Below are 57,671 nucleotides of genomic sequence, written 5' to 3'. Positions count from 1 at the left end.
GATGTTCGGTGGGGGGATCTCAGACGCCGACGTAGTGCTCGGCGAACCAGTCCTGCTGACTGCGCGAGACGCGCAGCGAGGTCATACGGGAACGCCGCAGGCCGTCGAGAAAGGACGACTCGTCGGCGACGAAGGGCGATTCGTCGGCGATGAAGCGCGATTCGCCGGTGAGGAAGGGCGGCTCGCCGGTGAGGGCAGGCGATCCGGCGCCGTCCCTGCCGGACGCGCCGCACAACAGCGCGATCATCCAGTGCGAGAACTCCTGCGCACGCCAGATGTGGGTGAGGCACCGGGCCGAGTAGCTCTCGACCCCGGTGGGATCCTTGCGGGTCAGGTCGTCGATCAGGGCGCGGGCGAGGAGTTCGGCCTCCAGGACCGCGAGGTTGGCCCCCTTGGCGGCGGAAGGGCTGATCAGACTCGCGGCGTCACCCGCCAGGAACAGCGCCCCGTGCCGCAGCGGTTCGAGCACGTCGGACTCCAGGTGGACGACGCTGCGTTGCACGAGGGGGCCGCGGCGCAGCGGACCGTACTCCGTGGCCCGCATGCGCAGGTCCAGCTCGTCCCAGATCCGGTCCTCCGACCACGCGCTGTCCGGGGTGCCGCGCTCGCACTGGAGGTAGTAGCGCGTGATCTCGGAGGTGCGCGCCATGTGTCCGGCGAAGCCCCGCTCGTGCACCGCGTAGCCGACCGCGTCGAGGCTGGGCGGTGCCTCGGCGAGCAGCCCCAGCCACGTCACTCCGTGGTCGCGGTGGAGGCGGCGGACCGAGTGGTCCGGCAGTGAACGCCGCGCCGCCCCGTGCCGGCCGTCGCACCCGGCGACGTACCGCGCCCGCCATCGCCCGGGTCGGCCGTCCGCCGTCCGTACGGTCACCGACGGTTCGTCGCCGTCCGCGTCCAGTACGGCCACCGCTTCGGTGCCGAAGCGGACCCGGCCACCTGCTGCCAGAAAGTGGGTCAACAGGTCGTCCACCAGGTCCTGTTGGGGGTAGACGGTGTGTACGTCCCCACGGCCGAGCGCGCTGTAGTCCAGCCGGAACCGGCCGTCCTCGCTGCGGAACTCGCATGTGCTGTGGGTCTTCCCGCGCTGGAGCAGCCGGTCGGCCAAGCCGTGCCGCTCCAGGATCCGTACGGTGCCGGCCGCCAGGAACCCCGCCCGCGCCCGCGCCTGGAGACGGCCGCGCTCGGCCCGCTCCAGCACGACGCAGTCGACCCCGCGCGCCCGCAACAGGTTCGCGAGTACGAGACCGGCCGGGCCCGCGCCGAGTACCACCACGTCAGCCGCGCCATCGACGGCGGGCATGTGCTGACCTTGTGTCACGGAGCAGATCTTATGCACGGGAAACGCGGCCTCTGACCGAAAGATCACCCATCAGTGGCCCTGCGTGACGCGGCAGGACCCGCGCCCGGCGCGCCTTGGAGCCCGACGGGAACGGGACCGGTGCGCGCGAGACCGCCGGCACCCGGCAACGGCCGTGCCGCGTTCCTGAAGATCGAAGAATCCGGGTACCGGAAAAATCAAGACACGGATTCGGTCTTCGGCGCCCCGGCACGAGGAAAGCACAGCGGATCGAATTCGATGGCATGTGCACGGAATGGGGCGGGCGGGGAGATCATTTCGACGCCCGGCTGAATCACGGGGAATCGGCCCGTGTGTTCGCGGCGGGAAACGTCGCCTAACCCAACAGGCCTCGGCAGAACGGGTGTTGACGCGTGAACAGCGTCGGGATACCGTCGCTGTGGCTTAAGGCCCCGCGTCCCGCGTCCACATATCCAGGACCCGTCCCCGACGCGAGGCCACGTACATACGAGATGCAACTCTGCACTGACCGGCAATTCGCACTGCCGTCCCTGCCGTCCGCACCCTTTTCCCAGGGATGGCCGGCAAGCAAGAGTTCCTGCGCGACCTTGAGGCACATTCAGTAAGGGCAGACCGTGCTCCAGGAACCCAGCGGGTGACCACGGCGCGGCGCCGCTGACGTGACCAGCAACTTCTCATGAGAGCCAGGAGGGTGCCGCACCCCTGCCCCGGCGAGGGCGCGCACGCGCAGGCCAGGTCGTAACCGTGCAGCTCGGGACGCACCACCTCGTGCTGCCGACAGAAGTGCCCGCGCGCGGCGGGGCTTTCTGCGCATTCCGTGGAGTTCGCCCGCGGTATTCCATGACGAGAACAGATGACAAAGTCTGGCGGCGACTTGGCCGTCACCTGTGGACATGCCCTGGGGGCAGCGATGACAGAGGAATTGAAGGCACCGGGCCGGGGGAATTACTCGCTGTGGGGTGGCGACGCCGACGCGCGATGCCTGCTGGAGACCCTGGCCGAGACGATAAGCGCGCGAAGCGAAGACATCGCCGTACAGGACGAGGAACACGAACTGACCTATGGCCGGCTCGCCACGTGGGCCGGCCATATCGCCGGTGCCCTTGCCGACCACGGCATTCGCCCCGGCGATCGGGTGGCGGTCACCGGGCCCCGGAGCGCCGCGATCGTCGCGGCGATGCTGGCCACGGTGAGCGTGGGAGCGGCCTACGTGCCCCTCGACGTCGAGTACCCGGTCCGGCGCCTGGAGCACATGGCCGCCGACAGCGACGCCCGCCTGCTGCTGTTCAGCGGCGAAGAACCGGCCTTCGACCGCGGAGCCGAGGCGATCCGCGTTCCCGCCCCGCCGGACCGGGCCGACGCGGACGCCGTGGCCGCGCTATCACACTTGTCCTGCCGACCGGACATCCCGGTGTACATCATCTACACGTCGGGCTCGACGGGACTGCCCAAGGGCGTCGCCCTGCCCCACCGCTGCATCGACAACATGGCGGCATGGCAGTGGCGCCACTCCATACGCCCCGACCTGCGCACGGCCCAGTTCGCGCCGCTCAACTTCGACGTGTGGTTCCAGGAGGTACTCGGGACGCTGTGCGGCGGAGGAACGCTCATCGTCATGCCCGAGTCCCTCCGGCGCGACCCCATCGCCCTGCTCGACTGGCTCGAGGACCACCGCGTCGAGCGCCTCTTCCTGCCGTACGTCGCCCTGAACATGCTGGCCGTGGCCGCCGAGGCCGCCGACTCCCTCGAACACCTCGCCCTGGCCGAGGTGAACACCGCGGGCGAGCAACTCGTGTGCACCCCCGCGGTCCGGGACCTCTTCCGTCGCCTGCCCGACTGCCGGCTGAACAACCACTACGGCCAGAGCGAGTCCGCCATGGTCACGGTGCACACCCTCACCGGCCCCAGCGACGCGTGGCCCACCCTGCCCCCGATCGGACGCCCGCTGCCGGGCTGCGAGGTCCTCGTCGCCCCCACCCAGGCGGACGAACCCACGGTGGGTGAACTCCTGGTCGCCGGCGCCCCGCTGTCCGTCGGCTATCTGAACCAGCCGAAGCTCAACGCCGAGCGGTACGTCACCCTCGACGAGCCCACACCCCAGGGGCACCGCCGCGCGTTCCGCACCGGCGACCTCGTGCGCGTCGAGGAGGGCACGGTGCACCTCCTCAGCCGCATCGACCGCGAGGTGAAGATCCGCGGGGTCCGGGTGAACCCCCTGGAGGTGGACGCCTGCCTGCTGGAGCAGCCGGGAGTCGTCGAGGCGGTCACCGTCGTGGTGGAGATCGCCCAGGGCTCCCGGCAGCTGCGCGCCGCCGTGACCGTGGACACGGGCGAAGGCGAGTTCGACGGCGCCACCACGCTCAAAGCACTCACCGCGGTGCTGCCCGAGCAGTTCATCCCCGCCTCGCTCACCGTCCTGCCGGAACTGCCGCGCACTCCCAGCGGAAAGGCCGACCGCGACGCCATCACCGCCCTACTCGCGCCGCCGCTGCCGTGACGCCGGACGAGCCGACGACCGGCAGGACCCGGACCGGGCCGAGCCGGCCCACCCCGCGGGTCCTCGACCGCGCGACACCCGCGACGCGGTCCGGGACCTCCGGACAGCTCGACGAACGGAATCGACTTCGAACAGGGGGGCCCATGGAAGACAGCGACTTCAACACGCCGACCGAACGGCGGCTCGCGGAGATCTGGGCCGACGTCATGCGTCTCGACCAGGACAAGGTCAAGCGCGACCAGGACTTCTTCGACGTCGGCGGGGACTCCTTGCTGGCCACGAAGGTCGTCCTGAGGGTGCGCAAGGAGTGGGACATCAAGATCACGGTCAGGGTCCTGAACGACGCGCCGGTCCTGGCCGAACTGGCTGAACGCATCGACCAGCGGGCGGCGAAGTCGGCGCGGCCTGCCACGGACGCGCCCTCCCCGGCGACCCGCGCGAGCCGGGCCGGAGGGTGCCTGTGGGAGATGCGGCCGGGCACCGAAGACACCGGGCAGGGAACGCTGCTCGTCCTGCCCCACGCGGGCGGGTCGGCACAGAACTACGCCCCGTGGGCGGACTGGTTCCCCAAGGACCTGCGCATCCTCGCCGCCCAGTACCCGGCGCGCGCGAACCGCGCCGGCGAGCCGGTCCCGGTGGACCTCCACCGCCTCGTCGACGAGATCATCGAAGCCCTCGGAGACCTCGCCGGGCCGCTCCACGTCTTCGGCCACAGCATGGGCTCCTACGTCGGGTACGAACTCTGCTGGCGCCACCAGAAGGCCGGACGCCCGCCCGCCGTGCTCTTCGCCTCCGGAGCCGTCCCGCCCCACCGGCACCGGCCGAACCCGGCGTCCGAGGAAGAGATCACGGACGAATGGCTCCTGGACATCCTCAACATGTACGAGGGAATCCCCGACGACCTCAGGAAACACCCCGAGGTCATGCGCCAGGCGCTGCGCACCCTGCGCGGCGACGTGAAGCTCTTCAGGAACTACGCGTACGGGGACCGGCGGCGCAGCCTTGACGTCCCGATCGTCGTGTTCAGCGGCGACAGCGACGACCTCGTGCCCACCACCGAGGCGGAACGCTGGCGTGAACTGGCCGCGGCGGAATGCGACACCCATGTGCTGCCGGGCGGGCACTTCTTTTACCTCGACAACATGGCGGACATCACGACCGTCATGTCCAAGCATCTCGTGAGCGGTCACGACGGGCAGAAGAAATAGGGGGAGCGGACATGTCGAGCCAAGCACTAGCGCAAATCACGGACGCCGGGACGGCCACGAGGGACCGCCGGAAGATCGTCCTGGTGGAACTACCCACCTATGAGAACATCCTGCCGCTCGCCTCGGGCTACATCCAGGCGTTCGCGCAGGAAGACGAAGAGGTCGCGGCGGCCCACACGTTCGAGATCGTGTCACTGCCGGTCAGCGGCGAGCGGCACGAACTGCTCCAGCAGCTCGCCGAAAGGGACGCGTACCTCTATACGTTCAGCTGCTACATCTGGAACATGAAGCTGGTCCGCTGGCTGCTGAAGGAACTGCGCGCACTGCGCCCCGACGCGTACTACCTGCTCGGCGGGCCCCAGGTGATGAACCACGCGGCGACCTATCTCAGCGACGGTGCGGAGAACGTCTACGTGTGCAACGGCGAAGGGGAACGCACCTCCCTCGCATTCATCCGGCAGCTCAGCGAGGAGAAGCCGGACATGCGCCAGGTGCCGGGCCTCAGCTTCTGGTCGTCGGGCGAACTCGTCACCACGGAAGCGGCGCCCAGGATCCAGAACCTGATGGACATTCCCTCGCCCTTCCTGAACGGCGTCTTCGACGGCCATGAATTCAGCTTCGCCATCATGGAGACGAACCGCGGCTGCCCGTTCCGGTGCACCTTCTGCTACTGGGGCGCGGCGACGAACTCCAAGGTCAACAAGTTCGAAGAACAACGGATCAAGGACGAACTCAAATGGGTCAGCGAGCACGGGTACAACGCGCTCATGATCGCCGACGCGAACTGGGGCCTCTCACCGCGTGACATCGCCCTGAGCGAGTACATCGTCGAGTGCAGCGAGGAGAACGGCTACCCGCTGATCGTCCACATGGCCGCCGCCAAGAACCGGCCCGAGCGCATGGCGGAGATCACCGAGATCTTCGTACGCGGCGGACTCATGGTGAGCCAGCCCATCTCGCTCCAGACGGTCAACGAGTCGACGCTGGAGATGGTGGACCGGAAGAACATCCGCGAGGAGACCTACACCGGGCTCCAGCGCCTGCTCCGGGAGAAGCGGATCAGCTCGTACGTGGAAATGATCTGGCCGCTGCCGGGCGAGACCCTCACGTCGTTCAAGGAAGGGCTGACCAGGCTGTGCCGCCTGTACGCCGACACCATCATCGTCTATCCGCAGCTGTTCCTGCACAACACACCCATGTACGCGCAGCGGGAGGCCCTCGGCATCGTGACCGCCGAGGCGGCCAGCGACGTGTCCGAGGCGGAGGTCGTCCTCGGGACGAAGTGGGTGACCGAGGAGGACTGCTACGAGGGCTACTGGGTGAACCACGCGCTGTACACGCTGTACAACATGCGCGCCCTGTTCGTGCTCTCGGGATACCTCGACGCGACCGGCACGCTCTCCTACGGCGACCTGTTCGCCCAGATGGCGCGCTACTTCCGGACCAGGACCGACTCGGAGGTGTGCCAGTTCTTCATCCAGTCGACGAAGGACCTCGGTAACTACGACCTACTGAACACCGGCAAGACCGCGCACATGGTCCTCAGCTCGCACCGCGAGGAGTTCGACCGGCTGCTGGCCGACTTCGTCGCGGAGCAGGACTGGTGGGCCGACCCGATGGCGCGCCAGGCGTTCGAGATGGACCTCCTCACCCGGGCGTACATCTACCGCGAGCCGGTGCGCACGCCGGACCACGAGTTCACCGAGATCGTCCTGCGCGGGCAGCCGGACGCCAACGGCTTCCTGGTCGAGGTGTCCGCGGAGCTGTTCCGCCTGCTGGTGGGGCGGGAGATGCTCGAGTCCGGCGCCGAGGACGCGGAGCGGGTCACCCTGCACATCGACCACCGGGGCCGGCAGAAGATGCCGTACCAGCGGCAGCGGAGCCTGGAGCACAACGCGAACTACTGCCAGGGCATGGTGCTGCGGTCCCGGGAGATCCTGCCCACCATCCGGGTCGCCTCCACGGAGGCCGTCGGCGCCGCCGCGTGAACCTCTGAGCGGGGCCGGGGCCGGGGCCGGAGCCGGGGCCGGGCCCCGGGCGGGACGGCGAGCCGAACCGCCCGGGGACGCGCCCGACGCCTGGGCGGGCTAGCCTGCGCGCATGCGGGGACGGTTCACAGGCTGGCCGGAGCGGGCCACGGACGTGCTGTGGCAGCTGCGGGGCGAGCCCGGCCATGCGACCCGCGAGCGCTGCCGCGCGGATCGCGAACACCTGGTCCGGCAGCCGATGATCGCCCTGCTCAACGAGGTCGCCGACCGCGACCCCCGGTACGAGGACTTCTCCGTCTGGCACTACCGCACCGACTCGTGGTGGTGGCAGCACCAGGGCGCGGTGATCCGGCTCGGCCGCAAGATCGAGATCGGCCTGCGGTTCGACCTGGACGGCCTGCGGATCCAGGGCGCCTGGTGGTACCCCGACCCCGGCCAGGTGGACACGTTCCGCAAGGCCGTGGCCGCCGAGGGGAGCGGCCGCGCCCTCACCGGCATCGTCGCGGACCTCACGCGGAAGGGCTACGAGATCTCCGGGGACGTGATGAAACGCCCCCTGCGCGGCTACCCGACGGAACACTCCCGCACGCACCTGCTGCGCCACCGCTCGCTGATCGCCGCCCGCTTCCTCGGCGACGGCGACTGGCTGCACACCCCCGAGGCGGCCGACCGGGTCCTGGCGGCCGCCGCCGACCTGGATCCCCTGCTGACGTGGCTGGTCCGACACGTGAAGCGCGCGGCCTGACCCTCAAGGCCCGCCGCGGCGGCCTGGCCGCACCGCCACCCGTCGGCCGGGGCACGGTCCTCCCCGGCCCTTTGACGTCCGACCGCTTCACCAGTTGATCCCGGCCGCCACCGGCCGGTGGTCGCTGCCGGTGGCGGGCAGCACCCACGCGCTCGCCGGGGTGACGCCGCGCACCAGGATCTGGTCGATCCGCGCCACCGGGAACTTCGCCGGCCAGCTGAAGCCGAAGCCCTCTCCGGCCGCGTCCTGGACCGACCGCAGCCGCGAGGTGAGGGCGGCGAGCGCGCGGTCGTCCGTGGTGCCGTTGAGGTCGCCGAGCAGCACCACCCGCTTGTTCCGCTCGGCGGCGACGGCCTCGCCGAGCGCCCGCGCGCCTCTGTCCCGGTCGGCCGTCCGGAAGCCGTAGCCGGGCAGCACGCGGACGGACCCCAGGTGGGCCACGTACACGACGAGGGGACCCCGGTCCGTGGCCACCGTGGTGCGCAGCGCCCGGATGTAGAACATGCCGGCCTCGGCCCGCTCGGCGTCGCCGAGCGGCCCGGCGTCCTGCTCGGTGTCGACGGACCGGGTGCCCGACAGCGGCAGCGTGCTCCACAGCCCGACCGTGTCGATCACCGCGTGGTACGGGTACGTTTTCGCCAACTCCCTCTCGTACACCGGCTTCGCCTGCGGGGTGATCTCCTCGAGCGCCAGCACGTCCGCGCCGGAAGCGGCCAGGTCGCGGGCGGTGCCGACCGGGTCGGGGTTGTCCGCGTTGACGTTGTGCGTGGCCACGGTGAGGTCGCTGCCGGCGCGGGACTTGTCGAAGAACATCCCGCCGTAGAGGTTCACCCACGCCACCACCGGCAGCAGCAGCGCGGCCACCGCCGAGGCGGAGCGGCGCCACAGTGCTCCGGCGAGCAGCACCGGGACGAACAGGCCGAACCACGGCAGGAAGGTCTCCACCAGGCTGCCGATGCCCTTGCGGTCCGGGATCCGCGCGTGCAGCAGCATGAGCAGACCGAGCAGCAGCGCAAGGGCGGCCAGGACGAGCCCGCGCTTCCAGGGCTCCGGCCGGGTCGCGGCGCGCAGGGCCCGGCGGACGTACGCGCGCAGGACCCGCTGGTCGTACGCGCGCGGGGTCCGTCGGCCGTACGTCCGCGGGGCACCGGGGCGCGTGTCGCGACCGGCGCCTTCCGGCCCGCTCTGTCTCTGTGCCGTCTCCACCCGCGTCGTCACCGTCCGTCCTCGCTCACTGCCGGTCATCGCCGCATCCTCGGGTCCTGGGCCGCGTCGGCGTACCTGCGCGGGCAGCCGCGATCGGCCGCTTCGGGGCGCAGCTCGTAGTGCCAGGGCTCGTTCTCGTAGATCTGGCACAGCCCGTGCCCGGCGCCGTGCTCGGACAGCCACGACCGGGCGTCGGAGGGCCCGATGTCGACCGCCGCCCCCGACACGTGAGGAGACGTCGCCGCGGTGGCCACCCACCGCGCGGCCGCCTCCTCGGACCCGTACTTCCCGACCGCCTCACTGAGCAGCTGGTTCTGGTACTCCGGGGAGCGCCAGCCGCTGTTGACGCGGAACTCGACCCCGTCGTCCGCGGCGGCCTCCGCGGCCCGCCGGAGGGCCGTGAGCAGCTCCGGGTCGAGGTGGGCGACGGCCGGGACGGTGCCGTCGAAAACCGTCACGCCGCCGTCGGGCACGACCCCGTCGGCCGCACCGGCCGCACCACGACCGACGGGCTGGGGCGGTGCGCCCGAGGAGGCCGAGGACGTCACCCCCTCGTGGCCGAGGAGCGCGGCGATCGCCGTGATGACGACGATCGGGCCGACGACCAGGAGCCGTCCTGTCCGGCGGCTCGACGTGCGTGGGGAGGGCGGTGTCCAACTCATGGCCCTCAGTCAAGGCAGTGCGGTGTTGTCGGCCCGTATGCGGATTTCGATACGCCGACGATAGGCGCCGGCTCGTAGCGTTGACGGCATGCGCGTGCTGATCGTCGAAGACGAGCCCTACACGGCAGAGGCCATCCGCGACGGTCTGCGCCTGGAGGCGATCGCGGTCGACATCGGGGGTGACGGTGACACCGCTCTGGAGCTGCTGAGCGCCGACGCCTACGACACCGCCGTCCTCGACCGCGACACCCCGGGGCCGCCAGATGACGAGGACGCCCAGCGCGTCGTCGCCTCCGGCAGCCGCATCATCGCCACCGTGCCCGGCGGCTGTCGCATCGCCCCGCGACCGGCCACCGGACGCGGGGGAGAAGACCGTGGATAGGGCGCCAGGCCTGAGCGTGCGCGCCAAACTCACCCTCAGCTACGCCGGGTTCGTCATGCTCGCCGGTGCCTTGCTGCTCGCCGCCGTGTGGGTGTTCCTCCTGCAGTACGTACCCGACGACTGGGACCGCCGGCTCCTCCACGAGAACCCCAACCGCCAACTCCTCGTGCACACCTTCGCCCCGGCGGCGACGGCGGTGATGCTGTGCCTGCTGGTCTTCGGTCTCCTCGGCGGATGGCTCCTCGCGGGGCGCATGCTCGCGCCCCTGTCCCGCATCACGGACGCCACCCGCATGGCCACGAGCGGATCGCTCTCCCACCGCGTCCGGCTACCGGGCCGCAACGACGAGTTCCGTGAACTCGCCGACGCCTTCGACGCGATGCTCGCGCGACTCGAAGCGCACGTCGCCGGACAGCAGAGGTTCGCGGCCAACGCCTCGCACGAGTTGCGCACCCCGCTGGCGATCTCGAAAGCGCTGCTCGACGTGGCCCGCACCGATCCGCACCACGACACCGGCGAACTCATCGACCGCCTCCACGCCGTCAACACCCGGGCGATCGACCTCACCGAGGCACTGCTCCTGGTCAGCCGCGCCGAGCAGCGCGCCTTCACCCGGGAACACGTCGACCTGTCCCTCGTGGCGGAGGAGGCCACAGAAACGCTGTTCCCCGTCGCGGAAAAGCACGGCGTCACCCTCGAAACCCACGGAGGCGTCACCCCGACGACCGGCTCACCCGTGCTCCTGCTCCAGCTGGCCATGAACCTCGTGCACAACGCGATCGTCCACAACCTGCCCGAACAGGGCACCGTACGCGTGGAAACCAGCGCCCGTCCCCGGACGGTGGCCCTCACGGTCGAGAACACCGGCGAGCAGGTCGCCCCGGAGCTGGCCGCGACACTCACCGAACCGTTCCAGCGCGGCACCGAGCGCACCCACACCGACCAGGCGGGCGTCGGCCTCGGCCTGGCCATCGTCAAGACCATCGCCCACGCACACGACGGAACGCTCACCCTCACCCCGCGCCCCGACGGCGGGATCCGCGTCACCGTGGAACTACCCGCGGCGGCCCCGCGCACCGGCGGATGAAGAAGCCGGAGCGTGCCCCTGCGGACTGCCCGCCGGCGATGTGCCGCGGCCCGGTTGTTGGCTAGGGTGGCGAGGAGGGGCTGATCAGGTCGGACACGACGGGGGGCTCGTAGGTGGGGAGCCGGCGCCAGCAGAAGCAGAGGGTCAGCGTCCGGTACGGCGGGCCGCAGGCATCCCCGGCCACAAGAGGCCAAGATCCGCAGCAGCGACCACTGATTACGGCAAGCCAACCCGGCCCGCCCGGAAGCGGGGGACTGGTGACCGGCCGGTCGGCGCCCGTGCTGCCCCCGTCGCTGCGCGCGTGGCTCGGCGTCATCGCGGCCCTCGCCGCGCTGCTGGTCGTCGTGATCGGGGTCCTCTACGCAGGCCACAGCGAGCCCGGCACGGTGGACCGGTGGCTCGTCGACCCGACGGCGGACAGCGTGGGCCCGCCGTGGCGGCGCTTCGCCCTCGCCGTGGACTTCCTGGGGGAGCCCCTCGGAGCGGCGGCCCTGGTCGTGGCCGCCGTGGCGGGCTGCCTGCTGCTCGGACGGCCCCGGGCGGCGGTGCTCGCCGTGGCCGGGACCGCCCTCGCCGTCGGGACGACGAAACTGCTCAAGTCCCTGGTGGGACGCACCATCCACGGCGACGACAACCTGTCCTACCCGAGCGGGCACACCGCCTTCCTCACCGCCCTCGCCCTCGTGGTGGCGCTGCTCGCGGCCGGCCTGCTCCACCTCGGCAGGACGGCGGGCCTCCTCCTCGTGCTCGCGGCGGCGCTGGCAGCGGGCGCCGCCATGGGCTGGGCGCAGGTCGCCCTCAGCGCGCACTACCCGACCGACGTCCTCGGCGGCTGGTGCACGGCCCTCGTGGTCGTACCGGCGACCGCGTGGCTGACCGACCGCACGGCCGACCGCACGGCCGACCGGCGGGCCGAGCGCACGGCCGACGCCGGTCGGCGAAAAGGCGGCTGACGTCCCGTCACGCCAACCGGCGGAACACGGGCTTCACCGGCCGCCCGCCCAGCCAGGGCGTGGGATCGCCCGCGTCCAGCGCCTTCCGGTACACCGCACAGGCCTGCGCCACCACGTCGACGGTGTGCTCGATGTCGGCGTCGTCGAGCGCGCTGCTCACCACGAACGACGGGGCGAGCACCCCGCCCGCGAGGAGCTGCCGCAGGAACAGGGTGCGGTACGGCTGCGACGGCCGCCGCTGCTCGTCGAGAGTGGCGAAGACCAGATTGCTGGCCCGGCCCCGGACGACGACGTGGTCCCCGACGCCCATGCTGGCCGCTGCCTCACGCACCCCGGCGGCCAACCGCTCGCCGAGCGCGTGCAGCCGCGCGGTGACGCCCTCCTCGACATAGGTGGTGAGCACGGCCATCGCCGCGGCCAGGGAGTGCGTCTCCGCGCCGTGCGTGGTCGACAGCAGGAACACCCGCTCGCCGGAGCCACGCAGCCCGCCCCGCTCCATCAGATCGCGGCGCCCGGCGAGCGCGGAGACGGCGAAGCCGTTGCCCAGCGCCTTGCCGAACGTGGAGAGGTCGGGGACGACGCCGTACAGGCCCTGCGCGCCCGCCTCCGACCACCGGAGGCCGGTGATCATCTCGTCGAAGACGAGGACGCAGCCGTGCCGGTCGGCCAGGTCGCGCAGGCCCGCGAGATACCCGGGAGGCGGCTCGGTGTGGGTGGCGGGTTCCAGGATCAGACAGGCGACGTCACCGGGATACCGGTTCAGCAGCTCCTCCGTGGCGGCCAAGTCCCCGTAAGGGAAGGCCAGAGTGAGCTGAGTGGCCGTCTCCGGAACACCGGCGGACATCGGCGTGGTGCCGATGAACCAGTCGTCGACGGAGAAGAACGGATGGTCACCGCAGAGAGCCACCCGCGGCCGCCCGGTGACGGCACGGGCCAGACGCACCGCAGCGGTGGTGGCGTCGGAGCCGTTCTTCGCGAACTTCACCATCTCGGCGGTCGGCACCGTGGCCAGGAACCGCTCCGCGGCCTCGACCTCCACGACGGACGGCCGGACGAAGTTGCTGCCGCGGTCGAGCTGGCGCCGCACCGCGTCGAGCACGCGCGGATGGGCGTGGCCGAGGCTGACCGACCGCAGGCCCGACCCGTACTCGATGTAGCGGTTGCCGTCGACGTCCCACACATGGGCGCCGCGCCCGTGGCTGATGACCGGGGCCAGGTGTTCGGGGTACTGGTCGTCGCCCTTGGCGTACGTGTGCGCGCCCCCGGGGACCAGGGCGTGCAGCCGCTCGTTCGCCTCCCGCGACCGGGGGAGGGAGAACTCTTCGTTGTCCACGCCGACTTCAGCTCTCCTTCTGCTTCAGGACCTCGGCGAGGCTCGGCGCCTCCCGGTCCCGCTGGGACACCGAAACGGCCGGAAGCGGCCAGGGAATTGCCAGCTCCGGGTCGTCGAAGGCGATCGTCACGTCCTCGGCCGGATCGTGCGGGCGGTCGATCCGGTACGAGGTGTCGGCGGTCTCGGTCAACGCCTGGAAGCCGTGCGCGCACCCCGCCGGGACGTACAGGGTCACCTGCGTCTCGCCGGACAGGTCGAAGAAGGCCCGGCCCAGGTAGGTCGGCGAGTCCGGCCGCAGGTCCACGACGACGTCGAAGATCCTCCCGTACGAGCACCGCACCAGCTTGGCCTCACCGGCGCCGGAACGCAGGTGCAGGCCGCGCACCACGCCCCGGGCCGAGCGGGACACGCTGTCCTGGATGAAGGCGCCCGGGTCGAGGCCCACCGAGCGGACCACGTCGGCGTCGAAGGTGCGGCAGAAGAAGCCGCGCTCGTCGGCGTACGGCGTCGGCTCGAACAGGTACGCGCCGGCGATCTCCGGGACGTCGGTCGCTTTCATGGGGCCTCCCGCAGGGCGTGGGCGTGGTCGGCCGCCGGGAACAGGGCCGCGGTCAACTCGGTGAACTGGTCCTCCAGGTGCTGGGCGGCGACCAGGTTCCGCTCGGCGAGGGTCCGCCGCAGCTGGTCCGACCGCCGCTCAAGGGCCCGGAACTGATCGAGCAGCCGGTCCGCGTCGACCTCGCGGGCCGGGTGGCAGTACGCGCCGAGACCCATCTGGGCCATGAGCGTGTCGCTCTTCGCCGCATAGCTGAGCGCGAGGGTCGGCGTGCCGGCCTTCAGCGCGCAGATCAGATTGTGGTAGCGGGTCGCCACCACGGCGCCGGCGGCCGCCGTCTCCTCCATGAGGTCGGCGAGCGAGGCCGCGTCGGCCGCGGTGACCAGCGGCGAGTCCACCGCGTCGAGGATCGCGGCGACCACCGTGGCATCGCACGCATCACCGGTGAGCAGCCGGACCGGCCTGCCCTCCTCGACCAGGGCGCGCACGAACCGGGTCGTCCCTTCGAGGTAGCGGCGGTGGATCTCCTCGGCCCTGGCCCGGTCGTCGTTGCCGCCGTGGAAGTCCATGACGCCGACGCAGACCGCGCCCGGCGGGCCCGGCGGCGCGCCCACCGGCGGCGCCGGCAAGGCGAACGCGAGGTCCGGGTAGACCTGGTCGCGCGTGGTGTCCACGCCCATCTCCCGCATCGCGTCACGGGACGGGGCGTCCCGGTACGACCGGTACGCGGCGAGGCGGGCCGACCAGCGCACCAGGGCCCGCGTCGGCCGGTCGCCGATCGGGGCGGCGCCGACGCCGACCAGCGCGACCCGGGTGCCGCACAGCCGGCCGCTCGCACAGAGCAGGAACAGCGAGTACGGGAAGCCCCAGGGCCGCAGCGGCAGCGTGGCCTCCAGGACGCCCATGCCCGGCACGATCACCACGTCGTGCCGCCGCACCCAGGCGGCGGTGCGGAAGACGTCGACGAGTTTGCCCAGGCCCTTGGCCACGATCGCCCCCGCGCGCGAGGCCGTCCGGTACTCCCCGCGGTACCAGTGCAACCGCGTCGCGGGGATCCCGTACCGGGCCGCGACGACCTCAGGACCCCCGCACAGCGCGTCCACGGCCGCTTCGGGATGCTCGGCGCGGAGGTACCCCAGCACGGCCTCCAGCGACCCGTCGTTGCCGAGGTTGCCGGAGCCGAGCAGGCCGAACACCCCGACGCGCACCGGAGTGCTCATGCCCGCCGCCCCTCGCGGCCCGCCACCAGGTCGTCGACGGACACGGTGAGCCGGGCCGGGTCGACAGGGGCGCGGTCCTCGACCCGCTCACCGGCGCCCGGCCGGGCCCGGCTCGCCGCCCACGCGGCCAAGTGGCCGTAGCACGCCCGCCGGTCGGCCGCGGACAGCGGCGCCCGCCGGATCGCCGCGACGAAACCCCAGACGTACTCGGCGAGCAGCCGCGGCGTCGGGTGCAGCGGACCCGCCCGGCGCGGATCCAGGTTCACGCACCGGGACCGCTTGGAAGGGTTCGCCCGCTCGGCGCGGGTGGGGTGGTCGCGGCGGAAGTACAACAGCTCCGGCACCTGGTGGAAGGGCCCGTGCAGACCGATCTCGGCGACGAACGTGCGGTCCGCGTGGTGGTAGCTGTCGTGCGGCTTCACCCGGCGCAGCACGTCGGCCCGCATCACGCCGTAGAAGTCGTCGCCGCCGGGCTCGAACAGCATGCTGCGGAACCGCTCCGGCGCGCGCGGCGAAGCGGTGGCCAGCGTGTACTCGTACGGGACCGTCACCCGGCCCTCGCTGTCGATGACCGCCTGGTCGGCGTGCGCGAGGATCACGTCAGGCCGCTCGTCGAGGGCCTCCACGCAGCGCCGCAGCAGGTCCCTGGCGTACAGGTCGTCGTGCGAGGCCCACTTGAACAGCTCGCCGCGGCACTGCGTGAACACATAGTTGTGGTTGGGCGCCGCGCCGATGTTCCTGGGCAGCCGGAGGTACCGGACGCGCGAGTCCCGCGCGGCGTACTTGCGGCAGATGTCCTGGGTGCCGTCGGTCGACGCGTTGTCGCAGACGACCAGTTCGAAGTCCTCGTAGGTCTGGCCGAGCAGGGCGTCGAGCGACTCGGCCAGGTACTCCTCGCCGTTGTACACGGGCAGGCCGATGCTCAGCCGGGGAAGGGCGGTCACGGTGTCCTCACTTCGGGGATGGGGTTCTGGTGGCGCTCGCGCAGGGCGGACCGCAGGTGCAGCCACCACACGGCCGAGCCGCCAAGGGTCGCGGCGGCGACGCCCCAGGCCGAACCGGCCGTGCCGGCCACGGCCGCGCCGCCGAGCCCGCCGCTGACGTAGAAGGTGGAGGCGATGAGCTGGCTGCGCAGACTGCGCCGGGCCGCGCCGAGCGCGCGCAGACCGGCCGCCGCGCCGGTGCCGAGGCCCGCGCCCGCGACGCCGAGCGTGACCGGCACGACAAGGTCCGACGCCGCGCTCCAGACGCCGCCCAGCACCAGCTCGCCGCCTTGGTCGGGCACGAGCATCAGCGCCCCGCCCCAGAGCAGCGCGGCGACGGCCTGCCCGCCGCCGAGGAGCAGACAGAACGCGCCGAGCCGGTGCGGGGCCCGCCGCAGCACCCGGGCCGCCTCCGCGACGGTGACCAGGGACAGGCCCATCAGGACGGCCATGAACGGGCCGAGCAGCAGCTCGGCGCCCCTGATCACGCCCACAGCGCCGACGCCGACGATCGCGCCGAGTCCGTAGGCCCGCAGCTGGCCCGCGCCGCTGTTGCTGACGTTCTCGACCAGATACCGGGAGCCGAGGTCCCGGTGCTCGCGCAGCCACGCGCGCGCCCCGGCCGGTCGCGGCCGGATACCGGACTGGAAGCAGCCGTAGCCCGCCGCCACCGCCGCGGACGCGCCCCAGGCCAGCACGAAGGCGGCCACGCTGCCCACGCGGGCCGCCACCACCATGGCCGGGACCAGCGCGACGCACCACACGAGGTCGTTGACGAACGCCTTCCGCCCGGTGCCCGCGGCGAAGAACGCGAACCGCCACGCGTCCTGGAGCAACAGCCCCGGCAGGACGACGCCGAGGCAGGCGAACGCGATCCCCACCCGGCCCCCCACCGCGAGGCCGGCCACCAGGGACGCCGAGCCGAGCGCGGCACCGACGCCCAGCGCGGTGCCCGAGGACCGGGCCACCGCCGCGCGCCAGGACGCGGCCGGCACCCCGCTGAAGCGCACCACGAGCGGGTCGGTGGCGAGCCCCCGGGAGACGTTGAGCACCACGCCGTAGGTGACCCAGGCGAGGCTGAACACGCCGAACGCGGTCACCCCCAGCGAGCGGGCCACGTAGATGCCCACCGCGAAGTTGGACATGCTGGAGGCCGCCTGGTCGGCAAGACCCCAGGACAGGCGGCCGACGAGGGCACGCTTGGCGGAGCCGGCCGGCGCCGTCCTCCCCTCATCGGTGGGCATCGCCGTCATGCCTTGATCAACCCGGCGCCGCGCAGGGCGTCGGCCGCGTCGGCGACGGCGTCGAACGGCAGCCCGGCCCGCTCGGCGACGTCCAGCAGGCTGTGCTCGCCGTCGGAGAGGCTGAGCACCCACAGCATGGCCAGCTGGGCCTGCTTCGCGTCGCTGCGCCCGCCGAGCGAGTCGTACAGACCGCGCCGGCCCAGCTGCGGCTCGCCGTACGGACTGAGGTTGAGGTAGCGCCGGTTGCGGTCGAGCACGGCGAACGCTTCGCGGCAGACGGCGAGCGTGTCCGCCATCGCCTCCGGCGAGACGAAGGCCGGGTCGTCCGCCGAGGTGTGATACTCGGGGTAGCCCGCGTACGGGGTCCGGCTGAGCGAGCCCACTCCGAGGTCGAACCCGGGGGAGCAGTACTGCCGCTCGTCGTAGCCGTACGGCGTGAACTCCGTGACGCGGTGCGGGCGTCCGGACGCGGTCAGCACGTGCCGCAGCACCCGGTCGATCTCCGCGTCGCCACGCCTGCTCTGCTTGTACGTCAGCTGCCCCGAGTCGCCCGCGCAGGCCAGCACGAGCCCGTGCTTGACCTGTTCGATCCGCTCCCTGTTGCGGGCCAGCCAGGTGATCGCCCCGATGGTGCCGGGCGCGTAGACGAACCGGTAGGTGTAGTACGGCGTCCGCTCCGCGAGGGCCCGGGCCAGGAACGTCGCCACGGCGATGCCGGCCAGGTTGTCGTTGGCCAGCGACGGGTGGCAGACGTGGCTGGAGACGATGACCTCGTCGGGGACCTGCCCGGGGACCACGTGCTCGGCGTAGGTGAGGTGGCCGTCCGCGAGCGTGGAGTCGATCCGCACCTCGTACTCGCCGTCCGGCAGCGCGTCCAGGGTCTCCTGGGCCAGGCAGAACCCCCACTGGGGCGTGTAGTAGCTGGTGCGGTACGGCACCCAACTCGGGTGCTCCGGAAGGGTGTACAGATGGCCGCGCAGCTCGGACAGGGGCATGGTCGCCGCCACCGGCACGCTGTAGCCGAGCACGTGCAGGCTGGACGCGGCGAAGTCGACGACCCGGTTGCCCGCGCCGTCGGCGACGTACGCGTCCCGGATGTTCCACTCCTGCGGCACCGTCCAGTCGAGCACCTGCGTCCCGGTCGGCACCTCGTGCACCTGGAGCGGGACGTACTCGCCGACGATGTCCAGGGTGGCGCGCACGCCGTCGCCCGTGATGCTCCGGCACAGCGGGTACAACCGCTCCACCAGCGCGTGCATCTCCTCGCCCGCTGAGGTCATCGGCGCCACCGCAGGGTGTCGTCGACGGCACCCGCGCCGGACGCCGCGCGCAGCACGGCAAGGCGGGTGAAGCGCTGCTCGAAGGCCTCCCGGGTCAGCCCGTGCTTGCGGTAGGCGTCGGCGAGTTCGAGCGCGCCCCGCTTCACCGTCCACTCGCAGTCGAAACCGGGTATCGCCGCGCGGAACCGGGAGAAGTCCACGCGGTACGAGCGCGGATCGGCGCCGCTCTCCCCGGTGATCTTCACCTGGGCGCCGGACACCGCCTCGGCGACCTGCTCGGCGATCTCGGCGACCGTCACGTTGTTGGTCTCGCTGCCGATGTTGAACGCCCGGTCGTGCACCGCGTCGCGCGGCGCGCTCAGCGCGGCCGTGAAGGCCCGGGCGATGTCGGCGGCGTGCACCAGCGGGCGCCAGGGGGTGCCGTCGGAGAGCACCAGGACCTCGCCGGACAGGAGCGCGTGACCCACCAGGTTGTTCAGCACGATGTCGGCGCGCAGCCGGGGCGAGAAGCCGAACGCGGTGGCGTTGCGCATGGACACCGGCGAGAAGTCGCCGTCGGCCAGCGCGTGCAGGTCGTCCTCCACCCGCACCTTGGACTCCGCGTACGGGGTCACCGGGCGCAGCGGCGCGTCCTCGGCCACGAGGTCGTCGCCCCCGGCGGCACCGTAGACCGAGCAGGTCGACGCGTACAGGAAGCGCCGCACCCCGGCCTCGCGGGCCAGCCGGGCGAGGCGCACGGAGGCGTGGTGGTTGATGTCGTAGGTGAGTTCCGGGGCCAGGGACCCCAGCGGGTCGTTGGACAGCGCGGCCAGATGGATCACCGCGTCCACCCCGGCCACGTGCTCGGCCGTGACGTCCCGCAGGTCCACCCGATGCCCACGCGGGTCCGCGGGGCGCGGGCCCAGCACGCAGTCGGCGAACAGGCCGGAGTCGAGGCCGACGACCTCGTGACCCGCGGCCGTGAGGACCGGGGCCATCACGGTGCCCAGGTAGCCCTGGTGTCCGGTCAGTAGTACGCGCAAGGTTCAATCCCCCAGAGCGAGCGTGAGTTTGGTGACGGCGAACGCCTCGGCGTAGCGCGCGTGGCATTCGATGCCGCGGATCCGGGCGAGGCCGAGGAAGGCCTCCCGGTCGTACCAGGGCCGGTGGCGTTGCGAGGGGTAGTGCTCCTGAAGGAGGCGCACCTTCTGTTCGGCGACCTCCGGCGACAGCGGCTGGTACGCCGCCGGGCGGCCGAGGTCGCCGTCCCACTTGACGATCTCGTAGCCGAGCACGAGGTGGTCGCGGAACGCGGTGGGGATCAGCCGCGCCAGACCGCGGTGGTCCTGGTGCGCGTCGTCGGTGCGCGGGGCCAGGATCAGGTCCGGGTCGGTCTGCCCGCGCAGCTCCTCCACGGCGGCCTTGGCCTCCTCCCAGTGCGTCGGCATCCGGCCGTCCGGCAGCTTGAGCACGGTGAGGCGCAGGTCGGCGCCCGGGCAGAAGGCGGCGAGCGCGGCCCGCTCCTCCTGCTCCCGCTCACCGCCCCCGCCGGAGAACACCAGCGCGTCGACGCGGAGGCCCGGCCGGGCCAGGCACAGCGTCAGGAGCGTGCCGCCGGCGCCGATGGCGATGTCGTCGCAGTGCGCGCCCACCGCGGCGATCCGGTCCAGGCGGCCGGCCCCGAGCCGGATCACGCGCTCACCCCGGCGCTGTCCCGCTCCCACACGGCCCACGGACGGTCGCCCCGCGCGTAGGCGGCGTCGAGCGCGGCCCGCTCCTTCACGGTGTCGGTCGGCTTCCAGAAGCCGCGGTGCTGGTGCGCCACCAGGCGTCCCCGCTTGGCCAGTTGGGCACAGCCGTCGGCGACCAGGTCGCCGTCCTCGGGGATGTGGTCGAAGACCTCCTGGCGGAGCACGAAGTAGCCGCCGTTCTCCCACAGCGGCAGTTCGCTGACCGCGGTGATGCCTCCCACCAGGCCGTCCTCGCCCAGCTCCACGCAGTGGAACGACGACTGCGGCGGCACCACCATCATCGACGCGCCGGCGTCGCGCCGCGCGAACCGGTCGATCATCTCCGGCAGCGGGGCGTCGGTGAGCACGTCGGCGTAGTTGGCGAGGAACATCTCGTCGCCGTCCAGGTGGTGGCGCACCCGGCGGAGGCGTTCCCCGATCGGCGACTCGATGCCGGTCTGCGCGAACGTGATCGTCCAGTCCGATATGTCGGTGGACAGCAGCTCGGTCCGCCCGGCGCGCAGCACGAAGTCGTTGGACGCCGTCTCCTCGTAGTTGAGGAAGAAGTTCTTGATGTGATGGGCCCCGTAGCCGAGGCACAGGACGAACTCCGTGTGCCCGAAGTGCGCGTAGTAGCGCATGACGTGCCAGATCAGCGGCCTCGGGCCGACCATCGCCATCGGCTTGGGCACGTCGTCCGCGGCACCGCTGCGCATCCGCATCCCGTAACCGCCGCAGAACAGAACGACCTTCATGCTGTGACCTCTCTGGACGCGACGTCGACGACGCTCAGTTCCGGGATGGGGAAGACGAGGCGGCCGCCCCAGTCGTGCACGTAGGACAGCTGCTCGACCAGCTCGTCCCTGAGGTTCCACGGCAGGACGAGGACGTAGTCCGGCTTGTCGGCGGCGATCCGCTCCGGCGGCAGGATCGGGATCCGGGTGCCCGGGGTGAACCTGCCGTGCTTGTAGGGGTTGCGGTCGACCGTGTACGCGAGCAGGTCGGGCCGGATGCCGCAGTGGTTGAGCAGGGTGTTGCCCTTGCCCGGTGCGCCGTAGCCGACAACCGTCTCGCCGCGCTCGGCCGCCTCGATGAGGAACCGCAGGAGGTCCCTGCGCACCTTGGCGACCCGGGCGGAGAACTCGGTGTAACCGGACAGCTCCTGGAGCCCGGCGGCCTTCTCCCTGGCCAGCACGTCGGCCACGCGCCGGCTCGGCTCGCCCGCCGCCTCGGCGGGGCGGGCCCACAGCCGGATGGAGCCGCCGTGCGTCGGCAGCAACTCCACGTCCACGAGCGCGAGTCCGCCGCTCGCGAGCGCCCGGATCGCGGAGGCGACCGTGTAGTACTGGAAGTGCTCGTGGTAGATCGTGTCGTACTGGTTCTCCTCGATCAGCGTCAGCAGGTGCTGCACCTCGATGGAGACCCAGCCGTCGTCGGCTACCAGGGCGCGCAGCCCCTGGGTGAACCCGACGACGTCGGGAATGTGCGCGTACACGTTGTTGGCCACGACCAGGTCCGCCGGGCCGTGCTCCGCGCGGACGGCCGAGCCGGTGTCCGGGCTCAGGAACTCCGTGAGCGTGGGCACCCCCGCCTCCCGCGCGGCGGCGCCGACGTTCACCGACGGCTCGATACCGAGGCAGCGGATCCCCCGGTCCACCACGTGCCTCAGCAGATACCCGTCGTTGCTCGCCACCTCGACCACGAAGGCGTCGGACCCGAGGCCCACCCGCTGTACGGCATCGGCCACGAACGTCCGCGCGTGCTCCACCCATGAGGTCGAGAAGGAGGAGAAGTACGCGTACTCGCTGAACGTCTCCTCCGGCGTGATCAGCGGCGGGATCTGCGCGAGCCAGCAGTCGGTGCACACCCGCAGATGCAGCGGGTACGCGGGCTCCGCCTCGTCAAGGCGGTCCGCGGCGAGAAAGCTCTCGCACGGCGGGGTCGCCCCCAGATCGACGACGCTGGCGAGCGCCGCCGAGCCGCAGAGTCGGCATCCTGTCATCTATGTCCCCCCATTTCCGCTCGCGCGGGCACCCCGCCGCGAGCCGGCGTTTCCGTTCCCTGGCGGCGGCGCGCCGTCCCCGCCGCCCGACCGCACCGCGATCGCGGTGCGGTACCCCTCCACCAGGCGCTCCAGACCGACACCCGGGCTGAAGTGCCGCTCGTAGCGGCGCCGGGCCGCCTGGCCCATCACCTCGTTCCGGTCCGGCTCGCTCGCGATCCGACGCACACAGGACGCGAGCGAGGCGGCGTCACCCGGCCGGTGCAGAAGCCCGGTCACGCCGTCCTCGACGAGTTCCACGAAGGCGCCGTGACCGGCCGCGACGGCCGGGACCCCCGCCGCCATCGCCTCCGCGACCACCAGGCCGAACGTCTCCATGGCCAGCGAGGGAGCCACCACCGCGACCGACCGCGCGACGGCCTGCCGGCACCGCGCCGGGTCCCACAGGCCGACGTAACGCACGTCGTCCCGGCCCGCCGCCCACGCGGTCACCTCGCGCTCCAGCGGCCCGGCGCCGGCGATCACGAGCGGCACGCCCACACCGCCGCCCGCGGCGACCTCGTCCCACGCCGCCATGAGCAGCCGCGTGCCCTTGGCCTCCGCCAGCCGGCCGAGGAAGAGCAGCTGCTCGCCGGTGCCCGCTCGCCGGGTGCCCGGCTCCGGCACGAAGTTGTGCTTCACCACGAGACGCTCGGCCGGCATCCCGGACCGCACCAGGACGTCGCGCTGCGCCGCGGAGATGCAGAAGAACCGCTCCACGCCCGACCACCACCGCCGCCGGTTGACCGACAGGCTCACCGCGAGCGGCACCGTCGCCAGACGGGAGTCGCGGTAGCAGCCGTGCCGGACGGCGGGCAGCGACACCGCGGACCCCACGCACTCGGTGCACGGCCGCCCGTCCCGGTGCAGCGTGCCGGGCGGGCACACCTGGGTGTAGTTGTGCAGCGTGGCCACCACGGGCACACCGACGTCGGCGCAGGCGGCGAGCACCGCGGGCGACAGGAGCGGGAATACGTTGTGGACGTGCACCACGTCGGGCCGCTCGGCGCGGAGCCGCGCGGCCAGCTCCGAGCGGACCGCCGGGTTCCACGGCACCAGCAGCGGCACCGCGACCTTGCCCAGCAGGGACCGGGCGGCGATGTCGTCGCTGCGCCGCTCGAACACGTCGACCCGGTGGCCGGCCGCGCGCAGCAGCGCCACCTCCTCGTCGACGACCCTGTTCTCCCCGCTCGGCTGGGCCGAGGAGTAGCGGTTGTGCACGACCAGAACGTGCATGTCAGGCATGGTCAGTTCACCTCCGGGCCCATCGCGGGACACGTCGACTGGGGACTTCGGCCGCGGGGAGGACCGCCGTCGCGGCGGGTGCCGCGAGGAGCGAGGCGGCCAGGGCCAGGTGCAGCAGATAGGGCGAGGCGTCGCCGAGGCCGGCCTCGGTGTACGACGAGATCGCGCAGTAGCTGATCAGGAAGATCGCGCAGGCCCTCGGCACCGACGGCGGCCGCAGCAACGCGACGCCGCCGAGCACGAGGATCATCGTCGCCACGATGCCCACGCCGATCAGGCCCTGCTCGTGGTAGACGGCCAGCCAGCTGTTGTCGATCGGAAGGCCGCCGAACGACTTGTCGCTCAGGCCGACGCCGAACACCTTCTCCCCGGTCGACCGGGGCGCCGCGAGCAGCGCGTCCCAGACCTTGGCCCGGCCGGTGAGGTTGGACAGGTTCTCCTGGCTCTGCCCGCGCAGGTACCAGGACTGCAACGCGGAGCTGAACGCCACCGCGGCCACCGTGGCGCACACCACCGTCCAGGCGAAGAACCGGCGGGCGGCGGAGCTGGTCAGGATCAGCGAGCCGATCGCCAGCACGAGCCCGATGAGCAGGCCGAGCGTGGCCGTCCGGGTGTGGGTCAGCACCAGCAGGCCGAGCGACGGCACGATGACCAGCGCCGCACTGGCCCCGGTGGTGTGGCGGCCGAGCAGGAGCAGCACCGTGAGCCCGATGATCACCGCGGCGTACTGCCCGATCTGCGGCGGGGTGAGCGGCCACAGCGCGCCGACCAGACGCCCGCCGTAGTACTCGGGCATGGCCGTCCCCGGCGAGACCACCAGACCGGCGGCCACCAGCACGAGCACCGCGAAGTACATCCGGATGTGGTGGCGGACGAACGTCAGGCCGCCGTCCCACCAGCGGGTGAGCAGCCACAGCGTGCCGACGAAGAGGGACAGCCGGGCGCACCGGAACAGCGCGCCGTACCCCACTTCCAGGTTCGCGCTGGAGATCAGGCTCGGTACGAGGAGCAGGGTGAGCAGCAGCACGAAGGCGCTGGCCCGGACGCGCAACCGGAGATTGAGCGCCAGTGCCAGAGCGAACGCGGAGACCAGCGCCCCCATGGTGGCCATCTGGATCAGGGAGCGCGGCAGCGGGACGACGGTCTTCGCCCCCGCGGAGCCGAGCGTGTTGAGGGCGAGCAACGCCCAGACGATCCCGACGGCCTTCGGCGGGCCGGCGGGGCGTGGCACGGCACCGGGGTCCGTGCCCGCCGTGTCCGGTCCGCCCGGCAGCGCGCCGCGCATCAGGTCGCCGCCCACCTCAACCACCCGCCCTGGGGTCGAAGGTGCTGCCCGTGTCCTGCTGGTACGGCGTGCTCTGCCACTGCGCGGGGTCGAGCTTGCGGCCCGGGTCCCCCGCGACGAAACTCCACGGCCCGCGGTAGACGTTGTCGTGCCAGCGGTTGCGCTGCTTGTGGGTGATCGCCTCGGCCACCCGCTTGCCCTTGTACGGCGACCACTTGGGATAGGTGCCGTAGTTGGCGAGGACCGCCATCCGGCCGCACTCCGCCTCGCACTTGACGACGGCCTTGTCCAGGACGAAACGGTTGTCGTGGATGTCCACCCGCTGGGTCTTCCACCGGCAGTCGGCGTAGAGCGGCGCGGTGGCGATCGCCGGCCGCGCGCAGCGGCCGGTGTCCTTGACCAGCAGCGTGCAGTAGCCGGTCGAGGTGTTGGCCGGGCTGTTGCAGAACCGGTCGGCGTTCTCCCACAGGGTGATCCCCGACCAGTTGTCCTCCAGGACGTTCCGGTAGATCTCGATCTTGCTCGTGCGGGCGCGGATCCGTGGTTCGCCGCCGGACTCGGACACGTAGACGGTCGCGTACGGGAAGTCGTCGCCGCGGTCGGCGTTCCTGCGGCCCTCGACCCAGTTGTTCCGCCGGATCGTGTTGTTCCGGACGACGGCGTTGTAGCTGGTCTCGTACATCAGCGCGGCGCCGTCGTTGGCCTCCAGGACGTTGTCCTCGATGCGGAAGTCGTTGTTGTTGTTGTCCGCCCACAACCCGGCTCCGCGGTTGTCGTGCACCCAGTTGCCGCGGATGTCGGCGCCGTTGACGGCCCAGAACTTGATGCCTCCGGTGCAGCCGCAACCGGGCTTGCGCCGCTCCCAGTCGTCGGTGTTGTTGCCCACGACCTCGTTGCCCTCGACCAGCAGACCCCTGATGGAGTCACCGGTCTTGTACGCGTTCATCCCGTACTGCCCGTTGCCGCGCAGGCAACTGGCGCGGACCCGCTGGCGCGCCCCGGCCATCAGGCCGGCACCGGAGTTGTACTGGATCTTCGCGTGCTCGATCACCCAGCCGTCGGCCATGTCGTGGTTGACCACGCCCTCGTTGTTCGGCGCGACGAAACGCTCCACGGTCAGATGGCGGATGGTGACGTCGCGGGCGGTGCCGCCGAACGCGTACTGGTTGGTCTTGCGGCCGTCGAGCACCGCGCCCGGCGCGCCGAGGTAGCGGTTGCCCTTCTTGGGCATGACCTGGGCGTAGCGGTCCGGTTCGAGCCGGTGCTTGCCCGGCCGCAGCCAGAACGTGGTGTGCGGGGGGCTGCTCTTGGTCTTCGCCGCCAGGTCACCGACCACCGCCGGGTCGACCGTCACCGCGCCCTTGGGCGCCTGCGCCGGGCCCGGCGCAGGCTTGGCGCACACCCGGGCCACGGAGGCGGAGGACGCCCCGGACGACGGCGTACCGCTCGGCTCGGCGGAGGCGCCCGACGAACCGGTACAGCCGGTCGCCGCCAGCAGGGCGAGCGCCAGCGGTGCCGCCGGCAGCGCCCAGTGCCGCCATGTGATCCCCACGCGTCCTCCCCTCTCCCTAGCCGTGGAACCTGAGTACGGTGGTGAACCCCTCCGCGCTGTCGGCGAAGCCCGTGCCGACCAGCGCGGTGGTGGGCTCCTTGCGCCCGAAGCCAGGGGAGTACCAGCCCAGCGGCGGGTCGCTCTCGCCGCGGTGCGCCCGCCAGGACAGCTCCCCGGGCAGGTCGAGCACCGCGGAGCGGTCCTCGCCGTCACGGCTCCAGGTGAGCACCGCCCGGTTCTCCACCAGGTCCGCGGTGATCGCGGGGCCGAGGTGGAAGGCCAGGCGCACGGGCCGGTGGTCCCCGGGGCGGACCTCGTCGACCACCCTCAACTCCTGGGTTGCGGCGGTCAGTTCCACCCGGCGGCGGTGCACGGCCGGCCGGTAGCCGTCGTGCTCGGCACACCAGCGGGCCACGCCCCCGTCGGAGGGGTCCGCGACCAGGACGCGGCTGCGGGCATGCCGGGTCCACAGGAACGGGCCGCCGGAGGCGGACTGGTCGGCGTCGTCCAGTCGCAGCGTGTTGTGGCCGAGCGTCGACCGGAAGTACTGCCGCCACTCGGGCTGCCCGTGGTAGCAGTACGTGCCCGGGTCGGCGAGCACGTCGACCCCGTCGTGCCGGACCTCCACGGACAGCGCGTCCGCGTGCGCGTGCGCGGCGATGGACAGGAAGCCGTGCGGACCGCCGTCGCAGCGGCACCAGATCTCCCCGGGGCCGCGCAGGATCGTCATCCCCGCGTCGGCGAAGTGGGCGGGCCGGCGTGCCGGGCGCGTCACGCCTCCGTCCTTCGCGTACGGCCGCAGCAGCGCGGCCAGGAGCGGGGTGCGCACATCGGTGCCGGTCACCGCGGGCCACCAGGAGAGGGACCCGAACACGGCCTCCCCGGTGGCAAGGAGCGAGGCCCAGCGGTCGGTGCCCGCGCCGTCCACGACCAGGCCGTGCCCGTCGTCGGCGTCCCCCTGGCGCGGCGGCCGCAGGCGGTTGTCCACGACGGCCGCGAGCGCGTCGGTCATCCGCAGCAGCACCAGGCGGATCGACGCGGGCACCGGCACCCCGGCCGCATCCGCCTCGGCCACCGCGGCCAGACCCAGTTCGAGGACGAGTCCGTGGTACTCGGTGGCCAACTCGCGGTTGAGGCCGGAGGGGAAGGTATTGGCGCGCAGCTGCCGCTCCAGCGAGGCGAGCGCGTCGGCCCGCCAGCGCGCCGAGGAGGGGAACCATCCGAACGCGCAGGCCGCGGCCAACTGCCCGGCGGCCTCGGCGATGACGTGGTTGTTCGCCGAAGAGCCGCGGCTGGGGAAGGCGGCCAGCCAGCGCTGGTGGTGCCAGATCTGGTTCAGGGCCACCGGGTTGCCCTCGAAGAGGCCGGCCGCGCCCTGCCATCCGTCGAGCAGCCGGCGGATCCACACCCAGGAGAGCAGCCGGATGCCCAGCTCGATGCCGCTGATCCAGTGCACCCCGCGCAGCGGCGGGTTGGCCTTCCACCACGACCGCAGGTGCGCGGCCACGCGCTCGGCGTACCGGTCGTCGCCGGTGAGGGCGTAGGCGGCGGCGAGCACGGTGAGGTACTGGTGCCGGGACGGCTCCCAGATCTGCTTGATGTCCCCGACCACGTCCTCGTTCCGGTACGGCACGTCGAAGGCGTAGCCCCATGGCGCCCGGCGCCCGGTCTTGGGGTCGCACCACCAGTCCGGGTCGGTGAGGTCGTCGCGGACCACGCCGAAGTACTCGGCGTGCCCGGCCATCAGGCGGTCGGCCTCGGCGAGAAGACGCTTCGCCGCCTCCGGTGGCACCGCGGCGGTCGTCCCGGCGGGCAGCACCGCGGTGAACAGGGCGCCGGTCACCCTCGGGCTGTCCGGCCGCGCCGACCGCCACCGCCGCCTGCGCACCGCGTCGCCCACCCGGCCGCCGACCTCCCTCGGCGCCATCCGGGACAGGCGCCTCAGGTACCAGCCGGGGCTCATGGTCATCGCGTCCTCGCCAAGGTGACCGGGGCGTCGGCGGCCAGGCCGGCCCGCACGGCGAGGGTGGCCGCCGTCGTGGCGACGAGCGACTCCAGCGGCACCGGCATCGGCCCGCCGGTCCGCACGGCCTTGACGAACGCGGCCAGCTCGGCGTTCTGGCCCTTGTCCCGGGCCTTGGGGAGGCGTGAGCTGACCCACCGCTTACCGCCGTACACCGAGGCGCGGACGAAGTCGTCGAGGCGCAGCACCTTGCCGTCCGCGACGAGGTCCAGCGTCTCCTTGGGGAAGGCGGGCGAGCCGGTGGTGACGTAGCTGATCGTGGCGGTGGAACCGTCCGGGTAGCGCAGCACCACCTGGAGGTCCTCGTTGCCGGAGGCGGCGACCGCGTACACCGAGACCGGGTCGGCCCCGAGCAGCCAGCTCGCCGTGTCGATGAAGTGCCCGCCCTCACCCGCGAACCGCGAGCCCTCGGTGTCCTGTCGTAGGTACCAGCTGCCGTGCTGAAGGCGGCCCGCGTTGACCAGATAGCGCAGGCTCGCCGGACCGCTCCGGGTGCCGAACCGCTGCTTGGCCTCCTGCAACAAGGGCGCGAAGCGGCGGTTGAAGCCCACTTGCAGCCGGTCGTTGCCGGACTCCTCCACCGCCGCGAGCACCCCGGCCAGCTCGTCCTCGGTGAGGGCCAGGGGCTTCTCGACGAACACCGCCTTGCCGGCGAGGAGCGCCTTGCGGGTCAGGTCGGCGTGCGAACTGTGGCGGGTGACGACGAACACCGCGTCGATGGACTTGTCGCCGAGCACGGCGTCGAGGTCGGTGGTCGCATCGCGGAAGCCGAACTTGCGCTGCGCGTTGGCCCCGGACAGCGCCGTCGTGGTGACGACCGTCGACAGCTCGACGCCGTCGCGCCCCGTCAGGTGCGGCAGGAGCATCGACGTCGCGTAGTTCCCCGCGCCGACGAACGCGAGCCGCACCGGCGCCGTGGCGGCCCGAGCCGCACTCCGCTTCACGGTGACCGTGGGCACGGCGAGCGTCGGGGCCTGCGTTTCCCCGGTGTGCTCGGGGTAGCGGAACAGCACGGCCACGGCCTTGAGATCGCCGTCCTTCAGGCGCTGGTACGTCTCGACGGCGTCGTCGAAGTCGGCGACGTGCGAGACCAACGGTTCCACGTCGACGCGGCCGCGGGCGACGAGATCGAGGAAGCACGCCAGGTTGCGCCGCTCCGTCCAGCGCACATAGCCGATGGGGTAGTCGCGCCCCTCCAGTTCGTACTCCGGGTCGTAGCGCCCGGGGCCGTAGGACCGCGAGAACCGGACGTCCAGCTCCTTCTCGTAGTACGCGTTCCACGGCAGGTCCAGGCGGCACTTGCCGATGTCGACGACCCGGCCGCGGTCCCGGCAGAGCCGGGCGGCCAGCTCGACGGGCTGGTTGCTGCCGCCGCCCGCGGCCAGGTACACCTGGTCCACGCCGTGGCCGCCGGTGAGTTCGGCCACGGCGGTCTCCACGGCCGCGGCCCCGGGGTCGCCGCAGGCCGCGGCGCCCAGGCGTTCGGCCAGCTCGCAGCGCGCCGGGTCCGGGTCGACACCGACGACGCGGACGCCCGAGGCGGTCAGGAGCTGCACCACCAGCTGCCCGATCAGACCGAGGCCGATGACGAGGGACACCTCGCCGAGCCGCGACCCACCTTGGCGGACGCCCTGCAACGCGATCGACCCGACGGTGCCGAAGGCCGCGTGCCGCGGCGCGAGACCGTCCGGCACCGGGGTGTAGAGGTTCTTCGGCACCCAGTTCAGCTCGGCGTGCAGCGCGTGCTCGTTGCCCGCGCAGGCCACGAGGTCGCCGGCCTTCACGTCGTCGACCCCGGCGCCGACCTGCTCGACCACCCCGCACAGCGAGTAGCCAAGCGGCGTGTAGGAGTCCAGCTTGCCCATCACCTTGCGGTAAGTGGCGGGCACCCCGTTGGTGGCCACGCTCTGCATGACCTTGGCCACCTGGTCGGGGCGGGAGCGGGCCTTGCCCAGCATCGACATGCCGGCCTCGGACACCTTCATCAGCTCGGTCCCGGTGGAGATCAGCGAGTAGGCGGTCCTGACGAGGACACCGCCCGGCTTGCACCCCGGCACCGGCACGTCGATCACCGTCAGCTCGCCGCTCTTGTAGTTCTGCACAACCTGTTTCACCGAAGTCCCCTTGTTTCTACGCCGTCAAGCGAGCGTTGTCGCCGGACCCGGAGGTCGCGCCGCGATACCAGTACTCGAGGGTCAGCACATGCCACAGATGCTTGGAGAAGTCCCGCTGCCCGGCGGCGTCCTCGGCGACCATGCGTGCCAGCGCGTCGCGGCGCAGCAGCCCGGAGCCGACGAGCACGCCGTCGTTGACCACCTCGCGCACCAGCGGGGCCAGGTCCCGGCTCATCCAGGCCCGCAGCGGGGCGCTGAACAGGCCCTTGGGCCGGTAGACGATCTCCCGGGGCAGCACCGAGGTGGCCGCCTCCTTGAGGACGGCCTTGCCCTGCCGCCCTACGATCTTGCGGTCACCCGGTACGGCGAAGGCGGCCTTGACCACCTCGACGTCCACGTACGGCACCCGCACCTCGGTCGACGCGGCCATGGAAGAGCGGTCCGTGTACGCGAGGTTCAGGCCCGGCAGGAACATCCGGGCGTCACCCAGGCACATGCGGTTGACGAAGTCAGAAGGGTCATCGAGGTCGTTGTCCTCGTAGACGTCCGCGTGCTCCGTCAGCACGTCGTCGACCGCCCCGGCCAGGTCAGGATCGACCAGGGCGAGCAGCTCCTCCTGGTCGTACATGGTGTAGCTGCGGCGGAACGCGGTCTCCTCCGGCAGCTCGGCGAAGGAGAGGAACCGCTTCGCGAACCGCACCGACCGGTACCCGCGGCGGGCCGTGGCGACCGGCAACCGGTCCACGGCCGCGAAGACACCGCGCCGCAGGGGCCGCGGCACCCGCTGGTAGCGCAGCGCGATGAGGTTGGCCAGGTGCTTGCGGTACCCGGCGAACAGTTCGTCGGCGCCCATCCCCGAGAGCATCACCTTGACCCCGGCGTCCCGGGCGGCCGAGCAGATCAGGAAGGTGTTGATCGCGGCGGGGTCACCGATCGGCTCGTCCAGGTGGTACGTCATCCGCGGCAGCAGGTCGAGCACGTCCGGAGCGATCTCGATCTCCCGCAGATCGACGCCGAACCGCTCGGCCACCTGCCGCGCGTAGCGCAGATCGTCCGGCATCGCCTCGAACTTGGCGTCCTCGGCGCGGAACCCGATCGTGTAGGCGGAGATCCCCGGCCGGTCGCGGGCCGCGAGCGCGGTCAGATAGCTGGAGTCGAGCCCGCCGGACAGGAAGGTCGCCACGGGGACGTCGGAGAGCAGGTGCCGCCGGGTCGACTCCTCGACGACGGCGGCCAGGTCCGGCCGCTCGCCGCCGCGGGCCAGCTCCCGCCCCTCGGCGGCGACGTCCTTCAGGTTCCAGTACCGGCCGCGCTCCACCCGGCCGTCGGCCCGGCACCTGAGCCAGCTCCCCGGCGGCAGCTTCTCCGCTTCGCGGAACGCGCAGCGCGAGTCCGGCACCCAGTAGTAGAGGAGCGAGGCCACCAGCGCCGCGTGGTCCACCTCCAAGGCCCCGCCCGTCGCGGCGGCGAGCGCCTTCAGCTCGGAGGCGAACACCAGGCCCTCGCCGCGCCGCAGCAGGAACAGCGGCTTGACGCCGAGCTGGTCGCGGGCGAGCACCAGCTCACCGGTCCGCTCGTCGAAGATCCCGAACGCGAACATGCCGCGAAGGCGTGGCAGACAGTCCGTGCCCCAGCGCCGCCAGGCCTCGAGCAGCACCTCGGTGTCCGAGGTGCCGCGGAAGCGCACGCCGGTGGCCGCCAGCTCCGCGCGCAGCGCGGGCGCGTTGTACAGCTCGCCGTTGTACGTCAGGACCAGGCCGTTCGAGACCATCGGCTGGGCGCCGGTCTCGGACAGGTCGATGATGGCGAGGCGGCGGTGCCCGAGGTGCACCTCGCCGTCACCGGCGGGGTGGCTGTAGCGGCCCGCCCCGTCCGGGCCGCGGTGGGCGAGGACGTCCGTGAGCCGGTCGGTCACGGCCTTTCCGTCCGGCCACCGGTAAGTGCCTGCGATGCCACACATGATCTACCGCGCCTCCTGGTCGTTGTCCGGGACCCGGGCGGCCGGCATCGACGACCGCTCCGTCCGCCGCTGGCCCGTCCCGTTCTGCCGGGCCGGCCGCTCGCGTTGGCCGCGCAGCGCGGTGTGCAGGCCGTCCCACAGCGTGCCGTCGGTCCTGTCCCGCGGATCGGGGTCGATCAGCACCACCCCGATCACCGGGATGCGCTGGTCCGCGAGCTGCCGCGCCACGGTGTGCAGCCACGCGGCGCTGCCGTGCCCGGCCCGCACGACGAGCACGGTCTGGCCGCCGAGGTACTGGAGGTCGGTCCACGCGGTGCCGGGCGCCACCGAGCCGACGCCGATCCGCCGGGTCTGGCGCGCCACGGCCGCCGCGCCCTCGCCGCTGACCACCTCCGGGTCGCCCGGCTCCGTGCGGAGGCGGGCGAGCTGCGGGCCGGGCAGACCGTCGACGACGACCACCGGCCCGTCCGCCGCCAGCGCCCTCGCGACGTCCAGGGCGATCACGCTCGTACTGCGCGCACAGCCCAGTTCGAGCAGCGACACCGGTTCGGTGGAGCCGCGCACGGCGCGGGCCAGAGTCGCGGTGAGCCGTTCGCGGGCCGCACGCGTCCTGCGGGGCTGCCACAGCCTGACCCTCCCGCGCGGTGTGCGGCGCCGCTCCGCGATGACCGAGGCGCCCAGGTTCGCCGCGATCTCCCGGCGCAGCACGGGACGGTCCGCCACCACCGTGCCGACCGCCGCCACCGCGAGCCCGAGGACGAGCCCGAGGACGAGCCCGATCCCGGCGTTGGTGACCGCGGCCTTGGGCAGGGAGTGCGGCACCACGCGCGGGGCGTCCACGATCTGCGTACCGGCGATGAGCTTGGGCGTGCCGACGCGCGCCTCCTCGGCCCGCTGGGCGAAGTCGGCGATCCGCGAGTTGAGTTCGGCCCTGCGGGCGAAGAGCGACTCGACGCTCGCGGACGTCTCCGGGTCGCTCTCCGGCGACCGGCCGCCGATCGCCTCGTTGACCTGGGCGAGTTCCTTCCGCATGCGGTCACGCTGCGCCAGCAGGGCCGTGGCCTCGGCCTTCGCCGCCTCCCGCAGCCGCCGCACGTGATCCGTGACGAACGCGTCGGCCAGCGCCCTGGCCCGGGCCACCGCTTTCGCGTCGCTGTCGGCCGTCACATCGATCCGCAGCAGGTTGTTCGTCAAGCCGGTGCCCCGGTAGTCCTGCATGAAGTCCTCAGGCTTCTCCGGGGACTTGAGGGCTTGCAGGGCCTTGGAGGCGATCCGCGTGGTGCCGAGGAGTTCGACGTCGGTGCGGATCAGCGTTCCGGTGTCGTTGGGCTGGTCCTCCTGATGCGCGACGAGGACCTTGGTCACCGCGGTCGGGGGCGGCGGCCGCAGGACCGCCACCGCCGCGCCGGCGAGCAGCCCGATCAGCGCCAGGGAGCACCAGAGGCGACGGCGCCTGCGCACCGCCACGACCAGCGCCTGGAGGTCGATGAGCGGGGTGGCCGCCGACGACTCCGACGTCGTGCTTGTCGTCACACCGAATCTCCCGTCGCGTGGCCGCGGACCGCGAGCGCCAGGGTGGCGTTCTCCGGAGGACGCCCCGCGGATCGCGTCGGACGGGCCCGGACCGTGTCGGCGACGACGACGCCGACGACCTCGTGTCCCGCGTCCGCGCAGGCCCCGGCGATGCCCGCGAGTTCCCCCGCGGTCAAGGCGCCCGCGCTGAGCACGACCAGGACACCGGACTCGGTGTCGCGGTCCGGCACCATCGGCCGGGACACCGAGACCTCCACCACGCGCAGCAGCGGATCGCTCTTGGCCTCGGCCACGAGCTGCCCGGCCGCCCGGCGGGCGATCTCGTCACCCTCCGGTACGACGACAAGGAGTCGCCGCGGTGCCGGGAGCTTCTCCCGGAGGCGCGCGCACACGCGCCGGCTGCGGACGCGCCTGCTGGCCTCGTCACCGGACGTCCGCGGGGCCGGCAGGTCCCACCGGGTGTCCACGCCGAGGAGCCAGCGCGTCCAGGCCCGCAGGTCACGTCCCTGGGGGCGGTGCGCCGACGGCTGTCCCGGTACGTCGACGGTGCCGAGCAGCGCGGAGCCGAGGGCCGCGGCGATCTCCGGCTCGGCGCGCAGCCGGCGGTTCATCCGCGCGGCGGCGAGATGGCCGATGACCGCGGCCAGGAAGAACAACAGCGCCCCGGCCCCGATGAGTTGCACCCTCGTCGGCGGCGCCTCGCCCGCCGGCCGGGGCGCGGGCCCCATGACGACCATGTCGGCCTTGTCGGTCGCCGGGTCGGCCTCCTCCAGCTTCTTCATGGCGTCCTGCAGCGCGGTGCGCAGCTTCTCCAGCTCGGTGCGGGCCTGCACGCTCTCCACGGTCCGCCCGGGGTCGGCCGCCTTGGCCAGGTCGGTGATGCGCCGGTTGGTCTCTGCCACTTTCTTCCGTAGTACCTCGGGCCCCTCGGCCGCGTCGGGGGCGGTGTCGTCGCCCGCGACGCGCGCGGCGAACGAGACGAATTGGTGGGCCATCTGGTCGGAGAGCCGCTGCGCCCGCTCCGGGCTCCCGGCCGTACCCGAGATCTTGATGATGTTCCCGTCGGAGGCCTTGGCGCTCACCCGGTCCCGCAGCTCGCCGCCGCTGACGCCCGCCCAGTCGAGGGCGGCGGCCGCGCGGTCGACCACCGCCGAACTGGTCGCGATCTCCGCCTGGGTCAGCAGCTCGCGCTCCTCCCACTGCCCCGGGAGCAGGACGGACACCGACGCCGTGTAGCGCGGCGGGAACAGCACCGAGACGCCGTAGCCGACGAGGGCGCCCACCACGGCGAGGACGGCGAGCAGGCGCAGGCGCCGACGGAGAATCCGCCCGATCGTGACCAGGCGAATCGTGTCATCGCTCAATGGTGCGGCCTCCTCCCGGCCCGGCCCTGGTCGCCCGCGGGCACCGGAGCACGGTCACGGCAGGCGGCGGCGTAGGCGGCGAGCAGCGATCGCTGGGAGTTCCGCCAGGACAGCGGCCCGCTGATCCGCTCCTGGCCGATCTTGCCCATCCGGGCCCGCTTCTCCGGGTCGTCCAGAAGGGCCGCGATGAGTTCGGCGAACGCGGCCTCGTCGTTGGCGGGCGCGTAGACGGCGGCGTGACCGGCGGAGACGCGCGCCTCCCGGAGGTCGAAGGAGACGATCGGCCGGCCCACCGCCATGTACTCCAGGACCTTGTTCATGGTCGACACGTCGTTGAGCGGATTGCGCGGGTCGGGGGAGAGGCACACGTCCGCGGTGGACAGGTAACGCACCAGGTCGGCGTCCGGAACGCGCCCGGTGAACTGCACCTGCTCGGCGAGCCCGAGCTGCCGGGACAGCTCCACCATCGCGTCGAAGGCGTCACCGGAGCCGACGAACACCGCGTGCCAGTCGGTCCGCCCGAGCTGGTCACGCAGCTTCGCCAGGGCCCGCAAGGCGTAGTCGACGCCGTCCTGAGGGCCCATGACCCCGAGGTAGCACAGCAGATGAGGCTTGCCGCGCTTCAGCTCGCGCTCGGCCGGCACCGGTTGGAACCGGTCGGTCTGGGGCGCGCTGCGCACCACGAAGACGTCCTCGGGCCGCCGGCCGCCACGGCGCACCGCGACGTCCCGGTAGCTCTCGTTCGTGGCGAGTACGACGTCCGCGGCCCGGTAGGTGAACCGTTCCAGCGCGCACACGCCGCGGTAGAGCAGGTCCTTGCCCCGGCCGAACCGGGAGAGGTACAGCTCGGGCACCAGGTCGTGCTGGTCGAAGACGAACCGCGCGCCGCGCCGCTTCAGCCACAGCGCGGGCAGGAACAGCAGGTCGGGCGGGTTGCAGGCGTGCACCACGTGGACCGGGCCGACCTTGCGGGCGAGGCGGGCCGTATGCCACAACGCCGTTCCGTACTCCCGTAGATAGCCGGCCGGACCGCCTGTCGCCGCCCGCAAGGGATAGCGATGGATCCGCACCCCGTCGATCTCCGTCTCCCGCTCCGTGTCCCGTTTGCTCCCCTGGGGGCAGATGACGTGCACCTTCCAGCCCGCGTCGCGCAGCGTCGTGCACTCCTGCCACACCCGCCGGTCGAACGGCACCGAGAGGTTCTCCACCAGGATCAGCGCGCGCCGGGCTCTCCCGCCGCCGCTGACTGCGTTACCAAGCAAGGCCCATGTACCCCGGTTCGGTCCGGCGCGCGTCGGCGTCGGGAAGACGGATGAGATCGATGATCACTGGCCCCTCGCCGTGGGGAAGAGCCGCGAGCACGGCCGGGTCCCTGGTGCCGACCAGGCACACCTCGGCGTGTTCGAGCACCTCGTCGACGGAGTCGGCGAGGAGCTGCGCGAGGTGCGGAAGGCGGGTCTCGATGTACTCGCGGTTCGCGCCGATCAGCCGGGACAGGCTGACGTTCGCGTCGTGGATCTTCAGGTCGTACCCCTTGCCGAAGAGCCTCTCGGCCAGCTCGACCAGCGGGCTCTCGCGGAGGTCGTCGGTCCCGGGTTTGAAGGAGAGACCGAACACCCCCACCCGGCGCTTCCCGGTGCGCTCCACCAGCTCCACCGCGCGCTCCAGATGCGCGGAGTTGGAGGGCAGCACATGGGACAGGATGGGCACCGAGACGTCGGCCCGCTGCGCCGCGTGGACCAGGCTGCGCAGGTCCTTGGGCAGGCAGGAGCCGCCGAAGGCGAAGCCGGGCCGCAGATAGGCGGGGCTGATGTTCAGCTTGCGGTCGGCGAGGAACACGTCCATGACCTCGTGCGAGTCCACCCCGAGCGCCTGGCACACCGCGCCCAGCTCGTTCGCGAAGCCGATCTTGAGGCCGTGGAAGGCGTTGTCCGCGTACTTGATCGCCTCGGCCGTGGGGACCGGCACCCGGAACACCTCGCCGGGCAGGCCCTCGTACAGGGCGATGACCGCGTCACCGCTCGCCCGGTCGAGTTCGCCGATGACCGTCTTGGGCGGGTCGAAGAAGTCCCGCACGCTGGTGCCCTCGCGCAGGAACTCCGGGTTGACCGCGACTCCGATGTCGACCCCGGCCGTGCCGCCGACGTACTTCTCCAGGATCGGCACGAGGAGGTTCAGGCAGGTGCCCGGGAGCATGGTGCTGCGGAACACGACGGTGTGCCGCCCGCCCCGCTCGGCCAGCGCGGCCCCGATCTCCTCGGTGACCCGCTCCAAGTACGTGGTGCACAAACTGCCGTTGGCCTCCGACGGCGTGCCCACGCAGACGAGCGACACCTCGCTGCCCGTGACCGCCTCGCGGACGTCACCGGTGGCGCGTAACGCCCCCGAGCGCACGACCTCGGCGACGAGTTCGCCGATCCGCTCCTCGACCACCGGGGCCTTGCCGTCGTTGACCAGGTCGACCTTCACCTGGTTCACGTCGACGCCGATGACCTCGTGGCCCATGCTGGCCAGGCACGCGGCCGACACGCAGCCCACGTAGCCGAGCCCGAAAACACTGACCCTCATGACTGGTTCCTCCCCCCAGGCAGGCCGCTTCGGCCTGCGGTCCGCGCGTCGGCCGGACGACGACCCCCGCGCATCAATAGGCCCCCTGCCCGTAGACCACCGCACGGAGGGTCTTCCACAAGATCACTGCGTCCAGGGCGAGCGACCAGTCCTCCACGTACCGCAGGTCGAGGCGGACCGCCTCCTCCCACGGCAGGTCGCTGCGCCCGCTGATCTGCCACAGGCCGGTGAGGCCGGGCTTGACCAGGAGTCGCCGCCGGATGTCCGGTCCGTACGCGGCGGACTCCTCCGGCAGCGGAGGCCGCGGGCCGACGAGCGACATCGAACCGGTGAGTACGTTGAAGAGCTGCGGAAGCTCGTCGAGCGAGTAGCGGCGCAGCACCGCTCCCACCCGGGTCACCCGCGGATCCCGGCGGACCTTGAACAGCAGCCCCGCGCCCTCGTCGAGACCGGCCAGCTCGGCACGTGCCCCGTGGGCTCCGGTCACCATGGTGCGGAACTTGAGGATGGTGAACTCGCGGCCGTCCTTGCCGACCCGGCGCTGACGGTAGACCGCCCCGCCCCGGCTGTCCATCAGGACGAGCAGGGCGACGAGCACCATCAGCGGCGCCAGCAGGACCAGCAGGATCGCCGCGCCCATCCGGTCGACGACTCCCTTGATGGCCCGGCGGCCCCCTGTGAAGGTCGGCATGCTCACCCGGAGCAGCGGGATCCCGAGCACCGCGTCGACGTGCAGCCGCGGGCCGGCCACCTCCATCAGGACGGGGGCCACGACCATCTCGGCGTCGCTGCCTTCGAGGTTCCAGGCGAGGCGTTGCAGCCGGTCCGGTGACCAGTGCGGATCCGGTGTGACCGCGACGACGCGGTAGCCGTCGCGCCGGACGTGCTCGGCGACGTCCGCCAGTTGGCCGACGACGGGCACTCCGTCCAGGTGGTCACCTTCAAGTTCGAGGCCGTCCGTCGTGCACACCGCGTCCACCCGCCAGCCCAGGTGCGGGAACTTGCGGGACCGGCTGATCAGGTCGCGCAAGGTGGCCGGGCTCCCGGCCGCGAGCACCGGTCTCAGACACCGGCCTTCCTTGCGCTGCTTGTGCAGCCGGAGGCGCAGCAGATACCGCGCCGTCATGGTGACGAGTCCGATCGCGGGGATCGCGACGAAGATCCAGAGCTTGATGTTGCGCGAGGTGAGGGCTATCCCTCCGAGCGCCAGTACGACGGCCGCCGTGAACACCGAGCGGCCGAGCCTGCGGAATTCCTCGGCGCCCTGGCCGAGCACGGCCGGAGCCCACGACCGGCTCACCGCGAGGGCCCCGAGCACGAGGAGTTCGGTGCCGAAGGCGAGAATTCCCCACTTCTCGTGCCAGTTGGCCGCGTCCCGGGCCCCGAAGAAGGTGCCGATCGCCGCCACCACGAAGGCGGTGGCCACGGTATCGCTGATGATCACGGTACGTCTGTACCGCTGCTCCCAGTCGCTCGCGGGCTGGCTGATTGCCCCCTTCGCCAGCTGCCCGCGCGCCGACGGAAATGGGTTGACTAATTCCCCCTGCACAGGACCCCCCCAGGTCGCCAGTGGTGCGACGTGTTCGACTGACACGGTTCTTTCACCCGGGAAGCCCCCGCCCCCCGCGCCGCGCTGTTTCTCCCCATGGGAGGCCCACGCCCCCCGCGCATGACATCCCAGCCATTGCAGCGCTACTTGAACAACCCACCCTGGCGGCAGCGGACTCGCCTGTCCTGCCAGACTCTCGAGGTGTGCGGGAACCCGTTGAAACCTCGGGTGCTCCCCGCACCCGAGGCCCCCTTGAGGGCCCCTGAATTGATCACCTCCACATCTGACGCGGAGGACGTGCCCACCGGCCGTCCACACCATCGGACCCAAAGATCATTCTGGTCGCCTCGCGCCCCGAAGAGCTGAAGCACGGTCAACTTAGACCATCGGGGCCGATATGGAGAGGGGATGTGTTCAATTTGTGCTCAAGCTTTGATGCCAGACCCACGGATCGGTGCCCTCCGGAGGGTGCTTCAGCGAGGGAGAAGTGCCGTTTGACCTGTGGTGACGAGAGTTTTCGGGATGCCCGCACCGGCGCCCCCGAGGCGTCATGGCACGGGCACATTAGCCTTGTTCTGTGCCCTCCGGACGCACTGCGGCGGGGGTACCGGGGAGGCGTGCCGGGCCCGGCCGACCGCTGCGCGGAAGCGACCGGCGAGCGGCAACGGCCCGACTGGGGAGGTCAGTTCAGCGACGGCTGCCCTGCCGTGCCCGTCCGGGGCGGGCGGGCCGGTCGCACCGGACCGCGAGACGCCTGACTGGATCATGTGGGCATTTCGGCGGCACGCCCAAGGGCGCTTGCGTAACGGTCAAGGCCCGCTGGGCGACAGGCGAGTGTGAAGGAGCAGAGTCGTTTATGGTCGCGGACCCGAGGCCGAAAATGGCGGTGGTCACGAGAAACACTCGCCGTGCCCTGGTCGATGCATTACCTGCGAGCACGAACACCCTTGAGGACGAGAACTGAACGGGGAATGACGGAAAGTCTCGGACCGAAGCTCACCCGATATCAGGGTGTCGTTTGGTTGCCGAGGAAGTGACCGAATCCGGCGGTATCCCCGAGAGGAGGGAGGGCCGATACTGACCGGCTGCCCAGGGAGTTTACGGGAATGGCGTCAGGCACTCGGCTTCCCTCGTACCGCGGTTATTCCCCCTCGGTCCGCCCCCTCCGCCCGCCCGCGCACGTACAGATAACAATGCCCCCTGTACGGCAGCCTTTCCGGACCCCGGAGATTGCCGCCACGCGTGGTGTTGCGCGGCTCTGCGGACCGCAGAGGTGACCCACCGGAAGCGAGGTCACTCACCCCGGAACTCGGGCCACTCCCCGTCGAGAAGCGACGCGACCCCATGCCGCATGTCGCGCGAGGCCACCCCCGCGGCGAAGTCGGCGCGCTCCAGTTCGAGGTGCTCCGCCAGGCCGGTCGACAGGCTCCGGTCAAGGAGCCGCTTGGCGCTGCGGACGGCGTGCGGCGCGGCCTGCGCCAGCTCCTCCAGCCTGCGCAGCCCCGCGTCCACCAGTTCCGCGGGCTCGACGACCGCACTGACCAGACCCTCCTCAAGGGCCTGCGCGGGGCGCAGCACGGGCTGCTCAAGAAGCAGTTCCAACGCGCGGGCGTGCCCGACCACGCGGGGCAGGAACCAGGCCATGCCGGCGTCCGTGGACGCCCCGATGGCGCCGTAGGCGAAGTGGAAGGACGCCCGGCGCGAGGCGATGCGCAGGTCGCAGGCGAGGGCGAGCGAGAACCCCGCGCCCGCCGCCTGCCCGTTGACCGCGGCCAGGACGGGACAGCCCAGGGAGCGTACGGTCAGCACCACTTCGGACAGCAGCCCGGTCAGCCGATCGCCGTAGGCCACGGGGTCGAATCCCGGGTCCGACATGGCCTGGTGGTAGGCGCGCAGGTCGCCGCCGAGACAGAAGGCCCGCCCCGAGCCCGTGATGAGGACACCGCGCGGCTCCGGACCGGCCGCCAAGGACCGCAGCGCCGTGGCCAGCTGGACCAGCAGTTCGAGGTTCATCGCGTTGCCGGCGTCAGGACGGTCGAGCGTCACCACGGCCGTGTGCCCCCGCCGGGAGACAGGCACGAGGGGCGTGGTGACGGATGAGGAGTTTGAGGAATGTGAGGATTCGGCCGCCGAACTCATTTCCATGGCAGGGCAGCGTAGATCTACTCAAGGGCGCTCACAAGGCCACGTAATAGCGGTGACATTTCGAGGTCGATGTCCTAGCATCGCCCTAGACCGCCGGTGTGCATCTCTTTACATCGGTTCTTGGCACGCGATGTTCCACGGGGGTTGCATGCCGAACGTCGCTTCATTACGTCCACCTGACGAAAGCTGTTCTCTGGTGACGGGCGCGTCGCGCGGGATCGGCGCGGCCATCGCCCGCTCACTCGCCGTCACCGGCAGACCCGTCGTGGTCGGCTATCGCGCGGACGAGGCCGCCGCCCACCGCACCGTCGAGGCGATCGAGCAGGTCGGCGGCAAGGCGCTCGCCGTACGGGCCGACGTCACCGTCCCCGGCGAAGTGGAGAGCATATTCGATTCCGCTGAATCCGCCTTCGGGCCCGTCACGGTATTGATTAACAATGCCGGGATCCGGTCCGATCAGGTCTTCTCCGCCATGGAACCGGCCGACTGGAATGCGGTGTTGGACACCAACCTGAATTCCGTCTACCGGACCGTGCGCAGGGCCCTTCCGGGCATGGTGAAGGCGCGCTTCGGCCGGATCGTCAACATCGGTTCCGTGCTCGGCGGCCGGTCCCTGCCAGGCGTGGCCAACTACGCGGCGGCCAAAGCGGGCCTGGAGGGCCTGACCAGGTCGGTGGCCGTCGAAGTGGCCCGCCGCGGCATCACCGTCAACGCGGTGGCCCCTGGTCTCGTCGAGACCGAACTGGTGCGTGACGTCGAGTTCCTGAGACGTTCGGCCCGCACGGCGATCCCGGTGCGGCGGGCAGCCCGACCCGCCGAGATCGCGGCCTGCGTGAGCTTCCTGGCCTCGGCCGAGGCCGCCTACGTGACGGGAACCACCCTCACCGTCGACGGAGGACTCTCCGCCGCGGCCTTCCTTCCCGGCGCGGTCCACGATTGACAGTCGTCGGTGCCCGCCCGCCGTCCCGGGGCGCCGCCCCGACGCGCCGTGCCCGCCCGGCGCCCTTCCCTCCCGCTGCCCTGCCCGGGCGCACTGCCTCGATTGGAGATCACCCCATGACCACCACCGCCGCCACCCGTGAGTCCCTGACGGAGTTCGTCGTCGAAGCGCTGGAGGACTTCGGCGCAGACCCCGACGCCATCACCATGGACGTCTCCTTCGAGGACCTCGAAATCGACTCGCTGGACCTGGTGGAGCTGGGCCAAGGCGTGAAGAAGCGATTCGGCGTCCAGGTGCGCCCCAAGGACATGGACGGCGTCAAGACGGTGGGCGAGGCGCTCGACGTCATGTTCGCCACCGCGGGCCTGTGATGGCCCCTCGCGAGGCCGTCGTCACCGGAGTCGGGGCGGTGACCGCGCTCGGCACCGGAGCCGCGGTGCTGCACGACCGGGCCGTCGCCGGCGAGAGGGCACTCACCGGCGGCGAGGGCCGCTGCACCGACTTCTCCCCGGCCTCCGTACTGACCCGCAGGGAAGCCCGCAGGACCGACCGCTTCTCGCAGTTCGCCCTGGTGGCCGCCGCCGAAGCCGTCGCCGCGGCCGGCTGGGGCGACACCCCGCCCCACGCCCCCGAGCGGACCGCCTGCGTCGTGGGGTCCGGGGTGGGCGGCCTCGAGACCTTCGAGGAACAGCTCACCGTCCTCGACAAGGAAGGCCAGGAGGCCGTCTCCCCGCTCATGGTGCCCATGATGATGGCCAACGCCGCCGCGGCCCAGATCGCCCTGCGCTTCGGCCTGCGCGGCGAGAGCCACTGCGTGATCTCGGCCTGCTCGGCCGGCGCCCAGGCCATCGGCTCCGGCCTGCGCATGATCCGGTCCGGCGAGGCGGACGCGGTCGTGGTCGGCGGCGCGGAGGCCGCGACCTCGGAGATCGTCCGGGCCGCCTTCCTCAACGCCGGAGCCCTCTCACCGAGCGGGACGTCGGTGCCCTTCGACCGGGACCGCGACGGATTCCTGCTGGGGGAGGGGGCCGGAATCCTCATCCTCGAAGAGGCCGAAGCGGCGCGGAACAGAGGGGCGGCCGTCCTCGCCGAACTGGCCGGCTACGGCGCCACCAGCGACGCCCACCACCTGACCGCGCCCCACCCCGAGGGCATATCGGCGGCCCGGGCCGTCACCCTGGCCCTGACCGACGCGGGCGTCGCCCCGCAGGACGTCCACTACATCAACGCCCATGGCACCGGCACCGCCCTCAACGACAGCGCCGAGGTCACCGCCCTGCGCCGCAGCCTCGGACCCGCCCTGGAGAGCATCCCGCTGTCCTCCACCAAGTCCGCCGTCGGACACCTCCTGGGAGCGGCCGGCGCCGTGGAGGCCGTCGCCACCGTCATGGCCCTGCACCACCGCGAGGCACCACCGACCGCGGGCCTGCGCACCCCCGATCCCGAGCTGGGGCCGCTGACCCACCTCACGCGGTCCCGCCCCCTGCGCCCCGGCCCCGACGGACGCCTGACCGCGCTGTCCACCGCCTTCGGATTCGGCGGCCACAACGCGGTGCTCGTGCTGCGCACCCCCGCACGGGAGACCGGCCCATGATCGACCTGACCGGCCGGCGCCACCTGGTCACCGGCGTCCTCACCAGCGACTCCATCGCCTGGCACATCGCCCGCGCCCTCCAGACGGCCGGCGCCGACGTCCTCCTGACCGGCTACGGACGCAGCAGCCGCATCACCGAACTGGCCGCGGCCCAACTGCCCAAGCCCGCCGAGACCCTGGCCCTCGACGCCCGGCGCCCGCAGGACTTCCCCGCCCTCGCCGAGGCCGTCGCGGACCGGTGGCCGGAGCTGGACGGCGTGGTCCACGCCATCGCGGGCGCCCCGCCCGGCGCGATCGGCGGCGGCTTCCTCACCACCTCCGCCGCCGACGCCGAACACGCCCTGCGCACCAGCGCCCTCTCCCTCCACGCCCTGACCACGGCACTCACCCCGCTCCTCGAACGCGGCGCGACCCCGGGCAGCGTCGTGGGCATCGACTTCGACGGCACCCGCGCCTGGCCCGGCTACGACTGGATGGGCGTCTCCAAGGCCGCCCTCGAATCCGTCTGCCGCTACCTCGCCCTGTACCTCGGCCCCACCGGAATCCGCGTCAACCTGGTGGCCACCGGGCCCGTCGAGACCGTATCCGGGCGCGGCGTCAGCACCTTCGACGCCCTGGACCGCCGCTGGCGCGAGGAGGCCCCGCTGGGCTGGGACAGCACGACGGCAGCCGCCGACGTGGTCACAGGACCGGTGCTGTTCCTCCTGTCCGAACTGGCCCGGGGGATCACGGGCGAGGTGCTCCACGCGGACGGAGGCATGCGCTGCGTCGGCATGGGCGCGGCCGCCGCCCCGCCGGCCGCTGCCCCGTCGGCCGCCGCCCTGCCCGCCGCCACGGAAGCCGGGGCGCCGCCTGCCTCCGCGGAGCGACAGGAGGCACCGTGACCACCACCGCCCCCCGGGACGCCACCACGCCGCTGACCGCGGACCAGGGCGTACGCCGCCAACTGGTACACAAGCACGCCGTCGAACACGTCCTCACCACTGCCGTCGCGCGCCGCGACGACCGGCTCCTCGGAGTCGCCCAACTCCCGCGCTGCCACCGGTACTTCAACGACACCCACATCCCGTACTACGACCTGCTGCTGGTGGCCGAAGCGGCCCGGCAGACCGTCGAGGCCATGACCCACGAACTCCTGGGCGTGCCCCTGGACGCCCAGTTCGTGCTGGGCGGCCTGGCCGTGGAGATCACCCACCTGCCCGCCCTGCGCATCGGCCCCGCCCCCACCGACCTCGAGGTCGAACTCCACATCGACCGCAGCAGGCGCAGCCGGAGCGGAACCCTGCGCGCGCTGGAGGGGGTGGCACACTGCCGCGTCGACGGGAAGGAGGCGGCACGCTTCTCCGGCGCCCTGCGCTTCGTGCCCGCCGACACCTACTCCGACCTGCGCGCCGACCCCGCGCCCGCGCCGGGGCCCGCCACCACGCCTCCGCCCCGCTGCGCACCGGCCCTCGTGGGCCGCGGCGACCCTCGCAATGTCCTGCTCGGCCGAACCCGCCGCCGGGGCCACGAGACGCTCGCGCGCATCGTCCCGGACCCGGCCGACCCCGTCTTCTTCGACCACCCGCTGGACCATCTCCCGGGCATGCTCCTGGTCGAGGCGGCCCGGCAGTGCGCACTGCTGACCAGGACACACGCGAGCGGCTTACCCGTCACCGCGCTCGTGGCCACCGCCTGCCGCGCCGACTTCAGGGAGTTCGCCGAACACGGGCCGCCCCTGTGGTGCCGGGGGAGGCCCGAGGGCGCGGCGGGCGTACGCGTGACGGTCGAGCAGGGCGATCGCGTCATCGGGACGGTCGAGGTCGAGTTCACCACGCAACCGGACTTCGCCATGCCCCCGGACTTCGCCACGCCCCTCGACGACGCCGCGCGCCCCGAGCCCCCGCCCGCGGACAAGGCCCCGCCGACCGCGCACGGCACGGAACCCGGAGCGGACCCGGGGGAGGCGCCATGACCGCAGCGGCGAACTCGACCGGCAGCCCGGCAGCAAGTGCGGCCGACCACCCGGGCGCGACCACGCCCCCAGCGCCGGCCCCGGGCGCGACCACGGCCCCAGCGCAGGCCCCGGGCGCGACGCCGGCCCCGAGCGCGACCACGGCCCGAGCGCTGGCCCCGGGCGCGACCGTGACCCCAGCGCCGGCCCCGAGCACGACCCCAGCGCCGGCCCCGAGCACGGCCCCAGCCCCGTCCCCAGGCAGGAACCACGTCCCGAGCCCCGTCCTGAGCGGAGTCGGCGCCGCCCTGCCCTCCCGCGCCATCGGCAACGACCACTTCCTGCCCCTGGACACCACCGACGCCTGGATCACCCGCCGCACCGGCATCCGCACCCGGTACTGGCTCGGCCCCGGCGAGACCCTCGCCGATCTCGCGGAGCGCGCCGCGCGCGAGGCGCTCGCCGACGCGGGACGCCATCCCCACGAGGTCGACCACGTCCTCGTCTCCACCATGACCCCGGACCGGATCACCCCCGGCCTCGCCCCGGAACTCGCCGCACGCCTGGGCACCGAAGGGCCGCCCGCCGTCGACCTCAACGCGGCCTGCTCGGGCTTCGTCTACGCCCTCGACCACGCCTGCGCGCTGATCGAGACCGGCCGCGCCGGCTGCGTACTGGTCTGCGCAGCGGAGGCCCTGTCCCGCATCACCGACCACGGCGACCGCTCGACCGCTGTCCTGTTCGGCGACGCGGCGGGCGCCGTGGTGGTCACCGCCCACCCCACCGCCGAACGCCCCGTCTTCCTGCTCGGCTCCGACGGCCGCCACACCGAACTGCTCCACGCGGACCAGGACGAGCGCCTCCTGCGCATGGAGGGCGGCGAGGTCTTCGAGTTCGCCGTGGACAACATGGCCGAGCAGACCCGCAAGGTGTTGGGCGCCGGTGGGATCGGCCCGGACGACGTGGACCTGTTCATCGGCCACCAGGCCAACGCGCGGATCCTCCAGGCGGTCGCCGCCGAACTGGGCCTTCCGGAGTCACGCGTGGAGATCGCGGTCGACTCCGTCGGCAACACCTCCTCCGCCTCCATTCCGCACGCCCTGTGGCAGGCCCGCGAGCGCGGCCGGCTGCCCGCCGGGGCTCGGGTCGTCATGGCGGCCTTCGGCGCGGGCTTCGTCTGGGGCGCCGGATTCCTGCGCTGGAAGCCGGACACCCCGCAGCACCACCACACGCACCGCCCCGAGACACACACGTACACGTACGAGCACGACCGCACGCAGACGCAGACGCAGACGCAGACACACACGCAGACGCACACAGCCAACCCGAGCGACCAGGGAGACACCCCGTGCCAGAGGTGAGTTCACGAACAGAGCGCTACTACCTGGGGGACAACCCCACCCGCCCCGTCCCCTTCGACGGCGTCATGACGGTCTCGCACTACATCATGCCGAACTTCGCCACGATGGACTGGCACCAGGTGCCGCGCGAGAAAGTCGTCGAGAACATCCGCAGCCTGCAAGACCCGGGTGGCAACCTGAACGACCGGATCATGATGTACATCCATGTTCCGTACTGCAAGTCGTTCTGCCACTACTGCAACTTCAACCGGTTCCACTACCCCAAGCAGGACTCCGAGCGCCTTGAGCGGTACACCGACTACCTCATCAAGGAGATCGACTGGTACATGCGGCAACCGTACGTACAGGCCCGGGAGTTCAGCGCCATCTACGTCGGCGGCGGCAGCCCATCGACGCTGCCCGTGTCCGCGGTGGAGCGCCTGAGCGACCACCTGCGCAAGGTCGTCCCGAACTTCGACACGATCGAGAAGAGCTTCACCGGAGAGCCCCGCACCCTGCGCCGCCCCGGCCTCCTGGAGGTCCTGCGCGACCACGGCTGGGACCGGGTCACCTTCGGCATCGAGACGCTCAACGAGAAGATCCACCGCAAGATCGGCCGCCTCGACACGCGCGAGGACGTCGACGCGATCTTCAACCGGATGCGGGACATCGGCTACACCGCCGACACCTGCGTGGACATGATGTACGACCTGCCCGGTCAGACCCTCGAAGGGTTCCAGGCCGAGCTGGCCGAGCTGCTGGACTGCTACGACCCCACCGAGATCGACCTCTTCACCACGATCTACCTGCCCTACCGGCCCCTGCACAAGCTCATCATGGACGGCCGGGTCGAACAGCCGGGCAGCCCGTGGCAGCTGCTGGCCATGCGCGAGCACCTCTACGACGCCCTGACCGAAGCGGGCTACCACAACACCATCGCCGAGACCTGGTCCAAGCGCCCGGAGCGGTCCCAGTACCAGACCGCCCACTGCGCCCGCCAGGACATCATCGGCATCGGCTGCGCGGCCCGCGGCAACCTCCGCGACATGGTGTCGATCAACCCCGAGAAGGTGGACGACTGGCAGCGCAACGTCGACGAACAGGGCACCTCCACCGAGACCCTCCAGTCCATCGGCCACGAGGGCGTCCTCGACCGGATCATGGTGATGTTCCCCCGCTACAAGTCCCTCGACAAGGAACTCCTGGCCGACTACGCGGCCCAGGTCGACGAGGCGGCCTTCGAACGGGTCCGTGCCGTGCTCGACGGACACCTCGCCGCCGGCGTCATCGAGGACGAGGGCGACCGGTTCACCGTCAACAAGCTGGGTGTCATCTGGCACGGCAACCTCCAGACCGACTACCTTCGCCACACGCTCAACACCAAGGGCGAAGTGCTGATGGACCACCTCACCGAAGCCCGCCAGGACTTCGACAGCGAGAACCGCTTCGAGGTCACCGCCGAGACCCTCTACATCAAGGAGCACGACGCGGAGTACCCGAGGCTGATGAAGTAACGCCCCGCCGCGCCGTCCCCGATGTCGCCTTCTCCGTCGAAAGGAGCGCCACATGAACGGCGAGACCCCGGACCCGGCGGCGCGGCCGAAGAAGCAGAGCGCCCCGCCGCCCCTGCTGGCCCGGATCGAGTCCGCTCCCGGAGTGACCCTGGCGGCGCGCGTCCTGCGCCACGAGGACCCCACCGCGCCCGTCGCGGTGGTGCTGCCGGCCATGGGAGCCTCCGCCCGCTTCTATCTGCCCTTCGTACGGGCACTGCACAAGGAGGGTCTGACCGTGGTCGTCGCCGATCAGCGCGGCCACGGCGAATCCGTCCCCCGCGTCGCGCGCGGCGTCCGCTTCGGCTACCGCGAACTGCTCGAGGAGGACCTGCCCGCCCTCCTCGGGACCGTCCGGCGCGAACTGCCCGACCGGCCCGTGATCCTGGTCGGCCACAGCCTGGGCGGCCAACTCGCCCTGCTGTACGCCGCGAACCACCCCGCCGACGTCGACGCGATCGCCCTGGTCGCCAGCGGGTCCGTCTGGTACCGGGGCTTCGGCGGCCCGCGCGCCCTGCGCAACCTCGTCGCCGGTCAGCTCTTCGCCGCGCTGGCCACCGTGGTCGGCTACTGGCCCGGCAAACGCTTCGGCTTCGGCGGCACGGAGGCCGCCGGCGTCATGCGCGACTGGGCCCGACAGGGACGCACCGGCGACTACCGGCCCCAGGGCAGTACCGTCGACTACGAGCGGGCCCTGCGCGACCTCACCCACCCGGTCCTCGCCATCGGCGTCCGCGGCGACCAGCTCGCCCCGGCGGGCTCCCGGCGCCACCTGCTGTCCAAGGTCCCGCGCTGCGCCCTGGACGAGTGGGACTACACCAGCGAGGCCGCCGGCGGGAAGCCGATCGACCACTTCCGCTGGGTCCGCTACCACGCCGGCCTCTGCGCGCACCTCGCCCAGTGGGTCGGCGAGACCGTCAAGGCCAAGGGGAGGAGCACCACGGATGAGCACTGAGCGCTCCGGCGCCCGCGTGATCGTCGTCGGCGGCGGCTGGTCGGGCCTGGCCGCCGCCTGGAACCTGCGCCGCGCGGGCGCCCGCCCCCTCCTCCTCGACGATCACACCACCCTCGGCGGCCGCTCCGCCACCGCCCGCGTCGGCTCCCGCGCGATCACCCTCGGTGGCAAGAACATCGGCCGCAAGTACAGCCGCTTCCGTGCCTTCGCCGCTGAACTCGGCGCCGACGAAGTGGCCTACGAGCACTTCGGCATCAACTCCTCGCGCGTCGAGGACGGCCGCGTGCGCACCACCGACAGCACCAACAAGGCGGCCGCGCTGTACGGGCTGCTGCGCGGCGTGCCCCCGCGCGATCTGGCCCGGATCCTCCGCCTCGCGTACTACGTCCGGCGCGACCGCGCCAACGCCTTCCTGTCCGGGCCCGACATCGAACGCTACGCCGCGCGCACCGGCGACCCCACCCTCTCCGACTTCTTCGGCGCGCGCCTGCGGGAGCGCCTGATCCGCCCGGCCGTGATCCGCATGAACGGCGCCGAGCCGGAGGAGACGCACCTGTCCACCTTGGGCACCAACATCGGCATGCTCCTGGACGGCTTCGACCAGCTCACCGACGGCTTCGACCCGCTCCTGCACGCCTTCGCCGCCCAGGTGGAGACCCGCACCGCCACCCGGGTCACGGCAGTGCGCGTCACCGCCGGACGTGTCACCGGCGTACGCCTCCGCACGCCCGACGGCACGCCCTCCGAGGAGGAGGCCGACGCCGTGGTCCTCGCCGTGCCCGCCCCGCACGCCGCCGCGCTGGTGCGGGAACACCGCGAGGAACTCGCCCGACACCTCGGCCGCGTCCGCTACTTCCCGGTCTCGGTCGTCGTCGCCGAGTACAGCCGCCCGGTCTTCGACGAGCAGGTCCGCGCGCTGACCTTCCCTCCGGACAGCCCCCTCAGCAACGCGGGTGCCTACGGCATGACGGACCGACACCTCGTCCGCTACACCTTCAGCGGCCGGGCGGCCCGCGCCCTGCCCGGCGACGACGAGGAACTCGTCGCCCTCGCCGAGCGGCGCCTCGGCGCCCACCTCGACCTCGAAGGCCCCAAGCGCCTGGACGCGGTCACCGCACGCTGGGAGCACGGCCTGTGCGCCTACGCCCCCTCCCACACCCGCACCCTGTCCACCGTGGACGCCCTCACCGCCGCACTGCCGGGACTGGCCCTGACCGGCGACTACGTACGAGGTGCCTCCATCGAGGCGTGCTTCCGCGGCGCCGAGGAGCGCACGGACCGGCTGCTGCACCGTCTCGACGGCCCGGGATGACCCGCACGAGGCCGCGGAGGACGTGGCCTCGGTGGAGCGACGACGGTCGCTGGGGGTTGCAGGTCGCTAGGGGTTGCAGTTGGTCACGAAACCTTCGTTGACGCGGCAGATGTCGTTGCCTTCGCCGCCGTCGACTTCGCCCTCGTTCAGCAGGACCTGGATCTTGTCGTCTCCAGTTGCTTCACCGCGCCGGGCCTCCGCACGTGAACACCGGACTCACTGAAGGGGATTGGCCCGGGAGCACGCGCACGTCGGCACCTGCGGAGCGGCGGATTCCTCCCGCCCGCCCACGGATGTGAGACCACCGGACAGGCCCCGCCCCTCCGCTTCCTCCGCGCCGGCCAGCCAGAAGAAGACCGGCGGCAGGCCCAGCTCGATGACAGCCAGCACGATCTGGAACCCTTGCGGCCAGCCGTGCACCGCGAGCGAGAGCAGCCGGGCCATACCGCCAAGGAGGAAGACACCAGCCAGCCACCGCACCGCCTGAGCCGGGATCGGACGTTGCCGCGCGGCCCAGAGCCAGGCCAGTCCGTAGCCGACGAAGCTGGCCCCCATGAAACGGCCCCAGCTGTCGACCGTCGCGCCGGCGGAACCGGCCCCGGGGAGCGCCGCGTTGCCGAGCAGCGCGTGGAACAGGCCGATCGCCACGCAGGCCCAGCCCATCAGCTGCGTGAGTGTGCGCAGAGCCCTGGTCACAATCCCTCCAAGCTGTTCCGAACGGAGCTTAGTTGACGTGTGTCTACTACAGTGACGCGCCAGTAGACCCCTGTCAACTAAGCTTCCTCTCATGCCTCCCCGCCAGCGCCTCGCCCCCGAGGACCGCCGCGCCCAGCTCCTTGCCGTCGGCGCCCGGCTCTTCGCCGCACGCCCGTACGCCGACGTGCTGATGGAGGAGGTGGCCGAAGAGGCCGGCGTCTCCCGGGCCTTGCTCTACCGCCATTTCCCCAGCAAGCACGCCCTCTTCGCGGCCGTCTACCAGCAGGCGGCGGACCAACTGCTCGCCCGGACGCGACTCGACCGCTCCGACTCCCTGGTGGAGCAGCTCATCCAGGGCATGGACGTCCACCTCGACTACTTCGTGGCGAACCGCCACGCCGTCCTCGCCGCGAACCGGGTCCTCGCGGGCGACCCCGTAATCCAGACGATCATGTCCAACGAGCTGGACGCCCTCCGCGCACGCCTGCTGGACGTACTTCCCCTCGCGGACGAGAACGCCCGCGACGCCGTGTCCGCCGTCCTGAAGAGCTGGCTGGTCTTCGTCCAGGTGCTCTGCGTCGACTGGCTCACCCACGAGACCTGCACCCGCACCGAGTTGCGCGACGTATGCGTCGGAGCGGTCATCGGCGCCCTCCGGCCCCTGCTCACGGAGGACCCGGCACCCGACTGGAGTGGGGGTCAGCCCTAGCCGCCCATGGCCCGGACACTGATCGACCAGGGCCCGTCCGACCGCGCGTACACCAGGCACGGCCCGGGGAGCGGGACCTCTCCCGTCCACCGGCCGACGTGGTTGGCCAGTTCGTCGAGGAAGCCGGAGCCGTCGGGCTCGAAGGTGTCGGCGAGGAAGTAGCCGCCGTCGGAGGAGCGGGGGGTGCCCGCGTAGCGCAGGTGGGCGATGGCAGGGCCTCCCTCGTAGCGCAGGACGTCCGAGGCGGGGCGCTCCGCGTGACCTTCGAGGACTACGGCGTCGTCCAGGCCCGTCGCCTCCACCGTCCATGGGCCGTCCGCCTGGACCCGCAGCGCGCGCACCGGACGGTCGTCAGCGTTGACCAGATGACGGCACGCGAAGGGGCCGTCCGCATAGACGAGTTGGCTTCCCGAACGCATCCGGTCGTCCAGGGCGTCCACCACGAAGTGGCCGGGGCCGTGGTGAGTGATGCCGAGGATGACCGGTCCCGTACCGCTCGTGAGTTCCCCCACCCGGCTGCCGTCGCCGGTGAGCCGCTGGAGCACGGGTGCGCCCGCGCCCACCGGCCCCGGGGCAGGCCTGCCGGCCACGGTCATGGGCTTGTCCGTCTTGGACACGCCGTGCAGCGGGACCGGCCCCGCGCCCCCGGGCGCCCGTCCGCCGCCTTTCCGCAGCCACTTCATGCCATCCCCTCCGGTGCCCACATCGATGGTCGATACGCACTTCGTGACGTACGTCGCGACGTACCTCGTGACGTACTTCGAGACGTACGTCGTGACGTACGAGGAGTATGACGCGGCAGTGGGAGCCCTGGCCGCGTGGGTGTACTGGGCCATGGGCTCGGGGCATCGGCGAGGGCGAGGCTGCTGTCGGGTGGCTGCGGCGGCAGGGCACGGTAACGGCCCGGGGGGGGGCGCCGTCGGGATGCCGCAGGATCGCGGCGAAGCTGGGGCCGCGGTCTGTGCTCAACGGTCGAGGTGAAGCCGGGAGAGTAATCTTCCGGCACCGTCCGCTTTTCTCCCGGGAGTGCCTGCCTGTGTTTTCCTCCACCGTCGTCGTCGGCCTGCATGGGACTCTTCAGCGGCATCCTTGGTTCGACCGGGTGGTGACGCGGGATGCCGACGCCGAGGGCTCCGTCGAGGAGGACCTCCTGTTTCTCGCCGTCGACCGGGCCGGTTCCTGCGGCTGGCGGACCGTGAGCGGCTTGCTGCACGAGGGCGGTGAGGTCACGGCCAGCCATGAGCCCACCGCGTGGGCTCACGAGGAGGTCGGCGGCGACTGGACGCAGGACGGCGAGGTGCGCCAACTGGCGTGGCTGGCGGCGGGGGTCCACCTCGACCCTCCGCGTCCGGGGCTTCCTGTGCGGCCGATCGCCCAGGTGCTGTCCGAGACGCTGACGCGCGTGGGCGCGGTCACGTTCACCGGCCTGCACGCCCTGCTGCCGTTGCAGGCGACCGAGCGCGACACGGCCTTCCACCAGGTCGAGCTGGCGCCGTGGTTCGACCTGGCCGATCCGGACGCCCGGCACGAGGTGGTGGTGACCATCTCCTGCCGCCCCGGCGAGGGCGGACCGGCCGAGGACGACGCGGCGGCCCTCCGCGAGGCGGTACGGGAAAGGGCGCGGGGGACGGTGGGCGTCTCCGCCCCCGTGCCGGGCGGCGAACTCGCGGGCCTGGGCCTCGATCTCGGCGGGATGACGCACACCCAGGGAATGCGCGAGGTGATCCGATTCGGCTGTGCCACGCGGGAGTGGTCGCCGGATCTGGCGGTGTGGCTCGTGGAGATGACCGCTGAGGCGCTGCGCGAGGCGGGGCGATTGGCGCCGGTGGTCGTGACGGCGTCACTCGCGCACCCCTCCGCGTAACCCGAGCTGCCTGGCTGAGCACGTTCCTCCTGCGCGGCCGGACTGGCGTGCGCCCGGGGGTGGCTCCTCCACCCAGCAGCTACCAGAGGGGGCAAGGTGGCGCGGGCGCTCTGAGGGCTCGGAATTGCTCAACGCGTCCTGAGGGTGCGCGATTGGTATGGACATGACGAAGCCCTCGGGGCTACTCTCGGACTTGGTCTAGACCGCGTCGGACGTGTGCCCTCCGGTTGATTCCGTGCTGCCGCCCTGCCCTCACTGTTCGCTCCGGCAGCGCATCCGAGGTGCGCGTCCCCCCCCACCCGCAACCCCGGACCACGGGAGCGCCCCATGCGCAAGAAGTTCACCTCATTACTCCTGAGCCTCGGCCTCGCCGGCTCGGCCGTGCTCGCCACCAGCGGCAGCGCCCAGAGCCACGGCTACACCGACTCGCCCGTCAGCCGCCAGCAGTTGTGCGGCAACGGCACCGTCCGAAACTGCGGGCAGATCCAGTGGGAGCCGCCGAGCGTCGAGGGGCCCAAGGGCTTCCCCGCGCGCGGGCCCGCCGACGGACACATCTGCTCGGGCGGCATCGGGCGCTTCCACGAGCTGGACGACCCGCGCGGCGGGAACTGGCCGGCCACCAGCCTGACCGCGGGCCAGAGCCACACCTTCGTCTGGCGGATCACCGCCCGCCACTCCACCACCGACTTCCGCTACTACATCACCAAGGACGGCTGGGACTCCACCAAGCCACTGACCAGGGCCGACCTGGACCCGCAGCCGTTCCTCACCGTGGCCTTCGGCGGCCGCCTGCCCGGCTCCACCGTCACCCACAGCGGCGTCCTGCCCCAGAAGACCGGCCGACACCTCATCCTCGGCGTCTGGACCATCGCCGACACCGGCAACGCCTTCTACGCCTGCTCCGACGTGCGCTTCTGACGGACCGCAGCCGGGTCAGCCCAAGCGCGCGGCCCTGCCCTGCCGCGCGCTGCTGAGGGTTTGGAACCACGGCCCCCCTCACCAGCGGAAGGGCCACGCCTGACCGCCCTCGACTTCACTTCCGCGTAGCGCTCGCAAAGGGGGTGTACGCCAAGGGCCCCGGCATCGAGCGCGGGCAACCGCAGCCGGTTCGCTACGCACCACCGGGGCCTCGGCTGCCGGACCGAGACTGCGGCCCTCCGACACGACGGGGCTGCCGTGAAACTGAGGTCACGCCGCCCCGGGGGCTCCTGGGGCCTTCCGAACGAGGAGCGCGCCATACGATCGTTCGCCGATGCCTGCCACAAGGTTCTGACAGGGGGCAGGTTCCCCTGCCCGCGCTGGTACGGCACGGGTCGACCGAAACCCCGTAGGGTCCTAAGCGTCCTAGAAAAGGTCTCGTACGCGCTGGGGGCAGGGAATTCGGATGCGACACCACTGAACCGGTCGGAGCCCTCACCCCTGAAAACCCTGGACACGCCCTCTCCGACCCGAGGCTCCTCCCACCCCGCGGCGTGTCTGCGAACGATGCGGCTGGCCGCGAGCGCGGACTTCTCCGTCACAGGCGTCGCATCGCCACCTGGGCCGCCTGCGTCCAGGACTGGCTCGTCCTCTCCGCGGGGCAGTTGGCTACGGCGTTGGCGGGCCTGAGCGACGGGGCCTTCGCCGGCCTGCCGCTGGTGGTCGGCTTGGCGGCCCGGCAGACGGCAGCCGTACGCTGCTCCGCGCGGGCATGGCCGTGCACCTGGCGGCGCTGACCAGGGCTCGCTCTGGCGGTGTTCGGGCGCGGAAGCACCACCGTCGACGTGGCGATGAACACCCAGGGGTTCCTGGCCGAGCGGGCCTACGCGCGGCCGGTGCGCGGCGGCCTCCACGCGATGTTCAGCCTCGGCGGCATCGTGGGGGCGGGCGTCGGCGGATTCGCGGCGTCGACGGGCGTGGGCATCGGCCCGCACGTCGCCGTCACCGTGGTGGCCCCGTGCGCGGTGGCGGCGTGGGCGTCGACCGACCTGGCATCCGAACCGGGACGGGCGGAACGAGCGGCGGAAATCTCCGGCCCACTCCTGGCGCTGCCCGGCCCCGGACTATCCCCGGCCTCGTCGCGTTCTGCGCGCTGACGGGGGAGGGGGTCGTGAACGACTGGGGCGTGGTCCACCTGCACGAGGTGGCGGACGCGTCTGCGGGCCTGGCGGGCGTGGGCTTCGCTGTCTTCGTGGCTGGCGCGGTTGTTGGGCGGTTCTTCGCTGACCGGGTCCGTTCTCGGGTCGATGTGCCTGTATCTGGGTCTGCGCTGCTGCCCAGGAGTGGGTTGCGTACTTGAGAATGTTCTGTGCGTGCTGCTGTCCTGGGGTGATGAGGTGGCATGGTGGGCGACCACGGTGGGGCAGCCCTGGTCCCTCCGCTGACGCTGGCTTGGGTGAACCGGCACCTGAAGGTCGGTGAACGGTTCGTCAGAGCCCAGGCACTGCATGGTGGCACCACCGCTGGCGTGTGCAGGCTGGCTATTCGCACATGGGACGGAGGCACTCGATATCTGGTGCTGCGGCCTTTCGCCCCCACGGGGCATGCTGCGGACTGGTTGAACAGGGAGGCCTACGCGCTGACCTTGCTTGTGGGGACCGGCATTCCGGCTCCCCGGCTGATGCGACCGCTACGCATTGCGTGTCTCCCTCTCTCCTGGTGACGCATCTGGCGGCCGGGCGGACCTTGGGGGACGTGGGATTGGGGGACACGCGTTCCCCTGCAGGCCCGTCAGCTCGTGGCGATCCACGCGCTGCGGCTCGTCGAGTGTCTGCGGGAGTGTGAGGTGTTGTCGGTGGCTGGCGCTGTGGTGGTTTGGGCGGGCGTGGATGGGGCGGTGTAGGTGGCGGTGTTCGGCGTGGTGGACGGGTCCGCGGCGTCTGGGCGCTTATGCCGCCGTGTTGATGCAGGGGGGCGGGCGGGGTGTGAGTAGACGTGGGGTGGGGGGGGGGGGGGTCCCCCCCGGAGGGCCCAAAGGCCACCGGTTCTATTGTGCGTTTGTTGGTTTCTGCTGCTTCTCTCTCTTTTGGGTTGTTGCTTTGGGGTGGTT

General features: G+C 72.0%; 47 protein-coding genes and 1 pseudogene. 20 read left to right on the top strand and 28 right to left on the bottom strand.

Annotation, left to right across the window (positions count from 1 at the left end; genetic code table 11):
* Window positions 1-19: 19 nt before the first annotated feature.
* Window positions 20-1,300 carry a 4-hydroxybenzoate 3-monooxygenase gene (locus tag AC07GB_RS13990; protein WP_478844945.1) on the bottom strand — a complete coding sequence of 427 codons (1,281 nt, stop codon included), beginning with the start codon at window positions 1,298-1,300 and terminating at the stop codon, window positions 20-22.
* Between the two features lie 928 nt (window positions 1,301-2,228).
* On the opposite strand from AC07GB_RS13990, the gene AC07GB_RS13985 reads away from it, so the two are divergent.
* From AC07GB_RS13985 to AC07GB_RS13970, 4 genes are all read left to right on the top strand, one after another.
* Complete coding sequence (locus AC07GB_RS13985) at window positions 2,229-3,815, top strand: amino acid adenylation domain-containing protein (RefSeq protein WP_478844943.1); 1,587 nt, start codon at window positions 2,229-2,231, stop codon at window positions 3,813-3,815.
* Between the two features lie 143 nt (window positions 3,816-3,958).
* On the top strand, window positions 3,959-5,023 hold the full coding sequence (locus AC07GB_RS13980) for a thioesterase II family protein (protein ID WP_478844941.1): 1,065 nt from the start codon (window positions 3,959-3,961) through the stop codon (window positions 5,021-5,023).
* An 83-nt stretch (window positions 5,024-5,106) separates the two neighbouring features.
* Window positions 5,107-7,011 (top strand): B12-binding domain-containing radical SAM protein, encoded by a 1,905-nt coding sequence (locus tag AC07GB_RS13975; RefSeq protein WP_478844939.1) that lies wholly within the window; start codon window positions 5,107-5,109, stop codon window positions 7,009-7,011.
* A gap of 112 nt (window positions 7,012-7,123) precedes the next feature.
* Entirely contained in the window at window positions 7,124-7,756 is a 633-nt protein-coding gene (locus AC07GB_RS13970) for a DUF2461 family protein (protein WP_478844937.1), read from the top strand.
* Between the two features lie 87 nt (window positions 7,757-7,843).
* On the opposite strand, the gene AC07GB_RS13965 is transcribed toward AC07GB_RS13970, so the two are convergent.
* Together AC07GB_RS13965 and AC07GB_RS13960 are read right to left on the bottom strand one after the other, a co-directional pair.
* Window positions 7,844-9,001: an endonuclease/exonuclease/phosphatase family protein gene (locus tag AC07GB_RS13965; protein WP_478844935.1), complete on the bottom strand. Its 1,158-nt coding sequence runs from the start codon at window positions 8,999-9,001 to the stop codon at window positions 7,844-7,846.
* Entirely contained in the window at window positions 8,998-9,624 is a 627-nt protein-coding gene (locus AC07GB_RS13960; protein ID WP_478844933.1) for a D-alanyl-D-alanine carboxypeptidase family protein, read from the bottom strand. Before AC07GB_RS13960 ends, AC07GB_RS13965 begins: the two co-directional genes overlap by 4 nt.
* Window positions 9,625-9,712: 88 nt before the next feature.
* Between AC07GB_RS13960 and AC07GB_RS13955 the strand changes: the two are divergent.
* From AC07GB_RS13955 to AC07GB_RS13945, 3 genes and pseudogenes are all read left to right on the top strand, one after another.
* Window positions 9,713-9,925: pseudogene (locus tag AC07GB_RS13955) on the top strand (response regulator); the annotation flags it as partial.
* 73 nt (window positions 9,926-9,998) lie between these two features.
* On the top strand, window positions 9,999-11,093 hold the full coding sequence (locus AC07GB_RS13950) for a sensor histidine kinase (protein ID WP_478844931.1): 1,095 nt from the start codon (window positions 9,999-10,001) through the stop codon (window positions 11,091-11,093).
* A 257-nt stretch (window positions 11,094-11,350) separates the two neighbouring features.
* Window positions 11,351-12,046, top strand: coding sequence for a phosphatase PAP2 family protein (locus AC07GB_RS13945; protein WP_478844929.1), 696 nt, complete (start codon window positions 11,351-11,353; stop codon window positions 12,044-12,046).
* 7 nt (window positions 12,047-12,053) lie between these two features.
* On the opposite strand, the gene AC07GB_RS13940 is transcribed toward AC07GB_RS13945, so the two are convergent.
* The 22 genes from AC07GB_RS13940 to AC07GB_RS13835 all read right to left on the bottom strand — a co-directional run bounded on the left by AC07GB_RS13940 (window position 12,054) and on the right by AC07GB_RS13835 (window position 41,684).
* Window positions 12,054-13,379, bottom strand: a complete 1,326-nt coding sequence (locus tag AC07GB_RS13940; protein WP_478844927.1) for a glutamate-1-semialdehyde 2,1-aminomutase — start codon at window positions 13,377-13,379, stop codon at window positions 12,054-12,056.
* A gap of 7 nt (window positions 13,380-13,386) precedes the next feature.
* Window positions 13,387-13,938, bottom strand: coding sequence for a dTDP-4-dehydrorhamnose 3,5-epimerase family protein (locus tag AC07GB_RS13935; RefSeq protein WP_478844925.1), 552 nt, complete (start codon window positions 13,936-13,938; stop codon window positions 13,387-13,389).
* Window positions 13,935-15,155 carry a polysaccharide pyruvyl transferase family protein gene (locus tag AC07GB_RS13930; RefSeq protein WP_478844923.1) on the bottom strand — a complete coding sequence of 407 codons (1,221 nt, stop codon included), beginning with the start codon at window positions 15,153-15,155 and terminating at the stop codon, window positions 13,935-13,937. Before AC07GB_RS13930 ends, AC07GB_RS13935 begins: the two co-directional genes overlap by 4 nt.
* Window positions 15,152-16,099 (bottom strand): glycosyltransferase family 2 protein, encoded by a 948-nt coding sequence (locus AC07GB_RS13925; RefSeq protein WP_478844921.1) that lies wholly within the window; start codon window positions 16,097-16,099, stop codon window positions 15,152-15,154. The genes AC07GB_RS13930 and AC07GB_RS13925 overlap by 4 nt, the downstream gene beginning before the upstream one ends.
* Window positions 16,096-17,391: a hypothetical protein gene (locus AC07GB_RS13920; protein ID WP_478844919.1), complete on the bottom strand. Its 1,296-nt coding sequence runs from the start codon at window positions 17,389-17,391 to the stop codon at window positions 16,096-16,098. The genes AC07GB_RS13925 and AC07GB_RS13920 overlap by 4 nt, the downstream gene beginning before the upstream one ends.
* Complete coding sequence (locus AC07GB_RS13915; RefSeq protein ID WP_478844917.1) at window positions 17,388-18,662, bottom strand: DUF4910 domain-containing protein; 1,275 nt, start codon at window positions 18,660-18,662, stop codon at window positions 17,388-17,390. Before AC07GB_RS13915 ends, AC07GB_RS13920 begins: the two co-directional genes overlap by 4 nt.
* Window positions 18,659-19,684: an NAD-dependent epimerase/dehydratase family protein gene (locus AC07GB_RS13910; RefSeq protein ID WP_478844915.1), complete on the bottom strand. Its 1,026-nt coding sequence runs from the start codon at window positions 19,682-19,684 to the stop codon at window positions 18,659-18,661. The genes AC07GB_RS13915 and AC07GB_RS13910 overlap by 4 nt, the downstream gene beginning before the upstream one ends.
* Before the next feature lie 3 nt (window positions 19,685-19,687).
* Window positions 19,688-20,335, bottom strand: coding sequence for a PIG-L deacetylase family protein (locus AC07GB_RS13905; protein ID WP_478844913.1), 648 nt, complete (start codon window positions 20,333-20,335; stop codon window positions 19,688-19,690).
* On the bottom strand, window positions 20,332-21,126 hold the full coding sequence (locus AC07GB_RS13900) for a glycosyltransferase family protein (protein ID WP_478844911.1): 795 nt from the start codon (window positions 21,124-21,126) through the stop codon (window positions 20,332-20,334). The genes AC07GB_RS13905 and AC07GB_RS13900 overlap by 4 nt, the downstream gene beginning before the upstream one ends.
* Complete coding sequence (locus AC07GB_RS13895) at window positions 21,123-22,373, bottom strand: methyltransferase domain-containing protein (RefSeq protein ID WP_478844909.1); 1,251 nt, start codon at window positions 22,371-22,373, stop codon at window positions 21,123-21,125. Before AC07GB_RS13895 ends, AC07GB_RS13900 begins: the two co-directional genes overlap by 4 nt.
* Window positions 22,374-23,648, bottom strand: a complete 1,275-nt coding sequence (locus AC07GB_RS13890; RefSeq protein WP_478845370.1) for a glycosyltransferase — start codon at window positions 23,646-23,648, stop codon at window positions 22,374-22,376.
* 16 nt (window positions 23,649-23,664) lie between these two features.
* Complete coding sequence (locus AC07GB_RS13885; RefSeq protein ID WP_478845369.1) at window positions 23,665-24,942, bottom strand: O-antigen ligase domain-containing protein; 1,278 nt, start codon at window positions 24,940-24,942, stop codon at window positions 23,665-23,667.
* A 16-nt stretch (window positions 24,943-24,958) separates the two neighbouring features.
* Entirely contained in the window at window positions 24,959-26,494 is a 1,536-nt protein-coding gene (locus AC07GB_RS13880; RefSeq protein ID WP_478844907.1) for a right-handed parallel beta-helix repeat-containing protein, read from the bottom strand.
* Between the two features lie 16 nt (window positions 26,495-26,510).
* The gene (locus tag AC07GB_RS13875; RefSeq protein WP_478844905.1) at window positions 26,511-28,463 is read right to left on the bottom strand and encodes an alginate lyase family protein; all 1,953 of its coding nucleotides are present in this window, start codon (window positions 28,461-28,463) and stop codon (window positions 26,511-26,513) included.
* The gene (locus AC07GB_RS13870) at window positions 28,460-30,631 is read right to left on the bottom strand and encodes a bi-domain-containing oxidoreductase (protein ID WP_478844903.1); all 2,172 of its coding nucleotides are present in this window, start codon (window positions 30,629-30,631) and stop codon (window positions 28,460-28,462) included. Before AC07GB_RS13870 ends, AC07GB_RS13875 begins: the two co-directional genes overlap by 4 nt.
* Before the next feature lie 16 nt (window positions 30,632-30,647).
* Window positions 30,648-32,591 carry an asparagine synthase (glutamine-hydrolyzing) gene (gene asnB / locus AC07GB_RS13865; protein ID WP_478844901.1) on the bottom strand — a complete coding sequence of 648 codons (1,944 nt, stop codon included), beginning with the start codon at window positions 32,589-32,591 and terminating at the stop codon, window positions 30,648-30,650.
* Window positions 32,592-32,594: 3 nt separating this feature from the next.
* A complete protein-coding gene (locus AC07GB_RS13860; protein ID WP_478844899.1) occupies window positions 32,595-34,124 on the bottom strand; it encodes a Wzz/FepE/Etk N-terminal domain-containing protein in 1,530 nt (509 codons plus the stop codon).
* Window positions 34,121-35,488 carry a Wzz/FepE/Etk N-terminal domain-containing protein gene (locus AC07GB_RS13855; RefSeq protein WP_478844897.1) on the bottom strand — a complete coding sequence of 456 codons (1,368 nt, stop codon included), beginning with the start codon at window positions 35,486-35,488 and terminating at the stop codon, window positions 34,121-34,123. Before AC07GB_RS13855 ends, AC07GB_RS13860 begins: the two co-directional genes overlap by 4 nt.
* The gene (locus tag AC07GB_RS13850) at window positions 35,485-36,750 is read right to left on the bottom strand and encodes a glycosyltransferase family 4 protein (RefSeq protein WP_478844895.1); all 1,266 of its coding nucleotides are present in this window, start codon (window positions 36,748-36,750) and stop codon (window positions 35,485-35,487) included. Before AC07GB_RS13850 ends, AC07GB_RS13855 begins: the two co-directional genes overlap by 4 nt.
* Window positions 36,740-38,056, bottom strand: a complete 1,317-nt coding sequence (locus AC07GB_RS13845; protein WP_478844893.1) for a nucleotide sugar dehydrogenase — start codon at window positions 38,054-38,056, stop codon at window positions 36,740-36,742. The genes AC07GB_RS13850 and AC07GB_RS13845 overlap by 11 nt, the downstream gene beginning before the upstream one ends.
* A 73-nt stretch (window positions 38,057-38,129) precedes the next feature.
* Window positions 38,130-39,605, bottom strand: a complete 1,476-nt coding sequence (locus AC07GB_RS13840; protein ID WP_478844891.1) for a sugar transferase — start codon at window positions 39,603-39,605, stop codon at window positions 38,130-38,132.
* 1,293 nt (window positions 39,606-40,898) lie between these two features.
* Window positions 40,899-41,684, bottom strand: a complete 786-nt coding sequence (locus tag AC07GB_RS13835) for an enoyl-CoA hydratase/isomerase family protein (protein ID WP_478844890.1) — start codon at window positions 41,682-41,684, stop codon at window positions 40,899-40,901.
* A 214-nt stretch (window positions 41,685-41,898) separates the two neighbouring features.
* On the opposite strand from AC07GB_RS13835, the gene fabG reads away from it, so the two are divergent.
* The 9 genes from fabG (at window position 41,899) to AC07GB_RS13790 (ending at window position 51,374) form a co-directional block, all read left to right on the top strand.
* Window positions 41,899-42,690 (top strand): 3-oxoacyl-ACP reductase FabG, encoded by a 792-nt coding sequence (gene fabG, locus AC07GB_RS13830; protein ID WP_478844889.1) that lies wholly within the window; start codon window positions 41,899-41,901, stop codon window positions 42,688-42,690.
* Between the two features lie 116 nt (window positions 42,691-42,806).
* Entirely contained in the window at window positions 42,807-43,061 is a 255-nt protein-coding gene (locus AC07GB_RS13825) for an acyl carrier protein (RefSeq protein WP_478844887.1), read from the top strand.
* Entirely contained in the window at window positions 43,061-44,284 is a 1,224-nt protein-coding gene (locus AC07GB_RS13820; RefSeq protein WP_478844885.1) for a beta-ketoacyl-[acyl-carrier-protein] synthase family protein, read from the top strand. The genes AC07GB_RS13825 and AC07GB_RS13820 overlap by 1 nt, the downstream gene beginning before the upstream one ends.
* Window positions 44,281-45,168, top strand: coding sequence for an SDR family oxidoreductase (locus tag AC07GB_RS13815; RefSeq protein ID WP_478844883.1), 888 nt, complete (start codon window positions 44,281-44,283; stop codon window positions 45,166-45,168). Before AC07GB_RS13820 ends, AC07GB_RS13815 begins: the two co-directional genes overlap by 4 nt.
* Complete coding sequence (locus AC07GB_RS13810) at window positions 45,165-46,238, top strand: ScbA/BarX family gamma-butyrolactone biosynthesis protein (RefSeq protein ID WP_478844881.1); 1,074 nt, start codon at window positions 45,165-45,167, stop codon at window positions 46,236-46,238. The genes AC07GB_RS13815 and AC07GB_RS13810 overlap by 4 nt, the downstream gene beginning before the upstream one ends.
* A 170-nt stretch (window positions 46,239-46,408) precedes the next feature.
* Window positions 46,409-47,578, top strand: a complete 1,170-nt coding sequence (locus AC07GB_RS13805; RefSeq protein WP_478844879.1) for a beta-ketoacyl-ACP synthase 3 — start codon at window positions 46,409-46,411, stop codon at window positions 47,576-47,578.
* On the top strand, window positions 47,575-49,071 hold the full coding sequence (locus AC07GB_RS13800; protein WP_478844877.1) for a coproporphyrinogen-III oxidase family protein: 1,497 nt from the start codon (window positions 47,575-47,577) through the stop codon (window positions 49,069-49,071). The genes AC07GB_RS13805 and AC07GB_RS13800 overlap by 4 nt, the downstream gene beginning before the upstream one ends.
* A 52-nt stretch (window positions 49,072-49,123) precedes the next feature.
* Window positions 49,124-50,062 carry an alpha/beta hydrolase family protein gene (locus tag AC07GB_RS13795; protein WP_478844875.1) on the top strand — a complete coding sequence of 313 codons (939 nt, stop codon included), beginning with the start codon at window positions 49,124-49,126 and terminating at the stop codon, window positions 50,060-50,062.
* Window positions 50,052-51,374, top strand: a complete 1,323-nt coding sequence (locus AC07GB_RS13790; RefSeq protein WP_478844873.1) for a protoporphyrinogen/coproporphyrinogen oxidase — start codon at window positions 50,052-50,054, stop codon at window positions 51,372-51,374. The genes AC07GB_RS13795 and AC07GB_RS13790 overlap by 11 nt, the downstream gene beginning before the upstream one ends.
* Before the next feature lie 216 nt (window positions 51,375-51,590).
* Here AC07GB_RS13790 and AC07GB_RS13785 read toward each other — a convergent pair whose 3' ends face one another.
* Window positions 51,591-52,070: a DUF4345 domain-containing protein gene (locus tag AC07GB_RS13785; RefSeq protein ID WP_478844871.1), complete on the bottom strand. Its 480-nt coding sequence runs from the start codon at window positions 52,068-52,070 to the stop codon at window positions 51,591-51,593.
* 91 nt (window positions 52,071-52,161) lie between these two features.
* Between AC07GB_RS13785 and AC07GB_RS13780 the strand changes: the two genes are divergently transcribed.
* A complete protein-coding gene (locus AC07GB_RS13780; RefSeq protein WP_478844870.1) occupies window positions 52,162-52,779 on the top strand; it encodes a TetR/AcrR family transcriptional regulator in 618 nt (205 codons plus the stop codon).
* On the opposite strand, the gene AC07GB_RS13775 is transcribed toward AC07GB_RS13780, so the two are convergent.
* Entirely contained in the window at window positions 52,776-53,615 is an 840-nt protein-coding gene (locus AC07GB_RS13775; protein WP_478844869.1) for a hypothetical protein, read from the bottom strand. The two genes, AC07GB_RS13780 and AC07GB_RS13775, sit on opposite strands and share 4 nt — an antisense overlap.
* Before the next feature lie 200 nt (window positions 53,616-53,815).
* Between AC07GB_RS13775 and AC07GB_RS13770 the strand changes: the two genes are divergently transcribed.
* The gene (locus AC07GB_RS13770) at window positions 53,816-54,643 is read left to right on the top strand and encodes a hypothetical protein (protein WP_478844867.1); all 828 of its coding nucleotides are present in this window, start codon (window positions 53,816-53,818) and stop codon (window positions 54,641-54,643) included.
* A gap of 327 nt (window positions 54,644-54,970) precedes the next feature.
* Window positions 54,971-55,561: a lytic polysaccharide monooxygenase auxiliary activity family 9 protein gene (locus tag AC07GB_RS13765; protein ID WP_478844866.1), complete on the top strand. Its 591-nt coding sequence runs from the start codon at window positions 54,971-54,973 to the stop codon at window positions 55,559-55,561.
* Between the two features lie 598 nt (window positions 55,562-56,159).
* On the opposite strand, the gene AC07GB_RS13760 is transcribed toward AC07GB_RS13765, so the two are convergent.
* Complete coding sequence (locus AC07GB_RS13760) at window positions 56,160-56,420, bottom strand: hypothetical protein (RefSeq protein WP_478844865.1); 261 nt, start codon at window positions 56,418-56,420, stop codon at window positions 56,160-56,162.
* On the opposite strand from AC07GB_RS13760, the gene AC07GB_RS13755 reads away from it, so the two are divergent.
* The gene (locus AC07GB_RS13755) at window positions 56,407-56,718 is read left to right on the top strand and encodes a hypothetical protein (RefSeq protein WP_478844864.1); all 312 of its coding nucleotides are present in this window, start codon (window positions 56,407-56,409) and stop codon (window positions 56,716-56,718) included. The genes AC07GB_RS13760 and AC07GB_RS13755 overlap by 14 nt on opposite strands.
* Window positions 56,719-57,671 lie beyond the last annotated feature (953 nt).

Source organism: Streptomyces sp. NPDC045778, assembly GCF_056431945.1.
Note: the sequence above shows the minus strand (reverse complement) of the source record. Positions and strands in the feature narration are given on the sequence as shown.

Bases quoted from the DNA above. Each gene is read 5' to 3' on its own strand.
- AC07GB_RS13990 (WP_478844945.1), bottom strand. From the start codon at position 1,300: ATGCCCGCCGTCGATGGCGCGGCTGACGTGGTGGTACTCGGCGCGGGC.
- AC07GB_RS13985 (WP_478844943.1), top strand. From the start codon at position 2,229: ATGACAGAGGAATTGAAGGCACCGGGCCGGGGGAATTACTCGCTGTGG.
- AC07GB_RS13980 (WP_478844941.1), top strand. From the start codon at position 3,959: ATGGAAGACAGCGACTTCAACACGCCGACCGAACGGCGGCTCGCGGAG.
- AC07GB_RS13970 (WP_478844937.1), top strand. From the start codon at position 7,124: ATGCGGGGACGGTTCACAGGCTGGCCGGAGCGGGCCACGGACGTGCTG.
- AC07GB_RS13965 (WP_478844935.1), bottom strand. From the start codon at position 9,001: ATGACCGGCAGTGAGCGAGGACGGACGGTGACGACGCGGGTGGAGACG.
- AC07GB_RS13960 (WP_478844933.1), bottom strand. From the start codon at position 9,624: ATGAGTTGGACACCGCCCTCCCCACGCACGTCGAGCCGCCGGACAGGA.
- AC07GB_RS13935 (WP_478844925.1), bottom strand. From the start codon at position 13,938: ATGAAAGCGACCGACGTCCCGGAGATCGCCGGCGCGTACCTGTTCGAG.
- AC07GB_RS13930 (WP_478844923.1), bottom strand. From the start codon at position 15,155: ATGAGCACTCCGGTGCGCGTCGGGGTGTTCGGCCTGCTCGGCTCCGGC.
- AC07GB_RS13920 (WP_478844919.1), bottom strand. From the start codon at position 17,391: ATGACGGCGATGCCCACCGATGAGGGGAGGACGGCGCCGGCCGGCTCC.
- AC07GB_RS13915 (WP_478844917.1), bottom strand. From the start codon at position 18,662: ATGACCTCAGCGGGCGAGGAGATGCACGCGCTGGTGGAGCGGTTGTAC.
- AC07GB_RS13900 (WP_478844911.1), bottom strand. From the start codon at position 21,126: ATGAAGGTCGTTCTGTTCTGCGGCGGTTACGGGATGCGGATGCGCAGC.
- AC07GB_RS13895 (WP_478844909.1), bottom strand. From the start codon at position 22,373: ATGACAGGATGCCGACTCTGCGGCTCGGCGGCGCTCGCCAGCGTCGTC.
- AC07GB_RS13890 (WP_478845370.1), bottom strand. From the start codon at position 23,648: ATGCACGTTCTGGTCGTGCACAACCGCTACTCCTCGGCCCAGCCGAGC.
- AC07GB_RS13885 (WP_478845369.1), bottom strand. From the start codon at position 24,942: ATGCGCGGCGCGCTGCCGGGCGGACCGGACACGGCGGGCACGGACCCC.
- AC07GB_RS13875 (WP_478844905.1), bottom strand. From the start codon at position 28,463: ATGACCATGAGCCCCGGCTGGTACCTGAGGCGCCTGTCCCGGATGGCG.
- asnB (WP_478844901.1), bottom strand. From the start codon at position 32,591: ATGTGTGGCATCGCAGGCACTTACCGGTGGCCGGACGGAAAGGCCGTG.
- AC07GB_RS13845 (WP_478844893.1), bottom strand. From the start codon at position 38,056: ATGAGGGTCAGTGTTTTCGGGCTCGGCTACGTGGGCTGCGTGTCGGCC.
- fabG (WP_478844889.1), top strand. From the start codon at position 41,899: ATGCCGAACGTCGCTTCATTACGTCCACCTGACGAAAGCTGTTCTCTG.
- AC07GB_RS13825 (WP_478844887.1), top strand. From the start codon at position 42,807: ATGACCACCACCGCCGCCACCCGTGAGTCCCTGACGGAGTTCGTCGTC.
- AC07GB_RS13820 (WP_478844885.1), top strand. From the start codon at position 43,061: ATGGCCCCTCGCGAGGCCGTCGTCACCGGAGTCGGGGCGGTGACCGCG.
- AC07GB_RS13815 (WP_478844883.1), top strand. From the start codon at position 44,281: ATGATCGACCTGACCGGCCGGCGCCACCTGGTCACCGGCGTCCTCACC.
- AC07GB_RS13795 (WP_478844875.1), top strand. From the start codon at position 49,124: ATGAACGGCGAGACCCCGGACCCGGCGGCGCGGCCGAAGAAGCAGAGC.
- AC07GB_RS13790 (WP_478844873.1), top strand. From the start codon at position 50,052: ATGAGCACTGAGCGCTCCGGCGCCCGCGTGATCGTCGTCGGCGGCGGC.
- AC07GB_RS13780 (WP_478844870.1), top strand. From the start codon at position 52,162: ATGCCTCCCCGCCAGCGCCTCGCCCCCGAGGACCGCCGCGCCCAGCTC.
- AC07GB_RS13775 (WP_478844869.1), bottom strand. From the start codon at position 53,615: ATGGCCCAGTACACCCACGCGGCCAGGGCTCCCACTGCCGCGTCATAC.
- AC07GB_RS13765 (WP_478844866.1), top strand. From the start codon at position 54,971: ATGCGCAAGAAGTTCACCTCATTACTCCTGAGCCTCGGCCTCGCCGGC.